Source organism: Streptomyces sp. NPDC054794 (assembly GCF_053611585.1).
In genome coordinates this window covers 1-56,289 of record NZ_JBSHAQ010000005.1, presented here as the reverse complement: position 1 = coordinate 56,289, position 56,289 = coordinate 1, and the positions used below count along the sequence as shown (strand labels likewise).

Genomic DNA, 56,289 nt, shown 5'->3' with positions numbered 1-56,289 from the left:
GTGTGCCCCCTGTACGCCTACACGGGCCTGTACTGCCCCGGCTGCGGCGGACTGCGCAGCGCGCACGCCTTCGTCCACGGGGACCTCCTCACCGCCCTCCAGGACAACGCGGCGGCCGTGGCCGGCTTTCTCGGCGGCGCGGTGCTCTGGACCGTCTGGGTGGTCGCCGCGGTCCGTGGCCGTCGGCCGCGGTTCACGCTCGATCCGGTGTACCTGTGGAGCCTGGGAGCGTTGTTCCTGGCCTTCACCGTTGTCCGGAACCTGTCCTTCGGTGGCTGGCTGCATCCTTGATCACCTAGCGAATGTCCAGGTAGTGGGACCGCCGTCGGCCGGATGCGAAGCGAGCCCCGTCCTGCGGATACCATGACTTGACCATGGGTTTTCAACCCTGAAAGAACAACCGTCTGGAAGGGGGCCGCTCGCGTGAGTGTGCTCGACGAGATCATCGACGGAGTCCGTGCCGACCTTGCGGAACGGCAGGCGCGCGTCAGCCTCGACGAGCTCAAGGAGCGCGCGGCGAAGGCTCCCGCCGCCAAGGACGGGTTGGCCGCGCTGCGCGGTGACGGCGTCAAGGTGATCTGCGAGGTCAAGCGCTCCAGCCCGTCCAAGGGCGCGCTGGCCGCGATCGCCGACCCGGCGGGACTCGCCGCCGACTACGAGGCGGGCGGCGCCGCCGTCATCTCCGTGCTGACCGAGCAGCGGCGCTTCGGCGGCTCGCTGGCCGACCTGGAGGCTGTCCGCGCCCGCGTGGACATCCCGGTGCTGCGCAAGGACTTCATCGTCACGTCGTACCAGCTGTGGGAGGCCCGGGCGTACGGCGCCGACCTCGCGCTGCTGATCGTGGCGGCCCTCGACCAGGCGGCGCTGGAGTCGCTGATCGAGCGTGCCGTCTCCATCGGCCTCACCCCGCTCGTAGAGGTGCACGACGAGGACGAGGTCGAGCGCGCGGTGGACGCGGGCGCCAAGGTCATCGGCGTCAACGCGCGCAACCTGAAGACGCTGGAGGTCGACCGCGGCACCTTCGAGCGCGTCGCGCCGGAGATCCCCGCCGGCATCATCAAGATCGCCGAGTCCGGCGTCCGCGGCCCGCACGACCTCATCGCCTACGCCAACGCGGGCGCCGACGCGGTTCTGGTCGGCGAGTCCCTCGTCACCGGGCGCGACCCGAAGACGGCGGTCGCCGATCTGGTGGCCGCGGGGGCGCATCCCGCGCTGCGACACGGGCGCAGCTGATCACCCGGTAGGCTTGGGCCCGATGACTCCCACGACGACCGACCCGGCCCCCCGGGACCCGTACGCCCGCCTCGCCCGAGGCTGCCGCCCCCGCGGCTGCCGGGCCCCGGCGCGACGCGTCCACGGGCGGCGGGTCCGGTACGTCATAGGGGACGAGCCGGGCCAGGTCAACGGCATGCGATGGCGCGCACCCGCGTGCGCGTGCCCTGCGGCAGGCTGAGCCGTCTCTCCCACGGAGCGTTCCGACCGTGACCGTTCACCGTCACGCCGGAGGAACGACCGGGGCGAAGGCGTGCCCACCGCGGAGCGGCGCCTGCGGCGCACGGGCCCGGCTGCGGCGAGGATCGCCTGCGGCGCCTGATCGGCTGAGGCGGATGCGTGCCTGCGGTGGGGAAATAGTGGTTCGCTGCGGCGGAGGGCTGTCGGCTGCGGCGGATGTTCGGCTCCGGCCGAGCGCTCCACCCGGACGGTACCCACGTCACCGGCTCTGTCGGCCCCCATGGCACCGACCGTTCCCGACGGCACCGGCCCCACCAAGGGCACTGGGCTGACGGACGGCGCCCATGGCAGCCAACGGCTCCGACCGGCGCCTGCGGCTCCGACGGCACCCGTTGCAGCGACGGCGTCACGGCACCGGCCCACCAGCGCCAACGGCACCAGCCCGCCAATGCCACCAACGGCACCGGCCCACCATCGGCACCGACGGCACCAGCCGCCGACGAAGCCCACGGCACCGGCCAACCGGCGGAGCCCACCGCGGTGTCGGCCCGGTCGAGGCAGTGGTTCCTCGCCTCTGCCGGCGCTGCGGGTGGGCGGGCGAACGCCCCAGGGACAGCACGCGCACGCAGACGAGTCACCCCAAGTCGACACCAACCCCGGGGCCACGCCCCTGCGAGGTAGAGGTATCCGTATGCCCAGCGAGTTCTTCATCCCCGACCCGGAGGGTCACGTCCCCAGCGCCGAGGGCTACTTCGGCGCGTACGGCGGCAAGTTCATCCCGGAGGCCCTCGTCGCCGCCGTGGACGAGGTCGCCGTCGAGTACGACAAGGCGAAGGCCGACCCCGAGTTCGCCCGCGAGCTCGACGACCTCCTCGTCAACTACACCGGCCGCCCCAGCGCCCTGACGGAGGTGCCGAGGTTCTCCGAACACGCCGGCGGCGCCCGGGTGTTCCTCAAGCGCGAGGACCTCAACCACACTGGCTCGCACAAGATCAACAATGTGCTCGGCCAGGCCCTCCTCACCAAGCGGATGGGCAAGACCCGCGTCATCGCGGAGACCGGCGCCGGCCAGCACGGCGTCGCCACCGCCACCGCCTGCGCGCTCTTCGGCCTCGAATGCACCATCTACATGGGCGAGATCGACACCCGGCGCCAGGCGCTCAACGTCGCCCGCATGCGCATGCTCGGCGCCGAGGTCGTCGCGGTGAAGTCCGGCAGCCGCACGCTCAAGGACGCCATCAACGAGGCGTTCCGCGACTGGGTCGCCAACGTCGACCACACCCACTACCTCTTCGGGACCGTCGCCGGCCCCCACCCCTTCCCGGCCATGGTCCGCGACTTCCACCGCGTGATCGGCGTCGAGACCCGCCGCCAGCTCCTGGAGCGCGCCGGCCGCCTCCCCGACGCCGCGATCGCCTGCGTCGGCGGCGGCTCCAACGCCATCGGCCTCTTCCACGCCTTCATCCCGGACACCGGCGTACGCCTCATCGGCTGCGAACCGGCCGGGCACGGCGTCGAGACCGGCGAGCACGCGGCCACCCTGACCGCGGGCGAGCCCGGCATCCTGCACGGCTCCCGGTCCTACGTCCTGCAGGACGAGGAGGGCCAGATCACCGAGCCGTACTCGATCTCGGCCGGTCTGGACTACCCGGGCATCGGCCCGGAGCACTCCTACCTCAAGGACAGCGGCCGCGGCGAGTACCGCGCGATCACCGACGACGCCGCGATGCAGGCCCTGCGCCTGCTCTCGCGCACCGAGGGCATCATCCCGGCGATCGAGAGCGCCCACGCGCTCGCCGGTGCCCTGGAGGTCGGCAGGGAGCTGGGCAAGGACGGGCTGATCGTCATCAACCTGTCCGGCCGCGGCGACAAGGACATGGACACGGCCGCGCGCTACTTCGGCCTGTACGACAACGGCGTGGACGCCGAGGTGGCCGCCGACGCGGACAGCGACACCGCCGAGATCGAGGGGGACGCCAAGTGAGCGGGAACATCAACCTGTTGACCGACACCCTCGCGGCCGCGAAGGCCGAGGGCCGGTCCGCGCTCATCGCCTACCTCCCGGCCGGGTTCCCGACCGTGGACGGCGGCATCGAGGCGATCAAGGCCGTCCTGGACGGCGGCGCGGACGTCGTCGAGGTCGGGCTGCCGCACAGCGACCCGGTCCTCGACGGCCCGGTCATCCAGACCGCCGACGACATCGCCCTGCGCGGCGGAGTCAAGATCGCGGACGTCATGCGCACGGTCCGCGAGGCATACGAGGCGACCGGCAGGCCGATCCTCGTCATGACGTACTGGAACCCGATCGACCGCTACGGCGTCGAGCGCTTCACCGCCGAGCTCGCCGAGGCGGGCGGCGCGGGCTGCATCCTGCCCGACCTGCCGGTGCAGGAGTCGGCGCTGTGGCGGGAGCACGCCGAGAAGCAGGGGCTCGCGACGGTCTTCGTGGTCGCGCCCAGCAGCAAGGACGAGCGGCTCGGCAAGATCACCGCGGCGGGCAGCGGCTTCGTCTACGCCGCCTCGCTGATGGGCGTCACCGGCACCCGCGAGTCGGTCGGCGCGCAGGCGCAGGACCTGGTGCGGCGCACCCGGGCGACCGGCACCGACCTGGCCGTCTGCGTCGGCCTCGGCGTCTCCAACCGCGCCCAGGCCGCCGAGGTGGCCGGCTTCGCCGACGGCGTGATCGTCGGCTCGGCCTTCGTGAAGCGGATGCTGGACGCGCCGGACGACGCGGCCGGCGTGGAAGCGGTCCGCGAGCTGGCCGGAGAACTGGCGAAGGGCGTGCGCGGCCAGGCGTAACGGCACAGCACGGGATCATTCGGTCACTCGAACGAGTGGACCTGGGACCGGGGAGGCGCGCTGCGCCTCCCCGGTTCGTTCTGGGGGTGTGAGCGAGAAGAACCGTGACGAAAAGCGCACCGCCCGGGAGCGGCTGGCGGTCGAGCGCGAGAAGCAGAAGGCCGCGGAGAGGCGTCGGCGCACGCTGATCGTGGGCGCGAGCGTCATCTGCGTCCTGGGCCTCGCGGCGGTGATCGGCGTGATCGCCGCGAACGCGGGGAAGAAGAGCGGCTCGGGCCCCGCCGTGGCGCCCTCGGGCGCGCAGGGCAAGGACGGCCTCGCGATCCCGGTCGGCGAGGACGGCGCCAAGTCGACGCTCACCGTGTGGGAGGACTTCCGCTGTCCGGCCTGCCAGGCCTTCGAGACGGCGTACCGCCCGACGCTGCACGAGCTGACCGACGCCGGCAAGCTCAGAGTGGAGTACCACCTGGTCCGGCTCATCGACGGCAATCTCGGCGGCACCGGCTCCCTCCGCGCGGCGAACGCCGCGGCCTGCGCCCAGGACGCCGGAAAGTTCCGCGACTTCCACGACGTGCTGTACGCGAACCAGCCCAAGGAGACGGACGACGCCTTCGCGGACAATGCCAAGCTGATCGAGCTGGCGGGCAAGGTCCCGGGCCTGGACACCCCGGCCTTCCGCGGCTGTGTCAACGACGGCAAGCACGACAGCTGGGTCGACAAGTCCCAGGCGGCCTTCCGGACCGGCGGCTTCAGCAGCACGCCGACGGTGCTGCTGAACGGGAAGGATGTCTACCGGGAGCTGACCCCGGCGAAGCTGAAGCAATTGGTCGAGCAGGCCGCCCAGGGGTAAGTGAATCTCACGTTCCCGTTATGGACCCGTTGCCGGGCTGCTTGCCGTCTGTCCGGCCCGGCACGGTAGCGTCGACCTTGCCATGGAACTTGCCTACATTCCCAGCCCGTCGCGCGGGGTCCTGCACCTCGGCCCGATTCCGCTGCGCGGCTACGCCTTCTGCATCATCATCGGTGTCTTCGTCGCCGTCTGGCTCGGCAACAAGCGCTGGATCGCGCGCGGTGGCCGGGCCGGCACGGTCGCGGACATCGCGGTCTGGGCCGTGCCCTTCGGCCTGGTCGGCGGCCGGCTCTACCACGTCATCACGGACTACGAGCTGTATTTCAGCGAGGGCCGTGACTGGGTCGACGCCTTCAAGGTGTGGGAGGGCGGCCTCGGTATCTGGGGCGCGATCGCGCTCGGCGCGGTGGGCGCCTGGATCGGCTGCCGGCGCCGGGGCATCCCGCTGCCCGCGTACGCCGACGCCATCGCGCCCGGCATCGCCTTCGCGCAGGCCATCGGCCGCTGGGGCAACTGGTTCAACCAGGAGCTGTACGGGCGCGAGACGCACGTTCCCTGGGCGCTGCACATCACCTCCTCCGAGGGCGGCCGGGTGCCGGGCTACTACCACCCGACCTTCCTCTACGAGTCCCTGTGGTGCGTCGGCGTCGGCTTCCTGGTGATCTGGGCCGACCGCCGCTTCAAGCTGGGCCACGGCCGGGCGTTCGCCCTGTACGTCGCCGCGTACTGCGTGGGCCGCGGCTGGATCGAGTACATGCGCGTCGACGACGCCCACCACATCCTGGGCCTCCGCCTCAACGACTGGACCGCGATCATCGTGTTCCTGCTCGCGGTGACCTACATCGTGGTGTCGTCGAAGAAGCGGCCGGGCCGTGAGGCCGTGGTCGAGCCGGGTGCCGCCGACGGCGAGGCGGTGACCGGGTACGGGGACGACACCGCGCCGGAGCCGCAGGACGCCACGGACGAGCCCGCGGCCGAAGCCGACACGGCATCCGACGCGGGATCCGACCCGGAAGCCGACGGGGACGCCGCGGACGCCGCCGAGGCGAAGGACGAGGCCGGCTCGGCGAGCAAGAAGAGCTGACCGCCGGCTCCCGTACGACGGCGAGGGCGCCCGGTGTGTTCCGGGCGCCCTCGCCGTATGTCCTGGCCCTGTACGGGGCCGCGGGGCCGGGAGGCTCAGTCGCGGCGGGTCAGGGACAGGGTCCGCTGGGCCGCCGCCACCACCGCCGCGTCGATGAAGCGTCCGTCCGGCAGGGCCTGGGCGCCCAGTTCCGTCGTCGCCGCCTTGATGATCGTCTCAGCCTGTTCGATCTCCTGTTCCGTGGGGAGGTAGGCCCGCTCGATGGTCGGGAGCTGCCGGGGGTGGATGGCGGCGCGGCCGAGGAAGCCGAGGGCGCGGCCGCGGGCGCAGGAGGCGGCGAGGCCCTCCAGGTCGCGGATGTCGGGGTGGACGGACTGCGGCGGCGGGGCGAGCCCGGCCGCCCGCGCGGCCACCACGACCCGCGAGCGGCACCAGTCCAGGCCGGCCTCCTCCCGTACGCCCAGGTCGGCCCGCAGGTCCGCCTCGCCGAGGGAGATGCCCCGCAGGGCCGCGTGCGCGGAGGCGATGGCGTAGGCGTGCTCGATGCCCAGGGCCGATTCGAGGAGCGCGTACAGCGGGAGCCCGGTGCTCTCCGCGACGCGCACCACCTCGGCTGCGGCCGTCACCTTGGGCAGCCGCAGCCCGGACACGCCCGGCAGCGCGGCCATGGCCAGCAGATCGTCCGCCGCCCACGGCCCGTCCAGGGCATTGACCCGGACATGGACCCGGGCCGGCTGCCGCTCGGCCAGCAGTTCCGCCGTCGCCGCGCGGGCGTACGCCTTGCGGTCGGGGGCGACCGCGTCCTCCAGGTCGATCACCACGACGTCCGCACCGCAGGCCAACGCCTTGGCGACCACGTGCGGGCGGTCGCCGGGGACGTACAGCCAGGTCAGCGGGAAGGGGATCACAGGGCGCCCTCCGCGCGCAGGGCGGCGAGGTCCGCCGGCGTCAGGCCCAGCTCGGTCAGGACGGCCTCGGTGTCCGCGCCGTGCGGGCGGCCCGCCCAGCGGATCGCGCCGGGCGTGGCGGACAGCCGGAAGAGGACGTTCTGCATGCGCAGTCGGCCCAGCTCGGGGTCGTCGACGGCGGTGACGGTGTCGAGGGCCTGGTACTGCGGGTCCGTGAGCACGTCCCGTACGTCCTGGACGGGGGCCACGGCCGCCTCCGCCTTCTCGAAGGCCGCGAGGACCTCGTCGCGGGTGCGGGTGGCGATCCAGCCGCCGACCGCCTCGTCGAGGACGTCGGCGTGCGCGGCCCTCTCGGCACCCGTCGCGAACCACGGCTCCTCGGTCAGCTCGGGGCGGCCGACCAGGTGCATCACGCGCTCGGCGATCGACTGCGCGGACGTGGACACGGCGACCCAGGTGCCGTCCGCCGTGCGGTAGGTGTTGCGCGGGGCGTTGTTGGCGGACCGGTTGCCGGTGCGCTCCTGCACGTAACCGAGCTGGTCGTACCAGGTCGGCTGCGGGCCGAGGACCGTCAGGATCGGCTCGATGATCGCCATGTCGACGACCTGTCCCTCGCCGGTGCGCTCCCGGGCGGCGAGCGCCGTCATCACCGCGTAGGCCGTGGCCAGGCCCGCGATGGAGTCGGCGAGCCCGAAGGGCGGCAGCGTGGGAGGCGCGTCCGGCTCCCCGGTGATCGCCGCGAAGCCGCTCATCGCCTCGGCCAGGGTGCCGAAGCCGGGGCGGTGCGCGTACGGGCCGAACTGACCGAAGGCGGTGACCCGGGTCAGGATCAGCCGCGGGTTGGCGGCGGACAGTTCCGCCCAGCCCAGGTCCCACTTCTCCAGGGTGCCGGGCCGGAAGTTCTCGACGATCACGTCGGCGGTGGCGGCCAGCCGCAGCAGGGTGGCGCGGCCGCCGGGCTTGGACAGGTCGAGGGTGATGGTGCGCTTGTTGCGGCCGAGCAGCTTCCACCACAGGCCGATGCCGTGCTTCGAGGGGCCGTGGCCGCGGGACGGGTCGGGCTTGGCCGGATGCTCGACCTTGATCACCTCGGCGCCGAAGTCGCCGAGCAGGGTGGCCGAGAGGGGACCGGCGAAGAGCGTGGCGAGATCCAGGACGCGCAGGCCGCTGAGGGGCTGTGGGGTGCTCATGCGGTGTACAGCGCCTCGATCTCCGGGCGGTACGGCATCGACACCGACGCCCCCTCCCGCTGTACGGAGATGGCGGCCGCCGCGGCCGCCCAGTGCAGCGCCTCCCGGATCGGCCGCTCCTCGGCGAGCGCCACCGCGAGCGCGCCGGCGAAGGTGTCGCCCGCGCCCGTCGAGTCCACGGCGTCCACCTGCGGCGCCGGGCAGACGAGCGGTTCGGTGCCCCGGGCCAGATAGAGGCTGCCGGTCGGGCCGAGGGTGACGACCACCTCCGGCACCTGGACGAGCAGGACGGCCGCCGCCTCGCGCGGGTCGAGGGCGCCGCTGAGGGCCGCGGCCTCGTGCTCGTTCGGGACCAACAGGTCCGTGACGGCGAGGAGTTCGGGCGGCAGCGGACGGGCGGGGGAGGGCGTGAGGACCGTACGGACGCCGTGCCGGCGCGCGGCCTCCGCGCCCGCGACGACCGCGGCCATGGGGATCTCCAGTTGCAGGAGCAGCATGTCGGCGGAGGCGATCACGCCCTCGTCGCCGGGGGAGAGGTGGTCCACGGTGCCGTTCGCGCCGGGGATCACCACGATCGAGTTGCCGCCCTCGTCGTCCACGACGATGTGCGCGGTGCCCGAGGGGCCCGGCACCGTGCGCAGCGAGTCGGTGTCCACGCCGGAGTGCTCCAGGGTGTCGCGCAGCCGGACGCCGTAGGCGTCGTTGCCGACCGCGCCGATCATCGAGACCGTCGCGCCCGCCCGGGCCGCGGCGATCGCCTGGTTGGCGCCCTTGCCGCCGGGGACCGTACGGAACTCCCGTCCCGTCACGGTCTCCCCGCGCTGCGGAGCCCTCTCGACGTACGCGACGAGGTCCATGTTCAAGCTGCCGAGTACGGCGATATGGGTCATGGGCGGGTCGCCTCCAGGTGCGTGAGGTGGGCGAGGGTGTCGAAGCCGGTGCCGTCGAAGTCGGCGACGGAGGTGGCCAGCCGGTTCTTCAACGGGGTGGTCCAGCGGTCGGGCAGGGCGGCGGGCGACCCGGCGAGGAGGCCGGCGACGCTGCCCGCCGTGGCGCCGTTGGAGTCGGTGTCCCAGCCGCCCGACACCGCACGGCAGACGGACCCGGTGAAGTCGCCGTCCGCGTGGGTGAGGGCGGCGGCGATCAGGGCGGTGTTGGGGACGGCGTGGACCCAGTGGTGGGTGGGGGAGTGGCGGGCGTGCAGCGCGTCCACCACGTCGTCGAAGTCCTCGTGGGCCCGGGCCAGTTCGACGGCGTGGTCGACGGCCGCGGCCAGGCGTGAGCGGGGCGGGATCACCGTGCGGCCGGTGCGCAGGCAGGCGTGCACGTCCTGGGTGCCGGTGGCCGCGACGGCGATGGTGGCCGCGACGAACATCGCCGCGTAGACGCCGTTCGCGGTGTGGGTGAGCGTGGCGTCGCGGTGCGCCTGTTCGGCGGCGGCCGCCGGGTCGCCCGGGTTGGTCCAGCCGTGCACGTCCGCGCGGATCAGGGCGCCGATCCATTCCCGGAAGGGGTTGCGGTGGCGGGCGGTGCGCGGGGGCTCGATGCCGGTGAGGAGGTTGCGGTAGGCGATGCGCTCGGCGGTGAAGGCGCGGCCCGCCGGGAGCTCGTCGAGCCAGAGCGCGGCCACGTCGGTGGTGGTGAAGTGCCGGCCGTGGCGGCCGAGCAGGAGGAGGTTGAGCAGGGGGTAGTTGAGGTCGTCGTCCTCCGGCATGCCGTCGATGTTCTCGGCGAGGGAGGTGGCCGCCGAGCGGCGGTTCCAGGGGTGGGCCGCGAGGAGCTCCCCGGGAACGCCGCGGGCGGTGAACCAGGTGGTCAGGGGCCAGTTCCCGGCGGCGCGGGCGAGCGCGCGGATGCCGTCCAGCGGGAGTTTCTCAACCGGTTTGCCCAGCAGACAGCCGGCCGCCCGGCCGAGCCAGGCGGCTTCGAGGGCGCGGGGGCCGGGGACCTCACGGACGGCGGCCGCCTCCGGCCAGTCCGGACACAGCGCCTTGATCCGCGCCAGGCTCGTCGGCTCCCGCTCGGACAACGTGCCGGGCAGGTCGACCAGTTCGTCCAGCAGGTCCTCCGCCAGCAGCCGCAGATAGGGTGACGCCCGCCGCGCCGAGGCTCCCGCCCGCTCCGGAGCCTCCTCGCCGCCCGCCGCCCGCCAGCGCGCCGCGATCGCCGAGGGCTCGCGGCCGTCCTGGCGGGCCTGGCGCAGTTCGTGGCCCACGAGGTCCTCCGGCTGGACCCACGTCAGGCGGAGCATGCGGGACCCCCGAGCCGCTCGACGGCCCGCTCGTGCGTGCGCCGCCGCCGTACGTCCCGCTCGAAGACCTCCCGAGTGACCTCGGTGAGGACGCGCGCGGGCTCCCACAGATCCAGGCGGCTCGCCTCGGCCACCGTCTTCGACCAGTCCTCCGGGACCGGGGAGCCCAGGGCGCCCGCCAGAGCCCCGGCCATCGTCGCGGTCGAGTCGCAGTCCCGGCCGTAGTTGACCGCCCCGAGGACCGCCCGGCGGTAGTCGCCGCCGGAGACGAGCAACATGCCGAGAGCGACGGGGAGTTCCTCGATCGCGTGCAGGCGGGAGGGGCGGCGGGCGGCCAGGGAGGGGGCGCGGTAGTCGGGGCCGACCGTGTCGTAGGGGGCCACCGCCTCGCGCAGCGGCGCGAGCGCCGACTCGAACTCGGTGTATCCGGCGGCCACTTCGCAGACCCGCTCGATGGCCGACCGGGTCCCGTCCTTCGCCAGGGACAGACACGCGGCCACCACCGAGTCCGGCGTCGCGTCCGGCGTCGTCGCCGCCGCGACCGCCGCCGCGAAGACGCCCGCCGCCTCACGGCCGTACGACGACTGGTGCGCGCCCGCGACGTCCAGCGCCTCGGCGTACGCGCCCGCCGGGTTGGCCGCGTTGACCAGGCCGACGGGGGCCATGTACATCGCCGCGCCGCAGTTGACGATGTTGCCGGTGCCGGCCTCGCGGGGGTCCAGGTGACCGTACGCCAGCCGCGCCACCAGCCACTTCTCGGCGAGGAAGATCCGCTGCAACGGGAGTGCCTCGGCCTGAAGTTCCGGGATCCAGCGTGGGTTCGTCATCAGGTCCGGGACCAGGTGGTCGGCGATCGCGTAGGCGTCGAGGTGGTCGCGGACCCGCGCGTACACCCGGACCAGCGCGTGGGTCATCAGGGTGTCGTCGGTGACGTGGCCGTCGCCCTTGTGGTACGGGGCGATGGGGCGGGCCGTGCGCCAGGCGTCGCCGTTCCAGGGGCCGACGATCCCGGTGACACGACCCCCGTGGCGTTCCAGGATCTGGTCGGGGGAGTAGCCCTCGACGGGGCCGCCGAGGGCGTCGCCGACGGCCGCTCCGACGAGTGCTCCGGTGATCCGTTCGTCCAGGCCGGCGCCGCTTTTTTCTTGTGCTTTGGGCGTCATGCCCCGAATCATCCTCCTGGTCGGGCCGGTTGTGTGGCTTCCAGGAGTTCGGCGAGTTCCACCAGGTCGGTGCCGGTGAGACGGGGGAGTGTGCAGCCGGAGAGGGTGCGGCAGGCGTCCCGCCAGGCGGACGGGATGGAGGCGCCGCCGCCGAGCGCTCCGGTGAGGGCGCCCGCGAGGGCGGGGGCGGAGTCGGCGACCCGGGACAGGCAGGCGGCGGCGGGCACGGCCTCGGCGATGCGGCCGCCTGCCGCGGTGGCCAGGGCGAGGGCGACGGGGACGGTTTCGGCGGCGGCGATGCCGTAGCTGTAGACGTGGTCGACGATCTCGTGTTCGAGGAGGGGGATGAGGGCGAAGGAGCTCTCGGCGGCGTGCGCGAGCTGGAGCGCGCGGCGGGCGTTGCGGCCGATCTCGGTCTCCTCGGGCAGCTCGGCGAGCGCGGCCGTGACGCAGGCGCCGACGTCCGTTCCGGCCAGGGCGAGCGAGAGGGCCGCCGCCATGGCTCTGGCGCCGTGCACGCCGTCGCCGTCCTGGGTGTAGCGGGCGTCGAACTCGGCCAGTTCGGCGGCGCGGCGGGGGTCGCCGGGGTGGGCGACGGCCAGGACGCAGGCCCTGACGCAGGCCGCGTCGTCGAAGTAGTGCGGGTTGTCGTGGCCGGTGGCGGGCGGGCGCAGGCCGGTGGCGAGGTTGCCGAGTCCGGCGCGGACGGAGATGCGGGCGCGCAGGGGCAGGACCGCGGACTCGACCTCGGGGGCGCGTTCGGCCGCGGCGGCGACCTCGGAGGCCACGGCGCTCCAGGTGAGGTCGATGGCGGCGCGCGTCCGGCGCCCCCGGCTCAGGTCTCCGAGCACGGTGTCGTCACCGGCGCGCAGGACCGCCTCCGCGGCGAACACCGCCCACTCGGCGTCGTCGGAGGGGCCGAGGCGCAGCGGCTCCGGGGGCTGGTTGAGGGCGATAGGGACGGGCAGGGTGGTCGTCGCGTTCTGCTCGGCGAAGGTGTCCAGCTCGCGGGTCAGCCTGCGCGTCCACTCCGGCATCCGCGCGGCCCGGTGCCGCCCGGCGGGCCACCCGGCGGCGTCGCCCGCGGCGAGCCCGAGGAGTAGTCCTTCGACGCGACGGCTCGCCGTGGGGCGGGTGTCTGCAGGGTGGGTGTCCGTGGGGCGGGTGTCTGCACGGCCGGTCTCTGCCGGGCGGGTCTTTGTCCGGTGGGTCTCCGCACGGCAGGTTTCGCTGCCGACGGCTTCGGCAGGACCGGCTGCCGCGATACGCCAGGTTTCGATGGGGCGGGTCATGGCTGCACCTCGTCGTCGATGTCACCGGACACGGCAGGAGCCACCAGGGGACTCCGCCCCCTGACCCCCCGAACCTTCACCCACCCACCCCCCGACTCACCCGACTGAGCCCCGGCCCCACGACGCCCCGCCCGCGGCCCCCCACTCCGCTTGCCGGGAGAGGGATCCCGCACGGCATCCGGAACGCACTCCCGCCCCGGATCCGGCACCGACTCCCGTCCCCCGCTGGACACGGTGTTCCCCTCGGCCGTACCCGCCCCCGCCCTCTCCCAGGCCGGGCCCCGTGTCGCCGTGGGGAGGAAGGCCGGGTGCACCACGTCCGCTCCCCATTTGCCGCCCTCTCCCGGTACCAGGAGTTCGGCCACGTCCAGGACGTGGTGGCCGGACATGGAGGGGAGGCAGGTGCCGCGGGCCGGGCCGATGGCGGCGGCCCAGTCGGGAGGGATCGCCGTGATGCCCTGGGTGGCGCCGGCCAGGGCGCCGGCCACCGCGGCCGTGGTGTCGGCGTCGCGGCCCATGTTCACCGCCGTGAGGACGGCCTGCCGGAAGTCGCCGTCGCAGGCCGCGTACGCGCCGAAGGCGAGCGCCACCGCCTCGGGCGCGAGGTCGGTCCAGGGGTAGCCGCCGATCACGACGGCGGAGCGGACCGCCCGCTCGCCCCGATGGGCCACCGCCACCGCCCGGCGCAGCGAGCGGGCCGTCCAGGAGTCGTCGGGGACCACCGCAAGCGCGGAGGCGACGACCACGCTGGGCGGAGCGCCCGCCATCGCCGCCGCCACCCCGGCCGCGACCGCCTGGCCGCCGTAGATGCCCTCGCCGTCGTGGCTGACCGAGCCGTCGATGGCCACCAGCCGGGCCGCCTCGGCGGGGCGGCCCGCCGCGAACACCCCGAAGGGGGCCGCGCGCATGGCCAGCCCGTCGCTCCAGGCGTGCCGGTGCTGGGCCGAGATGGGCGCCGCGAGACCCCGGCGCAGGTTCTCCAGCGTGCCGCGCTCGCTGAAGCCCGCGCCCCGGAAGGGGCCCTCCTCCCGGTCGGCGATCCACTGGTGCCAGGCCGCCTCGACATGGCCCGGTGTCAGCGCCGAGCCGTGCCGGGCCAGCAGCAGCCCGGAGAAGATCGCGTACTCGGTGTCGTCGGTGCCGGACGGCTTCTCGGCGACGTACCCGGTGATGCGGCCCCAGCGGGCCCGGATCTCGGACGGTCTCAGGTTCTCGGCGGGTGCCCCGAGCGCGTCCCCGACGGCCAGTCCGAGCAGCGCGCCACGCGCCCGTTCACGGAGTTCGGCGGCGTCCCCGGGTGCCGGGACCGACGGAATGCCGGCGATCGATGCCATACGGGGATGTGTCCCACGGGAGCGCCGCCGGAGAGCCTGTCGGCCCGCAGCGTCACCCGGTCGACATGTGTGCAGTCCTCTACTCGGATGAGCAAAGCCAGGTAAAACCGCAGGTTAGCCCAGCCTTTCCTTGCTGGCGCGAAGGAATTTCGGAGCGTACGTTCAGTGTTGTCGAAAAGTAGAACACGTCCAAAAGTTAGCTTTGCCTAAGCATTCCTGGGGGATCCCTGTGGCCATCATCGACACCGAGGCCGCGCTGCACGAGGCGCACCGCGACAACCACACGCACCGTGACGTGAACGGCGGCTGGCTGCGCCCCGCCGTCTTCGGCGCGATGGACGGCCTGGTCTCCAACCTCGCCCTGATGACCGGCGTCGCGGGCGGCGCCGTCGGTCACCAGACCATTGTGATCACCGGGCTCGCCGGCCTCGCGGCGGGTGCCTTCTCCATGGCCGCCGGTGAGTACACCTCCGTCGCCTCGCAGCGCGAACTCGTCGAGGCCGAGCTGGACGTGGAGCGGCGCGAGCTGCGCAAGCACCCGCAGGACGAGGAGGCGGAGCTCGCCGCGCTGTACGAGGCCCGGGGCGTGGAGCCCGCGCTGGCCCGCGAGGTGGCCCGGCAGCTGTCCCGGGACCCCGAGCAGGCCCTGGAGATACACGCCCGCGAGGAACTCGGCATCGACCCCGGTGACCTGCCGTCCCCGCTGGTCGCGGCCGTGTCGTCGTTCGGCTCCTTCGCGCTGGGCGCCCTGCTGCCCGTACTGCCGTACCTGCTGGGCGCGGCCGCGCTGTGGCCCGCCGTGCTGCTCGCGCTCGCCGGGCTGTTCGGCTGTGGTGCCGTGGTGGCCAAGGTGACGGCGCGCACCTGGTGGTTCAGCGGTCTTCGGCAGCTCGCGCTCGGCGGTGCCGCGGCCGGTGTGACGTACGCCCTGGGCAGCTTGTTCGGAACGGCCGTAGGATGATCTCGATGCTACCTATGCGTTGGGCCGTATAAGTAGCCGTTACTCGCTGGTTTCAAACGCTTAACCACGGGGCATGAGCCGTAAGCGCTGCGGGCAATGAGGCCTGCCGTGCACCCGCGGGATGGGCGACACGCTCCTCCCGCCCCCCTCGCGGGCCAACCGGTGCCGATCTGATCGATCTTGTCCGGCTCGGTCCCCACACACTTTCAGCCGCCCGCGTGCGGCACCCTGCCGTCACCCACGGCACCCTGCCGCGACCCGGCGGCGTCCGCATGTTGGAACGGAGTATCCGGTTCCCGAGCATCGCTCCATCATGTAACCTGCACGAAATTTAGCCACACAGCAGAGGGCCAACGTCGTCCCTCGGCACTTGCCACATGCCACATGACGACGACGGGAGAGCCGATGCGTACGCCGCGCCAGCCGTCCCAGCATTCCGCGAATGGCCAGAACTGGTCGTTCATGGATGCTCGCCCTGCTGCGCAGGGTATGTACGACCCCCGCAATGAACACGACGCCTGTGGCGTCGGATTCGTGGCCACCCTGACCGGTGAGGCGAGCCACGCGCTGGTCGAACAGGCCCTCACGGTTCTGCGCAACCTGGAGCACCGCGGCGCCACCGGCTCCGAGCCCGACTCCGGCGACGGCGCGGGCATCCTCTCGCAGGTCCCGGACACCTTCTTCCGCGAGGTGGCCGGCTTCGACCTCCCCGCGGCGGGCTCCTACGCCGTCGGTATCGCCTTCCTCCCGGAGGAGGACACCGAGGACTCCGTCTCGAAGATCGAGACGATCGCGGCCGAGGAGGGCCTCACCGTCCTCGGCTGGCGCGAGGTCCCGGTCGCTCCCGAGCTGCTGGGCGCCACCGCCCGTTCGACCATGCCGACCTTCCGGCAGGTCTTCGTCGCCGACGGCGCCAGCGAGGGCATCGCGCTGGACCGCAAGGCGTTCGTCCTGCGCAAGCGCGCCGAGCGCGAGGCCGGTGTCTACTTCCCGTCCCTCTCGGCCCGCACCATCGTCTACAAGGGCATGCTGACCACCGGCCAGCTGGAGCCCTTCTTCCCGGACCTGTCCGACCGCCGCTTCGCCTCGGCCGTCGCGCTCGTCCACTCGCGCTTCTCCACGAACACCTTCCCGTCGTGGCCGCTCGCGCACCCCTACCGCTTCGTCGCGCACAACGGTGAGATCAACACCGTCAAAGGCAACCGCAACTGGATGCGCGCCCGTGAGTCGCAGCTGGTCTCCGACCTCTTCGGTGACCGGAACCTGGACCGCGTCTTCCCGGTCTGTACGCCGGACGCCTCCGACTCCGCCTCCTTCGACGAGGTGCTGGAGCTGCTGCACCTGGGCGGCCGCTCGCTGCCGCACTCGGTGCTGATGATGATCCCGGAGGCGTGGGAGAACCACGACTCCATGGACCCGGCCCGGCGCGCCTTCTACCAGTTCCACTCCACGATGATGGAGCCCTGGGACGGCCCCGCCTGCGTTACCTTCACCGACGGCACCCAGGTCGGCGCCGTGCTCGACCGCAACGGTCTGCGCCCCGGCCGCTACTGGGTCACCGACGAAGGCCTCGTGGTCCTCGGCTCCGAGGTCGGCGTCCTGGACATCGACCCGGCCAAGGTCGTCCGCAAGGGCCGCCTGCAGCCCGGCAAGATGTTCCTCGTCGACACCGCCGAGCACCGCATCATCGAGGACGACGAGATCAAGGCGACCCTCGCCGCCGAGCAGCCCTACGCCGAGTGGCTGGAGGCCGGCGAGATCGAGCTGGGCGACCTGCCCGAGCGCGAGCACATCGTCCACACCCACGCCTCGGTCACCCGCCGCCAGCAGACCTTCGGTTACACCGAGGAGGAGCTGCGCGTCATCCTGGCGCCCATGGCCAAGGCCGGCGCCGAGCCGATCGGTTCGATGGGCACGGACTCCCCGATCGCGGCCCTCTCCGAGCGCCCGCGGCTGCTCTTCGACTACTTCACCCAGCTGTTCGCGCAGGTCACCAACCCGCCGCTGGACGCCATCCGCGAGGAGCTCGTCACCTCGCTGCGCTCCTCGCTCGGCCCGGAGGGCAACCTCCTGGAGCCGAACGCGGCCTCCTGTCGCAGCGTGACCCTGCCCTTCCCGGTCATCGACAACGACGAGCTGGCCAAGCTCATCCACATCAACGCCGACGGCGACATGCCCGGCTTCAAGGCCGCGACCCTCTCGGGCCTGTACCGGGTGAGCGGCGGCGGTGACGCCCTCGCCGCGCGCATCGCCGAGATCTGCGCCGAGGCCGACGCCGCCATAGAGAACGGCGCCCGCCTGATCGTCCTGTCGGACCGCCACTCGGACGCCGAGCACGCGCCGATCCCCTCGCTGCTGCTCACCTCGGCCGTCCACCACCACCTCATCCGCACCAAGCAGCGCACCCACGTGGGCCTGCTGGTCGAGGCCGGCGACGTCCGCGAGGTCCACCACGTCGCCCTGCTCATCGGCTTCGGCGCCGCCGCGGTCAACCCGTACCTGGCCATGGAGTCCGTCGAGGACCTGGTCCGCGCGGGCACCTTCCTGCCGGGCATGGAGGCCGAGAAGGCCATCCGCAACCTGATCTACGCCCTCGGCAAGGGCGTCCTGAAGGTCATGTCCAAGATGGGCATCTCGACCGTCGCCTCCTACCGCGGCGCCCAGGTCTTCGAGGCCGTCGGCCTGGACGAGGGCTTCGTGGAGAAGTACTTCAACGGCACGGCCACCAAGATCGGCGGCGTCGGCATCGACGTCGTCGCCAAGGAGGTCGCCGCCCGCCACGCCAAGGCCTACCCGGCCTCCGGCATCGCTCCCGCGCACCGTGCGCTGGAGATCGGCGGCGAGTACCAGTGGCGCCGCGAGGGCGAGCCGCACCTGTTCGACCCGGAGACGGTCTTCCGCCTCCAGCACTCCACGCGCACCGGCCGCTACGACATCTTCAAGAAGTACACGGACCGCGTGAACGAGCAGTCCGAGCGCCTGATGACGCTGCGCGGCCTGTTCGGCTTCACGTCCGACCGGCAGCCGATCTCCATCGACGAGGTCGAGCCGGCGAGCGAGATCGTCAAGCGCTTCTCCACCGGCGCCATGTCGTACGGCTCCATCTCCAAGGAGGCGCACGAGACCCTCGCCATCGCCATGAACCAGCTGGGCGGCAAGTCCAACACCGGTGAGGGCGGCGAGGACCCGGAGCGTCTGTACGACCCGGCGCGCCGGTCCAGCATCAAGCAGGTCGCCTCCGGCCGCTTCGGTGTGACCTCCGAGTACCTGGTCAACGCGGACGACATCCAGATCAAGATGGCCCAGGGCGCCAAGCCCGGCGAGGGCGGCCAGCTGCCCGGCCACAAGGTCTACCCGTGGGTGGCCAAGACCCGGCACTCGACCCCGGGCGTCGGCCTGATCTCCCCGCCGCCGCACCACGACATCTACTCGATCGAGGACCTGGCGCAGCTGATCCACGACCTGAAGAACGCGAACCCGCGGGCGCGGATTCACGTGAAGCTGGTCTCCGAGGTCGGCGTCGGCACGGTCGCGGCCGGTGTGTCCAAGGCGCACGCGGACGTGGTCCTGATCTCCGGTCACGACGGCGGCACCGGTGCGTCCCCGCTGACCTCGCTCAAGCACGCCGGCGGTCCCTGGGAGCTCGGCCTCGCCGAGACCCAGCAGACGCTGCTGCTCAACGGCCTGCGCGACCGCATCGTCGTGCAGACCGACGGCCAGCTGAAGACCGGCCGTGACGTCGTCATCGCCGCGCTGCTCGGCGCCGAGGAGTTCGGTTTCGCGACCGCGCCGCTCGTCGTCTCCGGCTGCATCATGATGCGCGTCTGCCACCTGGACACCTGCCCGGTCGGCGTCGCCACCCAGAACCCGGTGCTGCGCGACCGCTTCACCGGCAAGGCCGAGTACGTGGTGAACTTCTTCCAGTTCATCGCCGAGGAGGTCCGCGAGATCCTCGCCGAGCTGGGCTTCCGCTCCATCGAGGAGGCCGTCGGCCACGCCGAGGCGCTCGACGTCACCCGGGCCGTCGACCACTGGAAGGCGCAGGGCCTGGACCTGGAGCCGCTGTTCCACGTGCCCGAGCTGCCCGACGGCGCGGTCCGCCACCGGATCGTCGAGCAGGACCACGGTCTGGAGAAGGCGCTGGACAACGAGCTGATCAAGCTCGCCGCCGACGCCCTGGCCGCCGACTCGGCGACCGACGCCCAGCCGGTGCGCGCCCAGGTCGCGATCCGCAACATCAACCGCACGGTCGGCACCATGCTCGGCCACGAGGTGACGAAGAAGTTCGGCGGCGCGGGTCTGCCCGACGACACCGTCGACATCACCTTCACGGGCTCGGCCGGCCAGTCCTTCGGCGCCTTCCTGCCGCGCGGCGTCACGCTGCGCCTGGAGGGCGACGCCAACGACTACGTCGGCAAGGGCCTGTCCGGCGGCCGTGTGATCGTCCGCCCGGACCGGGCCGCCGACCACCTCGCCGAGTACTCGACGATCGCGGGCAACACCATCGCGTACGGCGCGACCGGCGGTGAGCTGTTCCTGCGCGGCCGCACTGGCGAGCGGTTCTGCGTCCGCAACTCCGGTGCGACGGTGGTCTCCGAGGGCGTGGGCGACCACGGCTGCGAGTACATGACCGGCGGTCACGCGGTGGTCCTCGGCGAGACGGGCCGCAACTTCGCGGCCGGCATGTCCGGTGGCGTCGCCTATGTCATCGACCTGAACCGCGACAACGTCAACGTCGGCAACCTGGAGTGCGTCGAGGCGCTCGACGACGCCGACCGGCAGTGGCTGCACGACGTGGTGCGCCGGCACCAGGAGGAGACGGGCTCCACCGTCGCCGAGAAGCTGCTCGCCGAGTGGGACACCGCCGTGCAGCGCTTCAGCAAGATCATCCCCAGCACGTACAAGGCAGTGCTCGCCGCCAAGGACGCCGCCGAGCGAGCCGGTCTCTCCGAGACCGAGACCCACGAGAAGATGATGGAGGCGGCGATCAATGGCTGACCCGAAGGGCTTCCTGAACCACGGCCGTGAGGTCGCGCAGACCCGTCCCGTCAGCGAGCGCCTCAAGGACTGGAACGAGGTCTACGTCGCCGGATCCCTGCTGCCGATCATCAGCAAGCAGGCCAGCCGGTGCATGGACTGCGGCATCCCGTTCTGCCACAACGGCTGTCCGCTGGGGAACCTGATCCCCGAGTGGAACGACTACGCCTACCGCGAGGACTGGGCGGCCGCCTCCGAGCGCCTGCACGCGACCAACAACTTCCCGGAGTTCACCGGTCGCCTCTGCCCGGCCCCCTGCGAGTCGGCGTGCGTGCTCGGCATCAACCAGCCCGCCGTCACCATCAAGAACGTCGAGGTCTCGATCATCGACCAGGCGTGGGAGACCGGGGACGTCGCCCCGCAGGCGCCCGAGCGCCTGTCCGGCAAGACGGTCGCGGTCATCGGCTCGGGCCCGGCGGGCCTGGCCGCCGCCCAGCAGCTGACCCGGGCGGGCCACACCGTCGCCGTCTACGAGCGCGCGGACCGCGTCGGCGGCCTCCTGCGGTATGGCATCCCCGAGTTCAAGATGGAGAAGCGGCACATCAACCGCCGCATCGAGCAGATGCGCGCGGAGGGCACCCGCTTCCGTACCGGCATCGAGATCGGCCGCGACCTCAAGGCGACCGACCTCAAGAAGCGGTACGACGCGGTCGTCATCGCCGCCGGTGCCACGACCGCCCGTGACCTGCCGGTCCCCGGCCGCGAGCTCAAGGGCGTCTACCAGGCGATGGAGTACCTGCCGCTGGCCAACAAGGTCCAGGAGGGCGACTACGTCACCGCCCCGGTCTCGGCCGAGGGCAAGCACGTCGTCGTCATCGGCGGCGGCGACACCGGCGCCGACTGCGTGGGCACCGCCCACCGTCAGGGCGCGGCCTCCGTCACGCAGCTGGAGATCATGCCCCGCCCGGGCGACGAGCGGAACAACGTCAGCCAGCCGTGGCCGACCTTCCCGATGCTCTACAAGGTCACCAGCGCCCACGAGGAGGGCGGCGAGCGGGTCTACTCCGTCTCGACCACGCACTTCGAGGGCGACGAGGACGGCAACGTCCAGTGGCTGCACCTGATCGAGGTCGAGTTCGTCGACGGCAAGCTGACCCAGAAGCCGGGCACGGAGCGCAAGATCCCGGCCCAGCTGGTCACCCTCGCGATGGGCTTCACCGGCACCGACCGGGAGAACGGCCTGGTCGAGCAGTTCGGCCTGGAGCTCGACGAGCGCGGCAACATCGCCCGCGACGCCGACTTCCAGACCAACGTGCCGGGCGTGTTCGTCGCCGGTGACGCCGGCCGCGGCCAGTCGCTCATCGTGTGGGCCATCGCGGAGGGCCGCTCGGCCGCCCGCGGCTGCGACCGCTTCCTGACCGGTGCCAGCGACCTGCCGGCCCCGATCCGCCCGACGGACCGCGCACTGACGGTCTGACGGCGACAACGGGAACCTGACGTTCCCTCATACAACGTCCCGTACAAAGGCGTACGGAACACCGACGGCGCCTGCCCCACTGTCCCCGACCGGACGACCGGGCAGGCGTCGGCGCATGTGCGGACCCCTCAGCCCGAACCGGCCCGCAGCCCCTCGAACTTGACGGTGGCGTCCTCGGTGTACGCCCCCACCCGGCCCCGGTTGTAGGGGCGTTCGGTGTCCGTGAAGGTCACCAGCGGCTTCCCGTCCACCGACACCGCGAGCACCGCGCCCTGCTGCTCCACGCGCACCGTGTACCAGTCACCCACGGGGTACTTCGTGCGCCCCGTCGCCAGGAAGCGCTGGCCGCCCGGATAGGCGGGGTCCCGCTTGCCCAGCTCCCAGCCGTTGGGCTTGAGGGTGATGTAGTAGAAGTGCTCCGGATCGGTGTACGCCCACACCAGCCACGGCACCTCCCACGGGTTCGGGTCGGGATCCCGCAGCTGCCGCACCGTCCGTATCCGGGCCTCGTACCGCACATCGGTGTACGAGGCGATGCTCACCACCAGCCCCGCGTGCGTGGTGCCCGGGTCCTCCGCGGCCCTGGGGGACAGCGACAGGGAGTCGTCGTCGCCCACGTTCGTGCCGTGGCCGTTGAACACCGACAGCCAACGGCCGTGTGTCGAGCCGTCGATCCAGGGCGCGGGAGGCGGCGCGTCGTCGCCCCGGCACTGGGTGAGGGTGACCGACAGCAGGGCGGTCAGCGTGAGGACCAGGGCCAGGGCACTGAGCAGGCGGCCCCTGCGCCCCGGCGGGATCAGTGGGATCCGGCGGACGGGGCGCAGGGGTGTCTGAGTCATGCCGTCGAGTATGGCCCGGAGGCGGTGAGGCCGACCGGCACATCGGCGGCGAAGTCCTCGGCCAGTTGGGCGAGTACGCGCGTGGTGGCCCGTCCGTCGCCGAACGGGTTGCCCGCGCCGGCCATCCTGCGGTACTCCGCCGGATCGTCCAGCAGCCGCTCGGCCCAGGTCACGATGGCCTCCGGATCCGTGCCGATCAGCCGGGCGGCGCCCACCTCGACCGCCTCCGGGCGTTCGGTGGTCGTACGCAGCACCAGCGCGGGCTTGCTCAGGCTCGGCGCCTCCTCCTGGATGCCGCCGGAGTCGGTGAGCACGAGGTCGCACTCGGCCAGCGTGGCCGCGAAGTCCAGGTAGTCGAGCGGTTCGACGAGCGAGATGCCGGCGTGGCCGTCGAGTTCGGGCAGCAGCGCGTCCCGCACGGCCGGGCTCTTGTGCAGCGGCAGCACGATCTCCACGTCCCCGCGCCCCGCGAGCCGGGTGAGCGCCCGGCCCATGCCGCGCATCCGTTCGCCCTGGTTCTCCCGGCGGTGCAGGGTGACGAGGATCCGTTTGGCTTCGGTGCGGAACGCGGAGGTGCCGGTGCCCTCGGCCAGCACCCACAGCAGGTTGTCGATCACGGTGTTGCCGGTGGTGAACACCTGCTCCACCGGGACGCCCTCCTCGGTCAGGTGCCGGGCCGCGGCCGGGGTCGGCGCGAAGTGCCAGCGGGCGATGCGGCCGATGAGGCTGCGGTTGAGCTCCTCCGGGAAGGGGTTGTCGATCACCCCGGTGCGCAGCCCGGCCTCGACATGGGCGACCGGGATCTTCTCGTAGAACGCGGCCAGCGCGCCGGCCAGCGCGGTCGTGGTGTCCCCCTGCACCACGACCAGGTCCGGCCGCTGCTCCCGCATGACCTCGCCGAGCTCGCCGACCAGACGGGCGGTCAGTTCGGACAACTGCTGGCGGCTGCGCATCACGTCGAGCGCGATCCGTACATCGACGCATAGCAGGCCGAGCATCTGGTGGAGCATCTCGCGGTGCTGTCCCGTGGTGACGACGATCGGCTCGAACTGCGGGCTGTCGGCCATCGCCCGCGCCACCGGCGCCAGTTTGATCGCCTCCGGCCGGGTGCCGAGGACGAGCATGGCGCGTACGGGCATGACTGAGACAGGTGTGGACATGGAAGGCCCCCCTAGGGCACGCGTGGTCGTCGCAGGACCGCGCGAGAGCGTGAGCGGTGCGGAGAAGAGATGAGAGAGAAGGTGCGATGAGAGCGATGAGAGCGATGAGAGAAGGTGAGACGAGAGAAGGCGCGGCGGGTACGTCGCGAGCGCGGGACGGACGTCCTCAGGTGCGCGCGGTCTTCAGCCAGGTCTGCTTGCCGGTGAGCATCCGCCAGAACCCCCACCAGCCGGCGGCGAACCAGATGTAGCCGTAGAAGACGAAGACGTGGGCGAGGAGCACACAGCGCACCAGTCCCAGCCGGCGCTCACGCTTGAAGTACACGAAGCCGTACGTGTAGGCGGCCGTGAACGAGAGCACATAGGGCCCGAGCAGCCACATGGGCGACACGAGCGCGTGTCCCACCTGGACGGAGGCCACCACGGTGGCGCCCAGGGCGACCAGGAAGGAGACGGGCAGCAGCGAGGTCAGCAGGATCAGCACCGGGCTGGACAGGTGGTAGAGCATGTCCAGCGCGGGCCGGGTCGGCACGTCCCGCAGGATGAGCGGGACGAGACCGGCGGACTGCAGATGTCCCTGGAACCAGCGGGATCGCTGCCGGACCAGGCGCCGCAGACTGAGCACGGCCTGCTGGGACACCGCGGCGGTGGTGCAGTGCATGTTGGTCCAGCCCTTGGCGATCAGCCGCACCCCGAGGTCGAGGTCCTCGGTCAGGCTGTCGCTCCACGGACCGTTCCCGTCCAGGGTGTTGAGCGCCGACAGCCGCATGAACTGCCCGTTCCCGCCCATGCCCACGCTGCCTATGAACCGGCGTGCGCTCTGGAACACGTCGCCGTAGACGACGAACTCCATGTCCTGCATGCGCGCGAGGAGCCCCTGGTGACGGTTGTACATACGGACGCAGACCTGAACCGCGCCCGTACGAGGGTCGTCGAAGTAGGGGTCGACCGACTGCACGACGTGCGGATCGAGCCGCCCGTCGGCGTCGACCACGCACAGGACCACGTCCGCCGGGTCGTACCCGGCGAGCAGGCCGGACTCCCTGAGGTGCCGCACCCCGTCGTTGAGTGCGGCACCCTTGCCCCGGCGGCAGTCGGGTGGTGTGCGCCGGTGCACATGAACGAGGTTCGGGTCGGCGGCCCGGGCGATCTGATAGGTGCGATCTTCCGAGCCGTCATCGATCACCAGTGCCATGAAATTCCCGACGGGCAGCGAGGTGATGCGCGCCAGGCTTTCGGAAAGGACTTTTTCCTCGTTCAGGCATGCGATGAGAAATACGTAGAAGCGTTCTCTCCGGTCGGTCCGGGAGCGGCGAATTCTGCGCCGCGAGAGAAGGAATAGGCTCGTGTTGTAACAGCCGGCCATCACAATGAGAGTGATGCTCGACCACAGGAGCAACTCAACGATCACGACTGCCCCCGGTATGCATCCGCATCCTGGTCGCCTGCCGACGCAGATGTACCCGGGCCAGCAGTATCAGGCAGGCCGTGAGGCAATAGAACAGGAATCCGGCCCCGGCTATCGCCTGTAGCGCTTTGGCCAAAGGTAGGCCGGGTATTGCTTCTGGTGCGGCCATCGCCCCGGCAAGAGGCAGCAGTGCCCCCAAGGCGGGTCGTCCGTACATTTTCCCCCCACATTTCGATGCGCGTCCCCAGCGCGCGAAGGTGAACGTAGCAGACCTCCATGAGGCCTACGAAGCGAAACCGGAAAAAGGCCATGTGGGGGCTTCCGGCGGTGTCTGATGGTCCGGCGGGAATTCACCCTTCTGCCCATTGACACCCTTCGTGCACCGCCAGAAGAATCAGTGCCTTCTTGCCAGCAAAAGCCTTTGCCAATGATTGGCAAAGTGGGGGGAAGATCGTGAGACCTTTCAACTCGTCCCGGAGGCGGGGAACCTCCAGGATGTCCGTCGCTCTGCTGCTCGTCACCGCCGTGTTCAGCGGCACGTTCCTGGCCGCCGGCGCCCAGGCGGCCGGGGAGCAGCAGCCCCGCCCCGGCGAGGCCGGCGGCACCGCATCAGGACTCAGCCGCGTCGACCTCAAGGGCTGGGCGCAGTCCCAGCTCACGGCCGACGAGGCCCGCCACGACCGACCGCAGACCACAACCACCCTCGCGACCGCGGCCGGCCTCCCGGTCCGCACCGCGAGCGCCGTGACCCAGCAGGCGGCCGCCCTGCTCGCCCCGGCGGACGCCGCGGCCGCCGCCGACCCGTCCGCCCTCGTGCTCTACGACACGGCCGGCCCCTACGGACAGCTGGGCGAGCTGTACGCGATGGCCACGGCCAACCTGACCGGCCACTTCGGCACGGTGACGGCCAAGCCGGTCCAGCAGTACACCGCCGGGATGATCGACTCGTACTCCACGGTGATCTACATCGGCTCGACCTACTACGGCGGCACCGTCCCGGACGCCATCCCGGCCGCCTTCTACCAGGACGCCTCCACCAGCACGAAGCCCGTGATCTGGATGGGCGCCAACATCTGGGGCATGGCCAACGCGGTGGGGGACACCCAGTTCACGCAGAAGTACGGCTGGGACCCGACGACGTCGTACTACGAGGACGGCGGCACGGTGGGCAACGTCACGCAGGTGACGTACCGCGGTCAGACCCTGACCCGCACCATCCCCGCCGGGCAGGACGGCGGCGTGCTGCGCCCCAACGTCCTGGCCGGCACGGGATATCCGGCCGTCACCCGGCTCGCGGAGGGCCTGGACAGCTCCAACGGACACACCTTCGGCTGGGCGGTCCGCTCGTCCAACCTCACCTACATCGGTGAGATCCCCTTCGCCTACGTCTCCGAGAGCGACCGCGTCATCGCCTTCGAGGACCTGCTCTTCGACGCCCTCGCCCCGGCCACCGCCGAGCGGCACCGCGCCGTGGTGCGCCTGGAGGACATCAGCCCCGACTCGGATCCCACCGAGCTCCGGGCGATGGCCGACTACCTCTACTCGCAGCACATCCCCTACGGCATCAACGTGATCCCCGTCTACACGGACCCCAACGGCGCCTACAACAACGGTGTCCCGCAGACGGTCACGCTCGTCCAGCGCCCGCAGGTGGTCAGCGCACTCAAGTACATGCTGAGCCGGGGCGCGGTCCTGATGGACCACGGCTACACGCACCAGTACGGCAACGTGGCCAACCCCTACAACGGGGTGACCGGTGACGACTTCGAGTTCTACCGGGCACACGTCGACGCCGCGAACAACGTCGTCTACGACGGGCCCGTCGCCGAGGACTCCGCCCTGTGGGCGCAGACCCGGGTGACCAGCGCGCTCACCCAGTTCCTCCTCGCGGGCCTGCCCCGGCCGACCCTGTGGACCACCCCGCACTACGCGGGCTCGGCGGCCGACTACAAGGTCTTCAGCTCCAACTTCTCGGCGCGGCTGGAGCGTTCGCTCTACTTCGCCGGGACGCTGAGCGGGAGCTCGTCCGACCCGAACCGGTTCATCGGGCAGTTCTTCCCCTACGTGGTGAAGGACGTGTACGGCACCAAGGTGCTGCCCGAGAACATCGGCAACTACGAGCCGGAGGCCTACAACAACCACCCGGCCCGGCTGCCGGCCGACCTCGTCGACTCGGCCCGGGCCAACCTCGCGGTCCGCGACGGCGTCGCGAGCTTCTTCTACCACCCCTACTACCCGGTGCAGCCGCTGAAGGACACCATCGACGGCATCAAGGCACTCGGCTACACCTTCGTCAGCCCGGCGGCGCTGTGACGGCGACTGCCCTCAAGAGGAGGACCGTCGCCGTCATGGCGGCGGTCCTCCTCGCCGTCACCGGCTGCTCGTCCACCGGCCCGGCCGCGGCCGGCCACGGCGGCACCGGGGCCTCCCGCTCCCATCCCGCCGCCCCGACGATGCGCGGCATCACCCTGCCCTCCTGGTACCGCACCGACTACGACAGCCCGGCCGCGCCCCGCTATCTGCGCGGCATCCGGGCCGCCGGGGCCCGCTGGGTCACCTTCACCCCGACCTGGTACCAGGACCGGGTCACCGACGCCTCCGCGCACCGGACGGAGGAGACCGCGAGCGACGCGAGTCTGCGCCGGATCGTGAAGCGGGCCCACGCGGCCGGCCTCAAGGTGATGATCAAGCCGCACGTGGACCTGCCCGGCGACATCGACCGCGCCGAGATCCGCCCCCGCGACCGGGCCGCCTGGTTCGCCGCGTACCGCCGCTTCATCACGCACTACGCCGGCCTCGCCGCCGCCACCGGCACCGAGCAGTTCGCCGTCGGCACCGAACTCGCCGGGGTCTCCGGCGACACCGCCGCCTGGACGAAGCTGATCGAGGCGGTCCGGGCCCACTACGACGGACCGCTGACCTACGCCGCCAACTACGACGAGTACCAGCACATCCGGTTCTGGAAGCGGCTCGACGTCATCGGCATCGACGCCTACTGGCCCCTGTCGGACCGGCCCACCACCGACAGCGCCCGCCTCGCCAGGGCCTGGACCCCGATCCGCACCCGTCTCGCCGCCTTCGCCGCCCGGCAGGACCGGCGCATCCTGTTCACCGAGGCGGGCTACGTCAGCCAGCGCGGCTCGACCACCGCCCCCTACTCCTGGACCGTCAGCAAACAGGCGGACACCGCCGAACAGGCCGCCGCCTACCGCGCCCTGCTCGACTCCTTCGAGGGCCGCAGGTGGTGGGCCGGGGTGTGCTGGTGGATGTGGGACGATTGGCCGAACAGCGGCGAGACCCCGACCGGCCTGTCCTACACCCCCCGCGGCAAGCCGGCGGAGGAGGTGCTACGCCAAAAGTGGTCCCCCTGACCACCCACCCACCCACCGGACCCACCCGAACCGGGCGAGCCACGGACGACAACATCGCCCCCTCGCCCGGCTTCGCGTGCTCGCCGGGCCCGGCTACCCGGCGCCGCCCGTCAGTTCCGTGGCCTTGGTGATCGTCAGGATCACCAGCAGCGCGAGCATCGCCACGCACACCGTGGCCTGGATCAGGGCCCGGCGGGGGCCCCGGGGTACGTACGCGTAGGCCAGTGTCACCGCGGCGCCCGTCAGTAGGCCGCCGAGGTGGCCCTGCCAGGACGTGGCCCACGCGGAGATCACCAGCCACAGCAGCAGGCCCGCCATGAAGCGGTTGACGGCGTTCATGTCGGCGCCCAGGCGGCGGGCCATGACGTAGTACGCGGCACCCAGCCCGAAGATCGCGCCGGACGCGCCGAGCGTGGGTGTCTCGGGCGCGATCAGCAGCACCAGGACCGAGCCGCCGAGCGCCGACAGCAGATACAGGGCCGTGAACCGCACGCGGCCCAGCTGCGCCTCCACCACCCGGCCCAGGTTCCACAGCGACACCATGTTCATCACGATGTGCAGGATGCCGAACGTGCCCTCGGTGGGCGGCAGGTGCAAGAACGCCCCGGTCAGCAGCCGGTACCACTCCCCGTGGGCCACGCCCTCCGGCAGATAGCCCGCGGGCACGGTCCCCAGCATGTCGAACCGGTCCACCACCGAGGGGCGCGCCAACTCGGCGAGATAGGCGAGCACATTGAGCCCGATGAGGACGTACGTCACCATCGGCACGGCCGTGATCCGGCCGCCGAACGCGGTGCGCGCCTGCCGTACCGACCGGGCGCCCTCCCGCACGCACTCCACGCACTGGTGACCGACGGCCGCCTCGCGCATGCAGTCGGGGCAGATGTACCCGTCGCAGCGGGTACAGCGGACGTGGGACTCCACCTTGGGATGGCGGTAGCAGGTAGTGACGGTGGACTCGGGGGATTCGGCATCCACGGCCGGCTCCTCGGAAGGGGTGGGGACAGGGGGTGAGAGCCGGTGGGGACGGCGGCGAACAAAATAGCGAACTGGTGTGACAGCGGAGAGAGGAGGGGCACCTGATCACGTACTCTCGGTCTCCGGAACGGGAGCGAGGGGGAGTCCTGATGGCCGCGATCAGTCTCAGCAAGCTGGAGGAGACCGCGCCCGCGCTGGTCGGCCCCTACCGCACCGCCGGTGTGTCCCTCACCAAGCACGGGCTGGACGGCCTGCGGGCCGCCGTCTACCTGGTGGTCGACTACTCCGGCTCGATGAAGCCGTACTACAAGGACGGCAGCGTGCAGGCGCTCGCCGACCGCGTGCTCGGTCTGTCCGCGCACCTCGACGACGACGGCCGGGTACCGGTGGTGTTCTTCTCGACGGACATCGACGCCGTCACCGACATCGCCCTCGCCGATCACCACGGCCGTATCGACCGGATCGCGGCCGGGCTCGGGCACATGGGCAAGACCAGCTACCACCTGGCGATGGACGCGGTCATCGACCACTACCTCGACAGCGGCTCCACCGCCCCCGCCCTCGTCGTCTTCCAGACCGACGGCGGCCCGATCAACAAGCTCGCCGCGGAACGCTACCTGTGCAAGGCGGCCAGGCTGCCGCTGTTCTGGCAGTTCATCGGCTTCGGCGACCGGAGCAGCAAGCAGTTCGACTTCCTGCGCAAGCTGGACGAGCTGGCGGTGCCCGGCAGGCGGGCGGTGGACAACGCGGGCTTCTTCCACGCCGGTTCGGATCCGCGCCGGGTGTCCGACGCCGAGCTGTACGACCGGATCGTGGGCGAGTTCCCGCAGTGGCTCGCGGCCGCCCGGGCCCAGGGGATCGTACGGACCTGATCGATCCGGCGTCCGGTACGTACCGTTGGCTTGGCCGTGCCGCCGTGCCACCCTGAGGTCATCCGCTGGGGGAGGCGACGCGACGCATGGACGACGGCGCACGAACGGTCGACGGAGCGGCACGGACGGGCGGTTCCGTCCACGAGGGCTCCGTCCACGAGGGGTCCGCCCGCACGGGCCCGGTACGCGAGGGCACCGCCCGCAGGGGCGAGCCCGGCAAGGGTGAGAAGTTCGCCGACTGGACCGACGGACGGCTCGGGCTCTACGCCCTCGCCAAGTCCAACATGCGCAAGGTGTTCCCGGACCACTGGTCCTTCATGCTCGGCGAGGTCTGTCTCTACAGCTTCCTCGTCCTGATCCTCACCGGCATCTACCTCACGCTCTTCTTCGAACCGAGCGGTGCCGAGGTCGTCTACCACGGCTCCTACGGCCCGCTCAACGGCATCGTGATGACCAAGGCGTACGAGTCGACGCTGCACATCAGCTTCGACGTACGCGGCGGCCTGCTGATCCGGCAGATCCACCACTGGGCGGCGCTGGTCTTCGTCGCCGGCATGCTCGTGCACATGATGCGGGTGTTCTTCACCGGCGCGTTCCGCAAGCCGCGCGAGCTCAACTGGGTGTTCGGCTGGACCCTGCTGTTCCTCGCCATCCTCACCGGCCTGACCGGCTACTCGCTCCCGGACGACCTGCTCTCCGGCACCGGCATCCGCTTCGCCGACGGCGCGATCCTGTCCATCCCGATCGTGGGAACGTACATCTCCTTCTTCCTGTTCGGAGGAGAGTTCCCCGGCCACGACATCATCCCGCGGCTCTTCCCGGTCCACGTCCTGCTGCTGCCCGGGATCATGCTGGGCCTGGTCGTGGTCCACCTGATCCTGGTCTTCTACCACAAGCACACCCAGTACCCCGGCCCCGGACGGGACCAGAAGAGCGTGGTCGGCATGCCCTTCCTCCCCGTCTACATGGCCAAGGCCGGCGGCTTCTTCTTCCTCACCTTCGGCGTCCTCGCGCTGCTCGGCGGGATCGCCAGCATCAACCCCGTGTGGGCCTTCGGGCCCTACCGCCCCGATCTGGTGACCACCGGTGCGCAGCCCGACTGGTACCTCGGCTTCTCCGAGGGCCTGATCCGGGTGATGCCGGGATGGGAGATCAACGCCTGGGGCCACACCCTGGTGCCGGGCGTCCTCATCCCGTTCTCGCTCTTCCCGCTGATCCTGCTCGCCATCGGCGTCTACCCCTTCTTCGAGGCGTGGATCACCGGCGACAAACGCGAACACCACATCCTGGACCGGCCGCGCAACGCCCCCGTGCGCACCGGGCTCGGCGTGGCCTGGCTGAGCCTGTACGGGGTGCTGCTGATCGGCGGCGGCAACGACATCGTGGCCACCCATCTCCATCTGTCGATCAACCTGATCACCTGGTTCGTCAGGATCGCCGTCTTCGTCGTGCCGGTCCTCGCCTTCGTGGTGACCAAGCGGGTCTGTCTCGGACTGCAGCGCCGGGACCGGGACAAGGTGCTGCACGGCCGGGAGACCGGAGTCATCAGGCGGCTCCCGCACGGCGAGTACGTCGAGGTCCACGAACCCCTCACCCAGGACCGGCTGTTCACCCTCACCCAGCACGAGCAGAACCCGCCGTACGAGCTCGGCCCCCTTCAGGACGCCAACGGGGTGCGGCGGCAGGTCACGGTGTCCCAGCGGGTGCGGGCCCGGCTGGCCCGGGCGATGTTCGGGCCCGACACGCACATCCCGAAGCCGACGCGCGAGGAGTACCGGGAGCTCACCAGCGGCGATCACCACCACTGAGGACCAGGCCCCGGCACGCGTCGGGACCGCCCCAGGCCGTGCGCAGGACACGGGCCTTGGTCAGCCACAGGGACAGCTCGTACTCGGCGGTGTACCCGATCGCGCCGTGCAGTTGCAGCGCCGCGCGGGCGGTGGTGTACGCCGCCTCGCAAGCCGTCAGCTTGGCGGCGGCCACGTCCGCCGGATCCCTGGTCAGCGCGGCGCCGAAAACCAGGGGCCGGGCGAATTCGAGGGCGATGGCCGCGTCGGCCAGCCGGTGCTTCACCGCCTGGAACGAGCCGACGGGGACGCCGAACTGAGTGCGCTGGCGGACGTAGGCGACCGTCTTGTCGAGGAGGGCGAGACCGACGCCGAGGGCTTGGGCGGCGGTGGCGAGACGGGCCCGGGCGAGCGCCTGCTCGACGGCCGCGGCGACCTGCGGTCCGGCGGCGAGGAGTTCACCGCCGGTGGGAGAGGGGAAGAGCCGGCGGGTCGGGTCGAGGGACGGGATCGGGGCGTGGGACCGGACCGGCGGAGCCAGGCGCAATTCGGCGGTCCGGGTCTTTGCCGGGTCTGCTTCGGCCGCGCGCGTCGAGCCGTGCGAGGGCGCCGCCGTCAGGAGTACGTCCGCCGCGTCCGCGTCCAGCATGCGTGCTGCCCCCACGGCCAGGGTGGCCGTCGTCTCGCCCGAGGCCAGCTCGGGCAGCAGCCGTTTGGCCGGGCCCGTGTCGTCCAGCGCCGTGAGCAGGGCGGCCGCCGCCACCGTCTCCACCAGTGGGCCGGGCACCGCGTGCCGCCCCAGTTCCACGAAGGCCACGGCGAGCTCCACCGGGAGCGGCCCGAACCCCCCGTACGCCTCCGGAACCGCCAGCCCGAACACCCCCGCCTCCGCGAGCCGGGACCACAGCGCGCGGCCGCTCGCCCGCTCGCCGAGGCTCCAGTCCCGGGCGACCGACGGCGTGTCCGCGGCCGTGAGCATCGCGTGCAGGGAGTCGGCGAAGGCGCGTTGCTCGGGGTCGAGGAGGAAGCGCATCAACGGCGTCCCTTCGGCAGGCCGAGCAGACGCTCGGCGATGATGTCCCGCTGGATCTCGTTCGTGCCCGCGTAGATGGGGCCGGCGAGGGAGAAGACATAGCCCTCCGCCCAGGCGCCGTCCGCCCGCTCGCCCTCGTCGCCCAGGAGATCGAGCGCCGTCTCGTGCAGCGCGAGGTCGTACTCGGACCAGAAGACCTTGTTCAGGCTGGACCGCGGCCCGATCGTCTCGCCGTCCAGGAAGCGGGAGGCGGCCGCGTAGGTGAACAGCTGGTAGGCGCGGGCGCCGATCAGGGCGTCGGCCACCCGGGCGCGCGCGGACTCCGGGCTGCCCTGGGTCCACCACAACGCGCGGAGCCGGTCGGCACAGGCGAGGAAGCGGCCGGGCGAGCGCAGCGTCAGCCCGCGTTCGTTGCCCGCCGTCGACATGGCGATCCGCCAGCCCTCGCCGGGCGCGCCGATCACGTCCTCGTCCGGTACGAACACCTCGTCCAGGAACAGCTCGGCGAACGCGGGCTTCCCGTCGAGGCGGCCGATCGGGCGGACCGTGACACCGGGCGCCCGCAGGTCGAACATGAGGTAGGTCAGGCCCTGGTGGGGCCTGGGCAGGCCGGGATCGGTGCGGAAGAGCCCGAAGGCCCGCTCGGCGAACGCGGCCCGCGACGACCATGTCTTCAGCCCGCTCAGCAGCCAGCCCCCGTCCGTGCGCACGGCCCGGGAGGTGAGGGACGCCAGGTCGGAGCCCGCCTCCGGCTCGGACCAGGCCTGCGCCCAGATCACCTCGCCCCGGGCCATCGGCGGCAGCACCCGCGCGCGCTGCTCGTCCGTGCCGTGGTCGAAGAGGGTCGGGGCGAGCAGACTGATGCCGTTCTGGCTCACTCGGCCCGGCGCGCGCGCCGCGTAGTACTCCTCCTCGAAGATCAGCCACCGCATCAGCCCCGCCCCCCGGCCGCCGTACTCCGGCGGCCAGGACACCACCGACCAGTGGTCCACGGCCAGTTCGGCCTCCCAGGCGCGGTGCGCGGCGAAGCCCTCCGCGGTCTCCAGGGAGGGCAGCGGTACTGCGGGCACGTGCGCCCGGAGCCAGGCGCGGGCCTCGGCGCGGAACTCCTCGTCCGCCGGAGCGTGGGTGAGGTCCACGGTGACCGTCCTTCCCTGGTCGCCAACCTTCCCTAACAAGTGTTTGGTAGGTTAGCGTGGCCCCATGACAGGCGTCGAGAGTCCGGAGTACGTGCCCGGGCACGGGCTGCTGAAGGGGCGCACCGCCGTCATCACCGCGGCGGCCGGCGCCGGGATCGGCGGGGCGACCGCGCGCCGCTTCCTGGAGGAGGGCGCGCGCGTGCTGATCAGCGACGCGCACGCGCGCCGGCTGAAGGAGCACGAGGTCGAACTGGTCCGCGCACACCCGGGATCCGTCACCGCGCTCCCCTGTGACGTCACCGACGAGTCCCAGGTGCGGGCCCTGTTCGACACCGCCGTGCGGGACCACGGGCGGCTGGACATCGTCGTCAACAACGCCGGACTGGGCGGGACCTGCGACCTGGTCGACATGACCGACGAGCAGTGGTCCCGCGTCCTGGACGTGACGCTGAACGGCACCTTCCGGTGCACCCGGGCGGCGCTGCGCGCGATGCAGCGGAGCGGCGGCGTGATCGTCAACAACGCCTCCGTCGTCGGCTGGCGCGCCCAGGCCGGGCAGGCGCACTACGCCGCCGCGAAGGCGGGCGTCATGGCCCTGACCAGGTGCGCGGCCGTGGAGGGCGCCGCCTACGGGGTGCGGGTCAACGCGGTGGCACCGAGCCTCGCCATGCACCCCCACCTCGTGAAGGTGACCACCCCCGAACTGCTGGAGGAGCTCACCGCCCGCGAGGCCTTCGGGCGGTACGCGGAGCCGTGGGAGGTGGCCAACGCGATCGTCTTCCTGGCCTCCGGCTATTCCTCGTATCTGACCGGAGAGGTCGTCTCCGTCAGCAGCCAGCATCCGTGAGGGGACGGTGCAGACCACAATGGACCCGTGCCGACCAAGAAGAACCCCCAGGTGACCGCCGCGAAGAAGGCCCGGGCGAGTGCCGAGAACAACGCCCGGGCGAGCGCCGGGAAGAAGCCCGCCGCCGCCGAGAAGAAGCCCGCGGCCACCGCTGCTCAAGCCCGGCGCCGCGAGCTCCTCGGCACGGCCGCCGAGGTCTTCGCCGAACAGGGCTACAACGCCACCACCGTACGGAAGATCGCGGACCACGCGGGCATGCTCGCGGGCAGCCTCTACTACCACTTCGACTCCAAGGAGTCGATGCTGGAGGAGATCCTGCGGACCTTCCTCGACGAGCTCTGGGACGGCTACGACACCGTCCTGGCCGCCGGACACGGCCCGCGCGAGACGCTGGAGGCGCTGGTCACCGAGTCGTTCCGGGAGATCGACCGGCACCGCGCCGCCGTCGCGATCTACCAGAAGGAATCCAGACAGCTGGTCGCGCAGGAGCGGTTCACGTTCCTCGCCGACTCGCAGCGCAAGTTCGAGAAGGCGTGGCTGTCCACGCTGGAGCGCGGGGTCGCCGCGCGCGTCTTCCGGGACGACCTCGACGTCCGGCTCACCTACCGCTTCGTGCGCGACACGGTCTGGGTCGCGGCGTCCTGGTACCGGCCCGGCGGACTGCACAGCCCGGAGGAGATCGCCCGCCAGTACCTGTCGATGGTGCTGGACGGGATCGCCGTCCGCACGTGACTCACTGGGGAGTTGCCATGGCCGAGGCCTACATCGTCGAAGCGGTCCGGACGCCGGTCGGACGGCGCGGGGGCGGACTGAGCGCCGTCCACCCGGCCGACCTGGGCGCCCATGTGCTCAAGGAACTCGTCGCACGGGCCGGCGTGGACCCGGGCGCCGTCGAGGACGTCGTCTTCGGCTGTCTGGACGCGGTGGGCCCGCAGGCCGGCGACATCGCCCGCACCTGCTGGCTGGCGGCCGGGCTGCCCGAGGAAGTGCCGGGCGTGACCGTCGACCGGCAGTGCGGCTCCTCCCAGCAGGCCGTGCACTTCGCGGCGCAGGCCGTCCTGTCCGGCACCCAGGACCTTGTGGTCGCGGGCGGCGTGCAGAACATGTCGCAGATCCCCATCGCCTTCGCCTCCCGGCAGGCCGCCGAGCCGCTGGGACTGACCGACGGCCCCTTCCTGGGCAGCTCGGGCTGGCGGGCCCGGTACGGGACGCAGCCGGTCAACCAGTTCGCCGGCGCCGAGATGATCGCCGCCAAGTGGGGCATCGACCGGCAGGACCAGGAGGAGTTCGCGCTGCGCTCGCACCGGCGGGCGCTGCGGGCGATCGACGAGGGCCGCTTCGACCGCGAACTCGTGTCCCACGGGGACGTCACCACCGACGAGGGCCCGCGCCGGGACACCTCCCTGGAGAAGATGGCCGCGCTGAAACCGGTCGTCGACGGCGGCACCATCACCGCCGCCTGCTCCTCGCAGGTCTCCGACGGCGCCGCCGCGCTGCTGCTCGCCTCCGAGCGGGCGGTGCGCGAACACGGGCTGCGGCCCCGCGCCCGCGTCCACCACCTCTCCGTGCGCGGCGAGGACCCGGTCCGTATGCTCTCCGCCCCCATCCCGGCCACCGCGCACGCCCTGAAGAAGACCGGCCTCACCATCGACGAGATCGACCTCGTCGAGATCAACGAGGCCTTCGCCCCGGTCGTCCTGGCCTGGCTGAAGGAGACCGGCGCCGACCCGGAGAAGGTCAACGTCAACGGTGGCGCCATCGCCCTCGGCCACCCGCTCGGCGCGACCGGCGTCAGGCTCATGACGACCCTGCTGCACGAACTGGAGCGCACCGGCGGCCGGTTCGGACTCCAGACGATGTGCGAGGGCGGCGGCCAGGCCAACGTGACCATCATCGAACGCATCTGACGGATCTGACGGAGCTGACGGATCTGGGAGCTGACGGGTCGGCGGCGCCGACCCGTCAGGCTCCGGACGCGGTGCGTCAGCGGCCGAGCGAGAAGCCCAGCAGCACGCCCGCCGACACCTCCACCATGCCCGGCGCCAGATCACCGGCCGAGCTGCCGCCACCGCCGCCGTGGCCGTGGTACCGGCCGTGCCCGAGCGACTCGGCGTCCACGTCCGTGATGTGCAGCACCGTGCCCAGCGGCACGCCCGCCGCCTCCGTGTACACCTCGGCCTTGCGGCGGGCGGCCGCGACCGCCTTGCGCCGCGCCTCGTCCCGCAGCGCGGGCTTGTCGCGCACGTCGAACTCCACGTGGTCGACCCGGTGCGCACCCGCGTCGACCGCGTCCACGATCAGCTGCTGCAGCGCGTCGAGCGCCTCGGTCTCGATGGAGTACGAGGCCTGGCAGCGGTATCCGAGGAACTTCCGGTCGCCGCCGTAACCGTCGTACTCCGAGCTCAGCTTGAGCCGCGATCCCGAGACCGCGGCATCCGCTATCCCGTGCCCGCGCAGCACCTCGCGCAGCCGCGCCACCGCCGCACCCGCCTTCTGGAACGCCTCGTCCGGCGCGGTCTCCAGCACATCCACCGTCAGCTTCACCCTGGCCAGCTGCGGTTCGACCCGCACGCTGCCCGCGCCGAACACACTGATGCCCCAGGGTCTGTCGATCGTCTCCGTCATCCGCGCATTGAAGCACCCGCCCCCGGGAGCGCGCCGATGATTTCCCCGGCCTCGGCGATCATCCTTTCCACCAGCTCCGCGCACGACGGCAGGTCCTCGATCACCCCGGCGACCTGTCCGGCGGCCATCACCCCGAGGTCCGTACGCCCGTCCACCATCGCGGACTTGAGAAGCATCGGCGTGTTCGCGGCCAGCAGGACCTGACTCCAGGACAGCTCCTTGCCGTGCTTGAGGGCGAGCCCGTCGCGGACCATCTGCCGCCAGCCGAGCCCCGACAGCCGCCGGAACCCCGCCGCCCGGCGGACCGCCCGCACCAGCGCCCGGGTGCGGCCGGAGCGCTCCAGCGAGTCGATCAGCTCCGTGCGCAGCATGCGGTGCGGGAGGCCGTCGACCGCTCTGGTGACCGTGACGTCCCGGACCGTGGCCGCCAGATACCGGGCCTTCACCGCGTCCGGCACCGTCGAGTCCGAGGTGAGCAGGAACCGCGTGCCCATCGCGACCCCCGCTGCCCCGTACGCCAGCGCCGCGACCAGGCCCCGGCCGTCGAAGAAGCCGCCCGCCGCCACGACGGGTATCCGCACCGCGTCCACCACCTGCGGCAGCAGCACGGTCGTCGCCACCTCGCCGGTGTGCCCGCCGCCCTCCGCGCCCTGCACGATCACCGCGTCCGCGCCCCACGCCGCGACCTTTTCCGCGTGCCGCCGCGCCCCGATCGACGGGATCACGACCACGCCCGCCTCCTTCAGCTCGCCGATCAGCTCGCGGGAGGGCGCGAGCGCGAACGACGCCACCCGCACGCCCCCGTCGATGATCACGCGGACCCGGTCGCCGGCGTCGCCCGCGTCCGCCCGGAGGTTCACCCCGAACGGCGCGTCCGTGCGCGACCGCACCTCGCGGACCGCCGCGCGCAGCTGGTCGAGGGTCATCGTCGCGGACGCCAGGATGCCGAGCGCCCCCGCGTTCGCCGCCGCCGAGACCAGCCGCGGGCCCGCCACCCAGCCCATCCCCGTCTGCACGATCGGGTACCGGATCCCGACCAGCCGGGTGAGCGCGGTCTCCATCAGCCGCTCACCGCCTCCGGCACCTCACGGGCCCGGGCACCGCCGGGATCCAGCACCTCGCGGATCAGGCGCAGCTCCGCCACCGTGGGCTCACGGGTGTACGGCACGTCCTTGGGCACCACGAGCGCGAAGCCCGTCGCCTCCCGTACCCGCTCCACGCCCACCCCCGGATGCAGCGAGGCCAGCCGCATGGTGTGGTCGGGCGTGGCGAAGTCGAAGACGCCGAGGTCGGAGACGACGCGCGCGATGTGGTGGTAGCGGGCGGTGTCCGGGTGCCGCGCGGCCCGGTCGTACCCCACCCCGCACACCATGTCGACCTGCCCCACGAACACCCGGCGGGAGTGTCTCGGGACCCAGTAACTCGTCGGGTTGTTCAGCGTGTTGAGCGTCGCCCCGCGCACGCCGAGCAGCTGCCGCCGGGGTCTGGTCCAGTCACCGACGCACGAGATGTTCTGGTTGCCGAACCGGTCGATCTGGCTCGCGCCCATCATCACGTGCCGTCGCCCGCCGGCCACCAGGGCCAGATGCTGCCGGTACGGCAGCCAACCCTCGGGTGTCCCGTCCGGCCGCACGAGCGTCGCCTCGCCGTCGGTGAGCAACAGGTCCGGCGCGAAGGTCAGCCGGGCCAGCCGCGCGCCCAGCGACGGGATCAGCCCCATCGGACTGGCCAGGATCTCACCTGCGCCGCGCCAGGCCTCGGCGCAGGCGATCACGCAGTACTCGGCGCGGGTGACACTCATCGCCCCTGCTCCCTTCGCCAGTCCCGCACCGCCGCCCGGTACACCTGCTCGTCCCCGTCGAGGAACCGCTCGGCGAACCGCGGCCACGGTGTGGACGCGTACTCCTTCTGCAAGCCCTCGTCCCTGCCGTAGTCGGGCGCGCACGAGGTGAAGTGCGCCCCGTTCGGGGCCTCCACCACGCCCGTCACCGTGTGCCGCTTGACGAGAAGCGTCTGTGGAGCAGCCTCCTTGGTCAGCTCGGCCGTGTCGACGATCCGTTCGCAGGAGACGTAGGCCGCGTCCGCCGCCTCGCAGAAGAGGTCGTCGAAATAGGGGTCCGGGCCCAGATACTGTCCGTTGCCCAGCCGGTCGGCGCGGTTGACGTGGACCAGGGCCGCGTCCAGCCGCAGGGCGGGCATGGCCACGAACGTCTCCCCGTCCTCGTACGGCGAGGTGACGGTCCGCAGGCCGGGGTTGACCCGCATCACGTCCGAACCGATCCCCGCCCGCACCGGCAGGAACGGCAGCCGGTTCGCCGCGGCCCGCAGACCCCACAGGAACATGCCCTCGTCGACCTCCGTCAGCTCGAAGGCCCCGCTCTCGCGCGCCGCCCGGTAGTGCGGTTCGAGCGGGATCGAGTCGAGGGTGACGAAGCCGGCGACCAGCTTGCGGATCCGTCCGGCCGCGGCGAGCATGCCGACGTCCGGACCGCCGTACGACACGATCGTCAGATCGCCGATCCCGGACCGGATCAGCGCTCTGACCAGGGCCATGGGCTTGCGGCGGGAACCCCAGCCACCGATGCCGAGGGTCATGCCGCTCTCCAGGCGCGAGACCACCTCGTCGGCGGTCATCGTCTTGTCACTCACCTACGCACCCTCCTTCCCGAACGTGTCGCGGACCCGGTCGGCCAGCCCGCTGAGGTTGGCCTCGAAGGTGAAGCCCTGCTCGAAGCGGTAGCTGCGGCGCACGTCGACGGGGTCGATCCCGTTGATGGCCGCCTTGGCCATGCGCAGCAGCCGCCCGTCCTTGGCGGCGATCTCGCGGGCCAGCTCCAGCGCCGCCGCCCGTAGTCCGTCACGCGGCACCACGCGCCACACCGAGCCGTGCGCGTGCAGCTCGGCCGCGCTCGCCGTGCGCGAGGTGTAGTACAGCGCGCGCATCAGATGCTGCGGGACCAGCCGGGCCAGATGCGTGGCGGCGCCGAGCGCGCCCCGGTCCAGCTCGGGCAGCCCGAAGGAGGCGTCCTCGCTCGCCACGATCGCGTCCGCGTTGCCCACCAGGCCTATCCCGCCGCCCAGACAGAAGCCCTGCACCGCCGCGACGACCGGCGTCTCGCACTCGTACACCGCCGCGAAGGCCTCCGCGCAGCCCTGATTGGCGCCGATCAGGGCCTCCTGTCCGGCCGCCTGTATCTCCTTGATGTCCACGCCCGCGTTGAACCCGCGCCCCTCGGCGGCCAGCACCACGCAGCGCACCTCGGGATCGCGGCCGGCCGCGCGCACGGCGTCGGCCAGGGCGAACCAGCCGCGCACCGGCAGCGCGTTCACCGGCGGGAAGTCGACGGTGACGACGGAAATCCCCTTTTCCGGGGACGAGGTGGAGACACCCATGGACGCATCAGCTACCTTCGCACTCAGCTGCCTTTCCACCAAACATTTGTTAGGTGTGAGGCTTCGAAGCTAGCAGTCGGCGAAGACGAGCGGGAGGCCCTGTGGATAACTCGCTGCGCGGCAGAACGGTCGTCGTCACCGGCGGCACCCGGGGTGTCGGGGCCGGGGTGGCGCGGGCGTTCGCCGAGGCCGGCGCCCGGGTCGTCGCCTGCGCCCGCCGGCCCCCCGAAGTGTCCGTCGAGGGCGTGGAGTTCGCCCCGCTCGACCTGCGCGACCCGCCCGCCGTCCGCGCCTTCTTCGCCGGCCTGCCCCGGCTCGACGCCCTCGTCAACAACGCGGGCGGCACCCCGTACCGGCTGCTCGCCGACGCCGACGCCGAGCGGCACGCCCGGGTGATCGAGCTGAATCTCGTCGCCCCGCTGACAGCCTCCCTCGCCGCCCACGAGCACCTCCGGCGGACCCGGGGCTCGGTCGTGATGGTCGGCAGCGTCAGCGGCGGTCGCCCCTCGCCGGGCTCGGCGGCCTACGGCGCGGCCAAGGCCGGACTGGAGAACCTGGCCCGCTCCATGGCGGTGGAGTGGGCGCCGGAGGTCCGGGTCAACACCCTCGTCGTCGGCATGGTCCGCACCGAGCTGTCCCACCTGCACTACGGCGGCGAGGACGGCATCGAGGCGGTCGCGCGGACCGTGCCGCTCGGGCGGCTGGCCGCCCCCGCCGACATCGGAGCCGCCGCCCTCTACCTCGCCTCCGACGCCGCCGCCTACATCACCGGGGCGAGCCTGCACGTGCACGGGGGAGGGGAGCGGCCCGCGTTCCTGGACGCCGCGACCGCCAACAAGCCCACCGACAAGGAGGAGTGAGATGAGCGGAATCTGCGCGGGCCGGGTCGTCGTGGTCACGGGTGCCGGGCGGGGGCTCGGACGGGCCCACGCGCTGGCGTTCGCCGCCGAGGGCGCCCGGGTCGTCGTCAACGACCTGGGCGTCGCACCGGACGGCGCGCCCGGCGCCGGCAGCCCGGCCGAGCGGGTCGTCGAGGAGATCCGCGCGGCGGGCGGCGAGGCGGTCGCCCACGGCGGCGACATCGCCACGAGCGCCGGGGCCGCGTCCCTGGTCGAGGCCGCCGTGCGGACGTACGGACGGCTCGACACGCTCGTCAACAACGCCGGCTTCCTGCGCGACCGCATGCTCGTCAACCTCGACGAGGACGACTGGGACGCCGTGCTCCGCGTCCACCTCACCGGACACTTCCTGCCCCTCAAGCACGCCGCCGCGCACTGGCGGGCCGAGACCAAGGCGGGCCGGACGCCGGTGGCCCGGATCGTCAACACCAGCAGCGGAGCGGGGCTGTTGGGCTCGGTGGGACAGGGGAACTACAGCGCCGCGAAGGCCGGCATCGTCGGACTGACCCTGGTCGCGTCGGCCGAACTGCGCCGCTACGGCGTGCAGGTCAACGCCATCGCCCCGGCGGCCCGCACCCGGATGACGGAACGCACCTTCGCCGAGACCATGGCGGCCCCCGACACGGGCTTCGACGCCATGGCCCCGGAGAACGTCTCCCCCCTGGTCGTCTGGCTCGGTTCCGCCGCGAGCGAGGGCGTCACCGGCCGCGTCTTCGAGACCGAGGGCGGCCGGATCACCGTCATGGAGGGCTGGCGACCGGGACCCGCCGCCGACAAGGGGGCGCGCTGGACACCGGCCGAGGCGGGGGAGACGGCCCTGAAACTGCTGGCGGCGTCGCAGACCCCGGGTCCGGTGTACGGGGCGTGAGCGGCTCCGGGCCCGCGAGGCGCGGGCGGCTCGCCGTCCGTGCGGCGTGAGCGGCGCTACGAGCTCAGGCGGGCGGCCGCCTTGCGCTGCGCCTCGGCCATGACGGTCAGGAAGCGGATCGCGGTCTCCAACTCCTCCGTGCTGAACTCCTCGCACGCCGCCACGATGTCGCGCGCCCACTCCTCGAAGAACACGGCGAGTTCGCCGATCTTCTGCCGGTCCAGTTCGACGAGCACCCGGCGCTTGTCGGTGGGGTGCTTGACCCGGCGGGCGAAGCCCTTGGCCTCCAGACGGTCCACGAGCCCGGTGATGGAGGCGGGGGCCAGGCCGGTCAGCCGAGCGAGGTCCTTCGCGGTGAGCGGGCCGTGCCGCTCAAGGAGGTCCAGGGTCTTCTCCTCCGTGGCGTTCAGGCCCTGCTTGGCGGCGATCGCCGAATGGAACATCACGGTGACGCCGCTGTGCACCCGGCCCACCTCCATGAGGCGCTGGAGGGTCTCGGCCCGCAGGTCGCCCTGGGCCCCGCCGTTCGTCTCTCCGCCGCTGCTCATGGCTCCAGACTAACAAATACTTCGTTCGGTCGAACTAAGGACTTGCGATCACGCCCGTATGGGTGCAAGTCTTTCGTTAGGTCGAACGAAATAAATCCGAGCCGGGGAGACACCGTGTCCACGACCCTCACCACCTCTCCGCCCACCGCGGCGGAACCCCATCCGCGCCGCTGGGCCGCCGCGGCCGTGATGATGATCGCGGCGCTGATGGACCTGCTGGACGTCACGATCGTCAACGTGGCGATCCCGTCCGTCGGCCGGGACCTGCACGCCTCGGCGAGCGAGCTGCAGTGGTTGGTCTCCGCCTACCTGCTCGGCTTCGCCGCCACCCTGATCGTCTCCGGCCACCTCGGGGACCGCTTCGGCCGCCGGGCCCTGTTCCTCGCCGGTACGGCGGGCTTCGGGCTCGCCAGTCTGGGCTGCGGCCTCGCCCAGTCGCCGGGGCAGCTCATCGCCGCGCGGGCGGTGCAGGGCGTGCTGGCGGCGGTGCTGGTGCCGCAGGTCCTCGGGTCGTTCCGCACCCTGTTCCGGGGGAAGGAGCGCGGGGCCGCGTTCGGGATGTACGGCGCCGTCGCCGGGTTCGCCTCGGCGGTGGGGCTGCTGCTGGGCGGACTGCTCACCGATGCCGACCTGTTCGGCTGGGGCTGGCGGTCCGTGTTCCTGGTCAACGTGCCAGTGGCCGTGGGGACTTTCGTGGGCGGATTCCTGCTGGTGCCGGCCACCCGGGAGCGGTCGGCGGGCCGGCCGGACGTGCTGGGCAGCGCGGTACTGGCCCTCGGCCTGGTGGCGATCGTGCTGCCGCTGGTGCAGGGCCGGGAGAACGGCTGGCCGCTGTGGGGCTGGATCTGCCTCACCGCGGGGACGGCCGGCGTCGTCGGGCTCGGTGTGTACGAGGCGCGGCGGCGGGACCGGGCCCAGGCGGTGCCGCTGCTGCCGGCCCGGGCCTTCAGGCTCCCCGCGTTCTCGGTGGGCGTCCTGGTCCAGCTGCTGTTCTCCGTCGGCATGCAGGGGTTCTTCCTGATCTTCGCGATCTGGCTGCAGGGCGCCGAGGGCTATACGCCGTTGCAGGCCGGCGTGGTGACCGTGGCCTTCTCGGCCGGCGGCTTCCTGACCGCGCCCGCCGCGGACGGGCTCGCCGTGAAGTACGGGCGGACGGTGCTCGGGGCCGGCGCGCTGATGATGGCCGGCGGCTTCGGGTGGGTGTGGTCGGCCGTGAACGACGCGGCCGCCGCGCACACCGGGGCGTGGCCGCTGGTGCCCGGCCTGGTGATCGCCGGGGCCGGACTCGGGTTCCTGGTCGTGCCGTTGGTGAACGTCGTCCTCTCGGCGGTGCCGGGAGAGCTCGCGGGCGGCGCGTCCGGGATCTTCTCCACGGCCCAGCAGTTCGGGGGAGCGCTGGGCGCGGCGGTGGTCGGGACGGTCTTCTTCGACCACGTGGACGAGGGCATGACCGAGGCGCTCGGGGCGGCGATGCCCTGGGTGACCGGCGGATTCCTGGTGTGCGCCGGGCTGTGCGCGGCGCTGCCGCGGCGAGCGGTGTCGGGGGAAGGGGCGGAGGAAGAGGAAAGGGCGGAAGGGGCGGCGGGGGTAGAGGCGACAGAGGGGGCGTGAGGTCGTGACGTAACGGAAGACCGGGATCCGGCGGCCGGGGCGGCTTCTCGCCCCGGCCGCCTTCACCTACTTCGGGGCCGGGCTCACGTGTCGCACTCCAGCACCGTCCGGCACAGCCCGCACCGCGCGCGGACGCGCCCCCGCACCGGCACCCGGATCCGCTGATGGCAGGTCGGGCACGGGAAGGAGACCCGCAGGACGCCGCCGTCGGGGGCGAAGGTGTAGGGCACCCCGGGCTGGGGCCCGGGGGCGTGGCGCCGGTCGCGGGCGTAGCGGCGGCGGCCCGCCCAGCCCGCGGCGGTCAGCGGGGGCTGCTCCTCGTCCCGGCGGGCCTGGGCCATGCCCTTGACGTACGCCGTGTAGGCCTGGGGGCTGGTGAACCACACCGAGGGGTCCTCCTGGAACACCAGGGAGCGTTTCGCCAGGACGTACCCGAACTCCTCGGGCGTGAGATAGCCGAGCTTCTGGGACGACGCCGAGTCCTCCCGGTACGCGTCCAGCAGGAGCCAGCCCGCGCCCAGGTAGGTCGTCGCCGTGTCCGTGAGGATCTCGTTCTCCGCCGTCGTGGGGAAGGCGAGGTCCAGGCGGTGCAGATAGACGTGCATCACCTCGTGGGCGAGGGCGGCGCCGATGTCCCTGCGGTGGGTGCGGAACCGGTCGTTCAGCTCGACGAAGTACTCGGGGCCCGCCGCGAGTTCGACGTTCGCCGCGTGGTTCATCTCCCGGAAGCTGACGATCAGCCGGGCGTCCGGCAGCCGGAAGTGCCGCACGATCTCGCGGGCCACCCGCTGCGCGCCCAGATGCAGGTCGTCGGTGTCGCAGAAGGCCACGTCGGCGGGGGCCACGCTGGCCGCGAAGGTCTGGACGGTGTCGCACGACAGGCGCTTGTACAGCGCGGTGATCGCGGCCCGCACCGTCTCCAGATGTGGATAGCCGTGCTCGACCGGTCCGCCGTTCGCCACGCCGTACCCCCAAGGACGTCCTGAACTCCATTCCACTCTATGCGGGTGTGACCGGATTTTCGCCGGTCAGGTTGCCCGGGGAGCCCGTGTCAGACGGGCAGCAGGCGCGGCGCGGACGGGCCGGGCCCCGACTCCTGCAGCTCCAGCACCCACACCTCGTTCTCGCCCTCCCGCAGCACCGGCCCGGGGACGTACAGCGACCGCTGGGGGCCCACGGACCAGTGGCGGCCGAGGCCGAAGCCGTTGATCCAGACGAAGCCGCGCGTCCAGCCGGGCAGTTCGAGCCGCGCGTCCCCGGCCCCGCGGACCGTGACGGTGCCCCGGTACAGCCCCGGCGCACCGCCCGCGGGCAGGGCCTCGAACGGCACCGCCCCCACACCCCCGTCGAAGGCGTCCAGCCGCAGCCCACGCGCGCGTACCCCGTGCAGATACTGCCGCTCGTGCAGGATCCCGCCGGTGACGCCCTTGGCCTCCCCGGTGCGCGGGCCGTAGTTGACCCGCCCCAGGGATTCCACCCACAGCTCCACGCGCGCGTACCCGGCCACGGGCTCCGCCAGCCGGTCGTCCTCCTCGGTGAGCACCCCGGCCCGCTTCCCGTCGACGTACACCACCGCCAGATCGCGCAGCCCGCGCAGGGAGAGCGGGTACGGCCGGCGCGGACCCGGCACCGTCACCTCGTAGCGGACGACGCCCCGGTCGACGTCCAACTCCTCGAAGGTGGGCGGCACCGGCCCGACGGTCTCCGGACCGCCCAGCGCGTCCAGTACGGCGTCCAGGGCGGCCCAGGCCGTGAGCCGGACGTCCGCGGGAGCCCCCAACACGGCGGGCGGTGGTGGTGGTTCGGGCAGCGGCTGGGCCGCGTACCCGGCCAGCACCTCGCGGAACCGCCGGAACTTCTCCGTGGGCCGCCCGTACGCGTCGATCGGCGCGTCGTAGTCGTACGACGTCATGTCCGGCTGCAACGGCCCCTCGTGCCGGGCGCCACCGCCCCGGTTGGCGCCCGCCCAGCCGGCGAAACTGGTGCCGCCGTGCGCCATGTACACGTTGACCGAGGCCCCGCACTCCAGGATCTCGCGCAGCGCCCGCGCCGCGTCCTCGGGATCGCGTACGGCGTGCTCGCCGCCCCAGTGGTCGAACCAGCCGCACCAGAACTCCATGCACATCAGCGGCCCCTGGGGACGGTGGCGTCTCAGCGTCTCGAAGGCCACGCGCGCGTGGGAGCCGAAGTTCACCGTGGCCGTCACCCCGGGGAGGGAGCCGCCGGTGAGCATGTGGTCCTCGGGGCCGTCCGAGGTGACCAGCGGCACCGTGATCCCCTCGGCGGTCAGCAGATCGGCCAGGTGGCGCAGGTAGACCGGGTCGGAGCCGTAGCTGCCGTACTCGTTCTCGACCTGCACCAGGACCACCGGGCCGCCGCGGTCGAGCTGCCGGGTTACGACCTCGGGCAGCAGGCGGTGGAACCAGCGGTCCACAGAGCGCACACAGCGCTCGTCACGGGTACGCACGCGCGTGCCCACCTCGCCCGTCAGCCAGTGCGGCAGGCCGCCGTTCTCCCACTCGGCACAGATGTACGGCCCGGGCCGCACGATCGCCCACAGTCCCGCCTCCCGGGCCGCGTCCAGGAAACGGCCCAGCGCCCCGACGTCCCGGAAGTCGCCGGGCCGCGGTTCGTGCAGGTTCCAGGGCACGTACGTCTCCACGCAGTTGAGGCCCATCGCGCGCAGCAGCGCCAGCCGGTGCCCCCACTGGGCCTCGTGCACCCGGAAGTAGTGCAACGCGCCGGACAGCAGCCGCACCGGCCGCCCGTCCAGCAGGAAATCCCCGTCCCCCACCGTGAACCGGCTCATGGCACCACCCTCGCCCCCTGGCGGTGATCAACGCCATGGACAAAGATCGGCGCTGCTTGGACGAACGCCGGTGCCGGAGCCGAGACCCGCAGGAGCACCCGTGTACCAGACCTGGATGCGCTTCTTCACGCCCGCCCCCGCCCACCATCGCCTCGGTCTCGTCTGCCTCGGCGTCGGCCTCCAGCACGGCGCCCTGCCCACCGTCGGCCCGCGCACCCTCGACCACCACGTCGCCGTCGTGATCAGCGCGGGCGGCGGCTGGTACCGCGGCCCCGACGGCCGCCGGACGGCGGTCACGGCGCCCGCGCTGCTGTGGCTCACGCCCGGCGTCCCGCACCACTACGCGCCCGATCCCGGCACCGGCTGGGACGAGGGCTTCGTCGACTTCGCCGGGCCCGCCACCGCCACGTACACCGAACTCGGCTACATCGAACCCGAGCGGCCCGTCGTGCCCCTCGCCGATGCCGGGGGACCCCGGGCCGTCGTCGGCCGCATCGTGCGCGCCGCCCGCCGCGGGAACCCCCTGCTGGAGGTGGAGACCGGGGCCGCCGTCCACGAACTGCTCGTCGCTCTGCGCCGCGCCCGCGCCGACCTCGCCCCCGACGGCGAACTGGTGCTGCAGGCCCTCGCCCGCGACGCCTGCCGGCCGATGACAGTCGCCGATCACGCCGCCCGGCACGGCATGACCCCCGCCGAACTGCGCTCCGCCGTCCGCCGCGGCGCCGGCTGCAGCCCCAAGGACTACCTGCTCGGCATCCGCCTCGGCCGCGCCAAGGAACTCCTCGCGACCACCGAACTGCCCGTCGCCGCCGTCGCCCGCCGCGTCGGCTACGACGATCCCGCCTATTTCTCCCGCCTGTTCACCCGCCGCGTCGGCATGGCCCCGGTCCGCTTCCGCGCCCAGCAGGGCCATGTCGTCCCCGGCGGCTGGAGCGACCGCGTCCCCGACCCCGGCGATCCGCCGATGATCGACCGCACACCGCATAGGGTGGACGCCCATGACCACCAGCAACACCGGTACCGGTGACGTCGACCCCGCCGTCCGCGAGGAACTCGACCGGCTGCGCGACAGCATCGACAACATCGACGCGGCCGTCGTCCACATGCTCGCCGAGCGGTTCAAGTGCACCCAGCAGGTCGGCCGCCTCAAGGCCGTCCACCAACTGCCGCCGGCCGACCCGGCGCGCGAGGCACGGCAGATCGCCCGGCTGCGCAGCCTCGCCGAGAACGCCAAGCTGGACCCGGCCTTCGCCGAGAAGTTCCTCAACTTCATCATCGCCGAGGTGATCAGACACCACGAGCGCATCGCGGGGGACACCGGCAACGGCCAGCTGCCGGGAGCGAGCTGACCTCGGTCGACGCGAGGGGGTCGTGACAGCGGGGCTCCGGCGCGGCATGCTGCGCTGTGCACTCCTTGTCAGCCGGTGAGCACTCCGTGTCAGTGCGGAGCCGTAAGCTGGTCATCCACGCGGGAGGGACTCGGGCCATGCTGTCGGATGCCAAGATCCTCATCGTCGACGATCACAAGGACACGTTGTACGCGCTGGAGAGCGCCCTGGCCCCGCTGGGCTACCGGCTGGGCCGCGCCACCAGCGGCGACGAGGCGCTCAAGCAAGTACTCCGCGGCCACGTCGGCCTCCTGCTGCTGGATGTCCGCATGCCCGGCGTCGGCGGTCTGGACGTGGTGCGCTATCTGCGCCGACTGGAGCAGACCCAGCACATCCCGGTCATCCTCCTCACCGGCTTCGGTCCCGACCACGAACTGACCTCCGCCGCCTTCCGGCTGGGCGTGGCCGACCTCGTCCTCAAGCCCATCGACCCCTGGGCCCTGCGCACGAAGGTCCGGTATCTGTACGACGCCCACCAGCGCCACCTCGCCCTGGAGCAGGAGGTCCGCGAGCTGCGAGCGCTGGTCGCGGACCTCACCGACCCCCAGGGCGGCGCCCCGCGCGCCACCCTGACCCGTCCGGACACCATGGTGCCGGCGCAGCGGGACGCGCATCTGGGCGCACCGGCGCCCGACCGGACATAAGGCGCGTACCGATCCGCCTCTGTGCGCTGTCGGCGACATCGGGCAGCATGTCGTTCATGTCCGTACTGACGCGCGACGAAGCGCAGAGCCGAGCCAAACTACTCGACGTCCACCGCTACACGATCGAGCTCGACCTGACCACCGGGGACGAGACCTTCGACTCGCGTACGGTCATCCGGTTCGCCACGCGGGCCGACGGGGACACGTTCGTCGAGGTCAAGCCGGCCGAGCTGCGCACCGTCACCCTCGACGGACAGCCCCTCGATCCGGCGAGCCTGGACGAGAACCGGCTGCCCCTGAAGAACCTCACCGCCGGCGAGCACGAACTGTGCGTGGACGCGCGGATGCGCTACTCCCGCACCGGCGAGGGCATGCATCGCTTCACCGACCCCACCGACGGCGAGACCTACGTCTACACCCAGCTGTTCCTGGACGAGGTGCAGCGCGTCTACGCCGCGTTCGACCAGCCCGACCTGAAGGCCGTCTTCGACGTGTCCGTCCGGGCCCCGGAGGGCTGGAGTGTCCTCGCCAACGGCGTCACCGAGCGCCTCGGCGAGGGCCACTGGCGGGCCGCCACCACCCCGCTGATCTCCACCTACCTCGTCGCCGTGGCCGCCGGACCCTGGCACTCCGTGCGCACCGAGCACCGCGGCCTGCCCTTCGGCATCCATTGCCGCCGCTCGCTCGCACCCCACCTCGACGCGGACGCCGACGAGATCCTCGACGTGATGCGCACGTGCTTCGACCGCTTCCACGAGAAGTTCGAGGAGCCCTACCCCTTCGACTCCTACGACCAGGCCTTCGTGCCCGAGTTCAACTCGGGCGCCATGGAGAACCCGGGGCTGGTCACGTTCCGCGACGAGTACGTCTTCCGTTCCGCCGTCACCGACACCGAGCGGCAGACCCGCGCCATGGTCATCGCGCACGAGATGGCCCACATGTGGTTCGGCAACCTGGTCACCCTCACCTGGTGGGACGACATCTGGCTGAACGAGTCCTTCGCCGAGTACATGGGCTACCAGACCACCATCGAGGCGACCCGCTTCAGCGACACCTGGGTCGAGTTCGGCGTCGACCGCAAGAGCTGGGGCTACGACGCCGACCAGCGGCCCTCCACCCACCCGGTCGCCCCCGAGGCGGTCGAGGACACGGCCTCCGCCCTGCTCAACTTCGACGGCATCTCGTACTCCAAGGGCGCCGCCGTGCTGCGCCAGCTGGTGGCCTGGCTCGGCGAGAAGGACTTCCTGGCCGGCATCAACATCCACTTCGCCCGGCACAAGTTCGCCAACGCGAACCTCGCCGACCTGATCGACTCGCTGGCCGACGCCACCGACCGCGACGTCCATGCCTGGGCGGACTCCTGGCTGCGCACCACCGGGGTCGACAAGCTGACCCCGCTGGTGGGCTCCGCCGACGACGGCACCCGCACGCTGACCGTCGAGCGCGCCGGCAGCCGCCCGCACCGCGTCACCGTCGGCCTGTACGACCACGACACCGCCGACGAGGGCAGCCTCGGCCTGCGCGAACGCGAACGGGTCGAACTCGACGTCCCGCAGACCGTGCCGCAGCCCATCGGCAAGCGTCCGGCGCTGCTCCTCCTCAACGACGGCGACCTGACCTACGCCAAGATCCGCTTCGACGCCGAGTCCTTCGAGACGCTCCGCACGGGGCTGTCTGGCCTGCCCGAGGCACTCACGCGCGCGGTGGTGTGGAACGCCCTCAGGGACGCGGTCCGCGACGGCGAGCTGCCGCCCGCCGACTACCTGGAGATCGCCCGCGCCCACCTGCCGCGGGAGATGGACCTCGCGGTCGTCGAGGCCGTGCTCGCGTTCGCCTCCGGGCACGTCGCCGACCGCTACCTCAAGCCCGAGGACCGCCCGGCGGCGCTGGCCACGCTCGGCTCGCTGTGCCGCGACCTCATCCGGCGCACCGAGGATGGCGACAACCCCGGTCTGCGGCTGATCGCCGTGCGCCACTTCATCGACGTGGCGGCCCACCCCGACACCATCGCCGCCTGGCTGGCCGACGGCACCGTCCCCGGCGGGCCGGAGCTCGACCCCGCGCTGCGCTGGCGCATCCTCGGCCGCCTCGCCGTCCTCGGCGCCACCGACGAGGCCGCCATCGCGGCCGAGCTGGAGCGCGACCCGAGCGCCACCGGCCGCCAGGGCGCCGCCCACTGCCGGGCCGCCCTGCCCGACCCCGAGGCCAAGCGTGCGGCCTGGGAGGCGATGTTCACCACCGACGACCTCTCCAACTACCTCTTCAAGGCCACCGCCCAGGGCTTCTGGCAGCCCGAACAGGCCGATCTGGTACGGGAGTACGTGCCGCGCTACTACCAGGACGCGGTCGCCGTGGCCGCCCGCCGCGGGCCCGCGATCGCCACCGCCACCGGCCACTGGGCCTTCCCGGCGTACGCCGTCGACGCCGAGAACCTCGCCCTCGGCGAGGCCTGCCTGCGCGACGCCGCCCCGGTCACGGCCCTGCGCCGCAAACTCGCCGACGAACTCGACGACCTGGCCAGGGCGTTGCGGGTACGCGAGGCGTAACCCGGGAGCCGGGGGCCGCGGGCACGACCGCCGCGCGGCCCTCTGGGGCGCCGGGGGCGGCAGGCGTCGAGTGGCCTCTGGGGCGTGCCCGGAGGGGCTGTTGCGCGGGCTGTTCAGCGCGGCGGGGCGTCAGCGGGCGTCGCGGCGTTCGCGTGGCCCGCTGGAGCTTCGTCGGCGTGGTTGTGGCGCGAGACGGGGGCGGCAGGCGTCGAGTGGCCCCCGGGGGGGCGCCGGCGCCTGCGCGCGGGTCGTCTGCTTGGTGTGAGCGGCAGAAGGGGCAGCGTCGTGCGGCGCTCAGTGGTGCTCGTTCAAGCGCAACTCCGCCCGTCGTACGCCCCGTTCGCGTGGTCCCCGGCGGCGGTTGCCGGGTTCCGGGTCCGGTGAGGGGGCCGTGTCCAGGGTGAAGCCGAGCAGTTCCAGGAAGCGTTCGCCCGGGCGCCAGGCGGGCGGGACCGTCGCCGTCACCAGCGTGAGGTCCGGCGCCCGGCTCAGGAGGGCGCCGGCCAGCGCGCGGCCGAGCCCCTTCCCCCGGGCGTACGGGGCCAGCAGGAACAGGCCCACCGAGACGGCGCCCGGCGCCGGGTGGTTCCGTACCGCGTCCACCAGGCCCACGACGTTGCCGGCGACCTCGACCAGGAGCAGCGTCTTGTCCTCGGGCTCCGCGCCCGCCGGGAGCGCGTAGAACAGGCTCTGCACGTCACCCGGGCCGGACGGCAGCCCGGTCGCCGCCAGGAACCAGTCCTCGCAGTCCTCGAACAGGGTCAGCAGCGCGGCCTCGTCGGCGGGCCCGGGCTCCCGCACGAGCGCCCGCCCGCCGGGCACGTCGATCGCGAACGCGTCAACCATCCTTCCGACGTTACCCCCGCCACCTGCGGCCCCAACACGTTTTCCCCGCACGGGAGTACCTCCTTTCGGGTTCCGCTCGTTGGACTTTCCGGGCGTGTGGACCCCATCGCGTACAAGCTGGAAGTCTTCCCATGGATGTTCCCCTGCTTCGCGCCCCGTGAGGAGAGCCCATGAGCACGCCGACGCCCCTTGCCTCAGGACCCGAAGGCCCCGACGCCCTGCGGCCGTTGGTCGAGACCGTGCTCGACGCGCTCAGGGCGGGCGGACAGGCGCGTGGCGGCCCGCTACCGTCCGGCGGACCCGAGGCGGTCGCCGCGCGCGTCGCCGACGCCGTGGGGGACGTCCTGCCGCACGAAGGCGACCCCGACGCCCTGCGCGTCCTCGTGCGGGTCCTCGCCGAGGGCTCCGCCGATCCCGCCGACCCGCTGTGCGCGGCCCACCTGCACTGCCCGCCGCTCGCCGTCGCCACCGCCGCCGACCTCGCCGCGAGCGCCCTCAACCCGTCACTGGACTCCTGGGACCAGGCCCCGGCCGCCTCCGCTCTGGAAGCCGTCGTCACCCGCACGCTCGCCCACGAGATCGGCCTGGCCGACGCGGTCGTCACCACCGGCGGCACCGAGTCCAACCAACTCGCCCTGCTGCTGGCCCGCGAGGCGTTCGGTGGCAGCGTCCGGCTGGTGTGCGGGGCCAACGCCCACCACTCCCTGCCCCGCGCGGCCTGGCTGCTGGGCCTGCCGGACCCGGTGGTCGTGCCCGCTCCCAACGGCACCCTCGACCCCGCCGCCCTCGACGAGGTCCTCACCCGCTTTCCGCGCCCGCTGCTGGTCGCCGCCACCGCCGGCACCACCGACGCCGGCCTCATCGACCCGCTGCCGGAGATCGCCGGACTGTGCGCCGCCCACGGCGCCCGGCTGCACGTCGACGCCGCGTACGGCGGCGGGCTCGTCTTCAGCGACCGGCACCGCGAGAAGCTGGCCGGGCTCGAAGCCGCCCACACCGTCACCCTGGACCTGCACAAGATCGGCTGGCAGCCGGTCGCCGCGGGCCTGCTGGCCGTGGCCCGGCCCCGCGACCTCACCGTCCTGCAGCACCACGCCGACTACCTCAACGCCGACGACGACACCGAGGCCGGCCTGCCCGACCTGCTCGGCCGGTCCCTGCGCACCACCCGCCGCCCCGACATCCTCAAGATCGCCGTCACCCTCAGGACGCTCGGCCGCACCGGCCTCGGCGCGCTCGTCGACCAGGTGTGCGCCCGCGCGCGGGAGTTCGCCGCCCTCGTCCAGAACCACCCCGGCTTCGAGCTGTACGACCGGCCGGTCATCAGCACGGTCCTGTTCCGGCCCGCCGAGGCGACCGACGACGCCGTCGCCGACCTGCGCCGCACCCTGCTGCACGAGGGCCGCGCCGTCCTCGGCCGGGCCCGTCTGGACGGCCGCCTGTGGCTCAAGGCCACGCTCCTCAACCCCCACAGCCGGCCGGACGAACTGGCCCACCTCCTGAAACTCGTGGAAGGAACCACCCCCCGATGACGCTCCCCCCACCCCACGAGTCCGAAGCGCCCCGCGACCTGGTCGGCATCGGCATCGGACCGTTCAACCTCTCCCTCGCCGCTCTCGCCCAGCCGCTCGCCGAACTCGACGCCGTCTTCTACGAACAGCGCCCCGGCTTCGACTGGCACCCCGGCCTGCTCATCGAGGGCGCGACCGTCCAAGTGCCGTTCCTCGCCGACCTGGTGACCCTCGCCGCCCCCGACAGCCGCTGGACGTTCCTCAACTACCTCCGGGAACGTGACCGGCTCTTCCCGTTCTACTTCGCCGAGCGCTTCCACATCCAGCGCGCCGAGTACGACGCCTACTGCCGCTGGGTCGCCGAGAACCTGCCCGGACTGCGCTTCTCCCACCAGGTCGACGCCGTCCACTGGAACGGCGAACGCGACGTCTTCGAGATCGACTTCACCCGGCTCGACGCGGACGGCGAGGCCGATTCCCTCGGCCGCACGTACAGCAGGAACATCGTCCTCGGCGTCGGCACCACGCCGTACGTCCCCGATCCGCTCAAGCCCCTCGTCGAGGCCCCGGGCGTGCCCGTCATCCACGCCGCCGACTACCTCGACCACCGCGAGGCCTTCCTCGCCGCCGGGCATGTCACGGTGGTCGGTTCCGGGCAGTCCGGTGCCGAGGTCTTCCTCGACCTGCTGCGCCGCCGCCCCACCGGCGGCGAGCGGCTCCACTGGATCGGCCGCGGCGAGGCCTTCGCGCCCATGGAGTACTCCAAGCTCGGCCTGGAGCACTTCACTCCCGACTACACCCGCTACTTCCACGCCCTCCCGGAAGACGTCCGCGACCGGCTCGTCGGCGCGCAGTGGCAGCTGCACAAGGGCATCGACGCCGACACCATCGCCGCCATCCACGACGAGCTCTACCACCGCACCCTTGGCGGCGGCTGGCCGGACGCCGTCCTCACTCCGGGTGTCGTCGTCCGCACCGCCGGACGCATCGCCACCACCCAGATCGAGCTCCACGTGGAACACGTCCAGCAGAACAGCCGCACCCGCCTCACCACCAACGCGGTCGTCCTCGCCACCGGCTACCGCGAACGCCCCCTGGAGCCCATGCTCGCCGGACTCGATCCCTACCTGCGCCGGGACGCCGGCGGACGTCCGCGCGTCGACGAGGACTACCGGCTCGTCCTCGACCCCCGCGTCACCGGATCGGTGTACGTGCAGAACGCCGAACTCCACACCCACGGCGTCGGCACCCCCGACCTCGGCCTCGCCGCCTGGCGCAGTGCCACCATCCTCAACACCCTGACGGGCAAGGAGCTCTACCCCCTGCCCGCGCGGACGGCCTTCACCAGCTTCGGCCTGGAGGCCCGCCATCGCGTCCCGCAGACCAGACAGGCCCCGGCCCTCACCCCGCTCGTCGACGGCAGGTAGGC

At 72.3% G+C, this 56,289-nt stretch carries 48 protein-coding genes (1 of these 48 only partly in view); 26 read left to right on the top strand and 22 right to left on the bottom strand.

Annotated elements, in window-relative coordinates:
- From ACWGKT_RS06620 to lgt, 7 genes are all read left to right on the top strand, one after another.
- Positions 1–291: the 3' portion of a DUF2752 domain-containing protein gene (locus ACWGKT_RS06620; RefSeq protein ID WP_453272758.1), read on the top strand. Its footprint begins 153 nt before the window's first position; 291 of the gene's 444 nt are visible here — the last part of the coding sequence; its start codon lies off the left edge, out of view; it ends in the stop codon at positions 289–291.
- 132 nt (positions 292–423) lie between these two features.
- Positions 424–1,233: an indole-3-glycerol phosphate synthase TrpC gene (trpC, locus tag ACWGKT_RS06615; protein ID WP_453272757.1), complete on the top strand. Its 810-nt coding sequence runs from the start codon at positions 424–426 to the stop codon at positions 1,231–1,233.
- 22 nt (positions 1,234–1,255) lie between these two features.
- A complete protein-coding gene (trpM, locus tag ACWGKT_RS06610) occupies positions 1,256–1,453 on the top strand; it encodes a tryptophan biosynthesis modulator TrpM (RefSeq protein WP_356140671.1) in 198 nt (65 codons plus the stop codon).
- A gap of 690 nt (positions 1,454–2,143) precedes the next feature.
- Positions 2,144–3,436 carry a tryptophan synthase subunit beta gene (gene trpB / locus ACWGKT_RS06605; RefSeq protein ID WP_453272756.1) on the top strand — a complete coding sequence of 431 codons (1,293 nt, stop codon included), beginning with the start codon at positions 2,144–2,146 and terminating at the stop codon, positions 3,434–3,436.
- Positions 3,433–4,251 (top strand): tryptophan synthase subunit alpha, encoded by an 819-nt coding sequence (trpA, locus tag ACWGKT_RS06600; RefSeq protein ID WP_356140667.1) that lies wholly within the window; start codon positions 3,433–3,435, stop codon positions 4,249–4,251. The genes trpB and trpA overlap by 4 nt, the downstream gene beginning before the upstream one ends.
- A gap of 88 nt (positions 4,252–4,339) precedes the next feature.
- A complete protein-coding gene (locus ACWGKT_RS06595) occupies positions 4,340–5,101 on the top strand; it encodes a DsbA family protein (RefSeq protein ID WP_453272755.1) in 762 nt (253 codons plus the stop codon).
- An 82-nt stretch (positions 5,102–5,183) separates the two neighbouring features.
- On the top strand, positions 5,184–6,185 hold the full coding sequence (lgt, locus tag ACWGKT_RS06590; RefSeq protein ID WP_453272754.1) for a prolipoprotein diacylglyceryl transferase: 1,002 nt from the start codon (positions 5,184–5,186) through the stop codon (positions 6,183–6,185).
- 95 nt (positions 6,186–6,280) lie between these two features.
- Here lgt and ACWGKT_RS06585 read toward each other — a convergent pair whose 3' ends face one another.
- The 7 genes from ACWGKT_RS06585 to ACWGKT_RS06555 are packed head-to-tail and all read right to left on the bottom strand — an operon-like array spanning position 6,281 to position 14,323.
- Entirely contained in the window at positions 6,281–7,093 is an 813-nt protein-coding gene (locus ACWGKT_RS06585) for an HpcH/HpaI aldolase/citrate lyase family protein (protein ID WP_453272753.1), read from the bottom strand.
- Positions 7,090–8,283, bottom strand: a complete 1,194-nt coding sequence (locus ACWGKT_RS06580; protein ID WP_235456510.1) for a CaiB/BaiF CoA transferase family protein — start codon at positions 8,281–8,283, stop codon at positions 7,090–7,092. Before ACWGKT_RS06580 ends, ACWGKT_RS06585 begins: the two co-directional genes overlap by 4 nt.
- On the bottom strand, positions 8,280–9,173 hold the full coding sequence (gene rbsK, locus ACWGKT_RS06575; protein WP_356140658.1) for a ribokinase: 894 nt from the start codon (positions 9,171–9,173) through the stop codon (positions 8,280–8,282). The genes ACWGKT_RS06580 and rbsK overlap by 4 nt, the downstream gene beginning before the upstream one ends.
- Positions 9,170–10,534 (bottom strand): ADP-ribosylglycohydrolase family protein, encoded by a 1,365-nt coding sequence (locus ACWGKT_RS06570; RefSeq protein ID WP_356140656.1) that lies wholly within the window; start codon positions 10,532–10,534, stop codon positions 9,170–9,172. The genes rbsK and ACWGKT_RS06570 overlap by 4 nt, the downstream gene beginning before the upstream one ends.
- Positions 10,522–11,697, bottom strand: a complete 1,176-nt coding sequence (locus ACWGKT_RS06565; RefSeq protein ID WP_356140654.1) for an ADP-ribosylglycohydrolase family protein — start codon at positions 11,695–11,697, stop codon at positions 10,522–10,524. Before ACWGKT_RS06565 ends, ACWGKT_RS06570 begins: the two co-directional genes overlap by 13 nt.
- Before the next feature lie 8 nt (positions 11,698–11,705).
- A complete protein-coding gene (locus ACWGKT_RS06560; protein ID WP_453272752.1) occupies positions 11,706–12,989 on the bottom strand; it encodes an ADP-ribosylglycohydrolase family protein in 1,284 nt (427 codons plus the stop codon).
- Positions 12,986–14,323 (bottom strand): ADP-ribosylglycohydrolase family protein, encoded by a 1,338-nt coding sequence (locus ACWGKT_RS06555; RefSeq protein ID WP_453272751.1) that lies wholly within the window; start codon positions 14,321–14,323, stop codon positions 12,986–12,988. The genes ACWGKT_RS06560 and ACWGKT_RS06555 overlap by 4 nt, the downstream gene beginning before the upstream one ends.
- A 229-nt stretch (positions 14,324–14,552) precedes the next feature.
- On the opposite strand from ACWGKT_RS06555, the gene ACWGKT_RS06550 reads away from it, so the two are divergent.
- The 3 genes from ACWGKT_RS06550 (at position 14,553) to ACWGKT_RS06540 (ending at position 21,738) form a co-directional block, all read left to right on the top strand.
- Entirely contained in the window at positions 14,553–15,284 is a 732-nt protein-coding gene (locus ACWGKT_RS06550; RefSeq protein ID WP_356140648.1) for a VIT1/CCC1 transporter family protein, read from the top strand.
- Positions 15,285–15,689: 405 nt separating this feature from the next.
- Positions 15,690–20,282, top strand: coding sequence for a glutamate synthase large subunit (gene gltB, locus ACWGKT_RS06545; protein WP_453272750.1), 4,593 nt, complete (start codon positions 15,690–15,692; stop codon positions 20,280–20,282).
- A complete protein-coding gene (locus ACWGKT_RS06540; RefSeq protein WP_453272749.1) occupies positions 20,275–21,738 on the top strand; it encodes a glutamate synthase subunit beta in 1,464 nt (487 codons plus the stop codon). The genes gltB and ACWGKT_RS06540 overlap by 8 nt, the downstream gene beginning before the upstream one ends.
- A gap of 128 nt (positions 21,739–21,866) precedes the next feature.
- On the opposite strand, the gene ACWGKT_RS06535 is transcribed toward ACWGKT_RS06540, so the two are convergent.
- The 3 genes from ACWGKT_RS06535 to ACWGKT_RS06525 all read right to left on the bottom strand — a co-directional run bounded on the left by ACWGKT_RS06535 (position 21,867) and on the right by ACWGKT_RS06525 (position 25,103).
- Positions 21,867–22,577, bottom strand: a complete 711-nt coding sequence (locus tag ACWGKT_RS06535; protein ID WP_453272748.1) for a family 16 glycoside hydrolase — start codon at positions 22,575–22,577, stop codon at positions 21,867–21,869.
- A complete protein-coding gene (gene wecB, locus ACWGKT_RS06530) occupies positions 22,574–23,737 on the bottom strand; it encodes a non-hydrolyzing UDP-N-acetylglucosamine 2-epimerase (RefSeq protein WP_356140640.1) in 1,164 nt (387 codons plus the stop codon). The genes ACWGKT_RS06535 and wecB overlap by 4 nt, the downstream gene beginning before the upstream one ends.
- 166 nt (positions 23,738–23,903) lie before the next feature.
- Positions 23,904–25,103, bottom strand: a complete 1,200-nt coding sequence (locus tag ACWGKT_RS06525; protein ID WP_453272747.1) for a glycosyltransferase — start codon at positions 25,101–25,103, stop codon at positions 23,904–23,906.
- Between the two features lie 537 nt (positions 25,104–25,640).
- Here ACWGKT_RS06525 and ACWGKT_RS06520 point away from each other — a divergent pair.
- Together ACWGKT_RS06520 and ACWGKT_RS06515 are read left to right on the top strand one after the other, a co-directional pair.
- Positions 25,641–27,458: a DUF2334 domain-containing protein gene (locus ACWGKT_RS06520; RefSeq protein ID WP_453272746.1), complete on the top strand. Its 1,818-nt coding sequence runs from the start codon at positions 25,641–25,643 to the stop codon at positions 27,456–27,458.
- A gap of 35 nt (positions 27,459–27,493) precedes the next feature.
- Positions 27,494–28,516 carry a glycoside hydrolase family 113 gene (locus tag ACWGKT_RS06515; protein ID WP_453272745.1) on the top strand — a complete coding sequence of 341 codons (1,023 nt, stop codon included), beginning with the start codon at positions 27,494–27,496 and terminating at the stop codon, positions 28,514–28,516.
- Between the two features lie 93 nt (positions 28,517–28,609).
- Here ACWGKT_RS06515 and ACWGKT_RS06510 read toward each other — a convergent pair whose 3' ends face one another.
- Positions 28,610–29,494 (bottom strand): rhomboid family intramembrane serine protease, encoded by an 885-nt coding sequence (locus ACWGKT_RS06510; protein ID WP_453272744.1) that lies wholly within the window; start codon positions 29,492–29,494, stop codon positions 28,610–28,612.
- Between the two features lie 149 nt (positions 29,495–29,643).
- Here ACWGKT_RS06510 and ACWGKT_RS06505 point away from each other — a divergent pair, with 149 nt between their 5' ends.
- Positions 29,644–30,366: a vWA domain-containing protein gene (locus ACWGKT_RS06505; RefSeq protein ID WP_453272743.1), complete on the top strand. Its 723-nt coding sequence runs from the start codon at positions 29,644–29,646 to the stop codon at positions 30,364–30,366.
- 86 nt (positions 30,367–30,452) lie between these two features.
- Positions 30,453–32,174: a cytochrome bc1 complex cytochrome b subunit gene (gene qcrB, locus ACWGKT_RS06500; RefSeq protein WP_453272742.1), complete on the top strand. Its 1,722-nt coding sequence runs from the start codon at positions 30,453–30,455 to the stop codon at positions 32,172–32,174.
- Here qcrB and ACWGKT_RS06495 read toward each other — a convergent pair.
- Positions 32,149–33,186: an acyl-CoA dehydrogenase family protein gene (locus tag ACWGKT_RS06495; RefSeq protein ID WP_453272741.1), complete on the bottom strand. Its 1,038-nt coding sequence runs from the start codon at positions 33,184–33,186 to the stop codon at positions 32,149–32,151. The genes qcrB and ACWGKT_RS06495 overlap by 26 nt on opposite strands.
- The gene (locus ACWGKT_RS06490) at positions 33,186–34,325 is read right to left on the bottom strand and encodes an acyl-CoA dehydrogenase family protein (protein WP_453272740.1); all 1,140 of its coding nucleotides are present in this window, start codon (positions 34,323–34,325) and stop codon (positions 33,186–33,188) included. Before ACWGKT_RS06490 ends, ACWGKT_RS06495 begins: the two co-directional genes overlap by 1 nt.
- 64 nt (positions 34,326–34,389) lie before the next feature.
- Between ACWGKT_RS06490 and ACWGKT_RS06485 the strand changes: the two genes are divergently transcribed.
- The 3 genes from ACWGKT_RS06485 to ACWGKT_RS06475 are packed head-to-tail and all read left to right on the top strand — an operon-like array spanning position 34,390 to position 37,079.
- Positions 34,390–35,172: an SDR family oxidoreductase gene (locus ACWGKT_RS06485; RefSeq protein WP_453272739.1), complete on the top strand. Its 783-nt coding sequence runs from the start codon at positions 34,390–34,392 to the stop codon at positions 35,170–35,172.
- A gap of 51 nt (positions 35,173–35,223) precedes the next feature.
- A complete protein-coding gene (locus tag ACWGKT_RS06480) occupies positions 35,224–35,904 on the top strand; it encodes a TetR/AcrR family transcriptional regulator (RefSeq protein ID WP_453272888.1) in 681 nt (226 codons plus the stop codon).
- A 17-nt stretch (positions 35,905–35,921) separates the two neighbouring features.
- On the top strand, positions 35,922–37,079 hold the full coding sequence (locus ACWGKT_RS06475) for an acetyl-CoA C-acetyltransferase (protein WP_453272738.1): 1,158 nt from the start codon (positions 35,922–35,924) through the stop codon (positions 37,077–37,079).
- A 76-nt stretch (positions 37,080–37,155) separates the two neighbouring features.
- Here the strand turns inward: ACWGKT_RS06475 and ACWGKT_RS06470 are convergent, their stop codons facing one another.
- From ACWGKT_RS06470 to ACWGKT_RS06450, 5 genes are read right to left on the bottom strand one after another with little or no spacing between them, the layout of a single operon-like run.
- The gene (locus ACWGKT_RS06470; protein WP_356140619.1) at positions 37,156–37,797 is read right to left on the bottom strand and encodes an SIMPL domain-containing protein; all 642 of its coding nucleotides are present in this window, start codon (positions 37,795–37,797) and stop codon (positions 37,156–37,158) included.
- Positions 37,794–38,858, bottom strand: coding sequence for an NAD(P)H-dependent flavin oxidoreductase (locus tag ACWGKT_RS06465; protein ID WP_453272737.1), 1,065 nt, complete (start codon positions 38,856–38,858; stop codon positions 37,794–37,796). The genes ACWGKT_RS06470 and ACWGKT_RS06465 overlap by 4 nt, the downstream gene beginning before the upstream one ends.
- Entirely contained in the window at positions 38,858–39,598 is a 741-nt protein-coding gene (locus tag ACWGKT_RS06460; RefSeq protein ID WP_453272736.1) for a CoA-transferase subunit beta, read from the bottom strand. Before ACWGKT_RS06460 ends, ACWGKT_RS06465 begins: the two co-directional genes overlap by 1 nt.
- Entirely contained in the window at positions 39,595–40,446 is an 852-nt protein-coding gene (locus tag ACWGKT_RS06455; protein ID WP_453272735.1) for a CoA transferase subunit A, read from the bottom strand. Before ACWGKT_RS06455 ends, ACWGKT_RS06460 begins: the two co-directional genes overlap by 4 nt.
- On the bottom strand, positions 40,447–41,190 hold the full coding sequence (locus ACWGKT_RS06450; RefSeq protein WP_356140613.1) for an enoyl-CoA hydratase family protein: 744 nt from the start codon (positions 41,188–41,190) through the stop codon (positions 40,447–40,449). It abuts the gene before it with no gap.
- A 101-nt stretch (positions 41,191–41,291) separates the two neighbouring features.
- Between ACWGKT_RS06450 and ACWGKT_RS06445 the strand changes: the two genes are divergently transcribed.
- Together ACWGKT_RS06445 and ACWGKT_RS06440 are read left to right on the top strand one after the other, a co-directional pair.
- Entirely contained in the window at positions 41,292–42,050 is a 759-nt protein-coding gene (locus ACWGKT_RS06445; RefSeq protein ID WP_453272734.1) for an SDR family oxidoreductase, read from the top strand.
- Between the two features lies 1 nt (position 42,051).
- Positions 42,052–42,957, top strand: coding sequence for an SDR family oxidoreductase (locus ACWGKT_RS06440; protein ID WP_453272733.1), 906 nt, complete (start codon positions 42,052–42,054; stop codon positions 42,955–42,957).
- 56 nt (positions 42,958–43,013) lie between these two features.
- Here the strand turns inward: ACWGKT_RS06440 and ACWGKT_RS06435 are convergent, their stop codons facing one another.
- Positions 43,014–43,505 carry a MarR family winged helix-turn-helix transcriptional regulator gene (locus ACWGKT_RS06435; RefSeq protein WP_356140608.1) on the bottom strand — a complete coding sequence of 164 codons (492 nt, stop codon included), beginning with the start codon at positions 43,503–43,505 and terminating at the stop codon, positions 43,014–43,016.
- A 114-nt stretch (positions 43,506–43,619) separates the two neighbouring features.
- On the opposite strand from ACWGKT_RS06435, the gene ACWGKT_RS06430 reads away from it, so the two are divergent.
- On the top strand, positions 43,620–45,116 hold the full coding sequence (locus tag ACWGKT_RS06430; RefSeq protein ID WP_453272732.1) for an MFS transporter: 1,497 nt from the start codon (positions 43,620–43,622) through the stop codon (positions 45,114–45,116).
- Positions 45,117–45,199: 83 nt separating this feature from the next.
- Here the strand turns inward: ACWGKT_RS06430 and ACWGKT_RS06425 are convergent, their stop codons facing one another.
- Both ACWGKT_RS06425 and ACWGKT_RS06420 read right to left on the bottom strand, forming a co-directional pair.
- Positions 45,200–46,078: a hypothetical protein gene (locus ACWGKT_RS06425; protein ID WP_453272731.1), complete on the bottom strand. Its 879-nt coding sequence runs from the start codon at positions 46,076–46,078 to the stop codon at positions 45,200–45,202.
- 89 nt (positions 46,079–46,167) lie between these two features.
- Positions 46,168–47,925, bottom strand: a complete 1,758-nt coding sequence (locus tag ACWGKT_RS06420) for a glycoside hydrolase family 35 protein (protein ID WP_453272730.1) — start codon at positions 47,923–47,925, stop codon at positions 46,168–46,170.
- A gap of 100 nt (positions 47,926–48,025) precedes the next feature.
- Between ACWGKT_RS06420 and ACWGKT_RS06415 the strand changes: the two genes are divergently transcribed.
- The 4 genes from ACWGKT_RS06415 (at position 48,026) to pepN (ending at position 52,503) form a co-directional block, all read left to right on the top strand.
- On the top strand, positions 48,026–48,952 hold the full coding sequence (locus ACWGKT_RS06415; RefSeq protein WP_453272729.1) for a helix-turn-helix domain-containing protein: 927 nt from the start codon (positions 48,026–48,028) through the stop codon (positions 48,950–48,952).
- Positions 48,924–49,274, top strand: coding sequence for a chorismate mutase (locus ACWGKT_RS06410; protein ID WP_235456921.1), 351 nt, complete (start codon positions 48,924–48,926; stop codon positions 49,272–49,274). The genes ACWGKT_RS06415 and ACWGKT_RS06410 overlap by 29 nt, the downstream gene beginning before the upstream one ends.
- A gap of 137 nt (positions 49,275–49,411) precedes the next feature.
- Entirely contained in the window at positions 49,412–49,957 is a 546-nt protein-coding gene (locus ACWGKT_RS06405) for a response regulator (protein WP_356140601.1), read from the top strand.
- 56 nt (positions 49,958–50,013) lie between these two features.
- Complete coding sequence (pepN, locus tag ACWGKT_RS06400; RefSeq protein WP_453272728.1) at positions 50,014–52,503, top strand: aminopeptidase N; 2,490 nt, start codon at positions 50,014–50,016, stop codon at positions 52,501–52,503.
- A gap of 294 nt (positions 52,504–52,797) precedes the next feature.
- Here pepN and ACWGKT_RS06395 read toward each other — a convergent pair whose 3' ends face one another.
- Positions 52,798–53,349 carry a GNAT family N-acetyltransferase gene (locus ACWGKT_RS06395; RefSeq protein WP_453272727.1) on the bottom strand — a complete coding sequence of 184 codons (552 nt, stop codon included), beginning with the start codon at positions 53,347–53,349 and terminating at the stop codon, positions 52,798–52,800.
- A gap of 170 nt (positions 53,350–53,519) precedes the next feature.
- Between ACWGKT_RS06395 and ACWGKT_RS06390 the strand changes: the two genes are divergently transcribed.
- Positions 53,520–54,881 (top strand): pyridoxal phosphate-dependent decarboxylase family protein, encoded by a 1,362-nt coding sequence (locus tag ACWGKT_RS06390; protein ID WP_356140597.1) that lies wholly within the window; start codon positions 53,520–53,522, stop codon positions 54,879–54,881.
- The gene (locus ACWGKT_RS06385; RefSeq protein WP_453272726.1) at positions 54,878–56,287 is read left to right on the top strand and encodes a lysine N(6)-hydroxylase/L-ornithine N(5)-oxygenase family protein; all 1,410 of its coding nucleotides are present in this window, start codon (positions 54,878–54,880) and stop codon (positions 56,285–56,287) included. Before ACWGKT_RS06390 ends, ACWGKT_RS06385 begins: the two co-directional genes overlap by 4 nt.
- Positions 56,288–56,289: the final 2 nt, after the last annotated feature.

What these genes read in the sequence shown, in the direction of transcription:
- gltB (WP_453272750.1), top strand. Translation starts at nt 15,690, where the DNA reads ATGCGTACGCCGCGCCAGCCGTCCCAGCATTCCGCGAATGGCCAGAAC.
- ACWGKT_RS06440 (WP_453272733.1), top strand. Translation starts at nt 42,052, where the DNA reads ATGAGCGGAATCTGCGCGGGCCGGGTCGTCGTGGTCACGGGTGCCGGG.
- ACWGKT_RS06460 (WP_453272736.1), bottom strand. Translation starts at nt 39,598, where the DNA reads ATGAGTGTCACCCGCGCCGAGTACTGCGTGATCGCCTGCGCCGAGGCC.
- ACWGKT_RS06560 (WP_453272752.1), bottom strand. Translation starts at nt 12,989, where the DNA reads ATGACCCGCCCCATCGAAACCTGGCGTATCGCGGCAGCCGGTCCTGCC.
- ACWGKT_RS06540 (WP_453272749.1), top strand. Translation starts at nt 20,275, where the DNA reads ATGGCTGACCCGAAGGGCTTCCTGAACCACGGCCGTGAGGTCGCGCAG.
- ACWGKT_RS06450 (WP_356140613.1), bottom strand. Translation starts at nt 41,190, where the DNA reads ATGGGTGTCTCCACCTCGTCCCCGGAAAAGGGGATTTCCGTCGTCACC.
- ACWGKT_RS06395 (WP_453272727.1), bottom strand. Translation starts at nt 53,349, where the DNA reads ATGGTTGACGCGTTCGCGATCGACGTGCCCGGCGGGCGGGCGCTCGTG.
- ACWGKT_RS06525 (WP_453272747.1), bottom strand. Translation starts at nt 25,103, where the DNA reads ATGGCCGGCTGTTACAACACGAGCCTATTCCTTCTCTCGCGGCGCAGA.
- ACWGKT_RS06580 (WP_235456510.1), bottom strand. Translation starts at nt 8,283, where the DNA reads ATGAGCACCCCACAGCCCCTCAGCGGCCTGCGCGTCCTGGATCTCGCC.
- ACWGKT_RS06520 (WP_453272746.1), top strand. Translation starts at nt 25,641, where the DNA reads ATGTCCGTCGCTCTGCTGCTCGTCACCGCCGTGTTCAGCGGCACGTTC.
- ACWGKT_RS06405 (WP_356140601.1), top strand. Translation starts at nt 49,412, where the DNA reads ATGCTGTCGGATGCCAAGATCCTCATCGTCGACGATCACAAGGACACG.
- ACWGKT_RS06555 (WP_453272751.1), bottom strand. Translation starts at nt 14,323, where the DNA reads ATGGCATCGATCGCCGGCATTCCGTCGGTCCCGGCACCCGGGGACGCC.
- ACWGKT_RS06505 (WP_453272743.1), top strand. Translation starts at nt 29,644, where the DNA reads ATGGCCGCGATCAGTCTCAGCAAGCTGGAGGAGACCGCGCCCGCGCTG.
- ACWGKT_RS06470 (WP_356140619.1), bottom strand. Translation starts at nt 37,797, where the DNA reads ATGACGGAGACGATCGACAGACCCTGGGGCATCAGTGTGTTCGGCGCG.
- ACWGKT_RS06475 (WP_453272738.1), top strand. Translation starts at nt 35,922, where the DNA reads ATGGCCGAGGCCTACATCGTCGAAGCGGTCCGGACGCCGGTCGGACGG.
- ACWGKT_RS06465 (WP_453272737.1), bottom strand. Translation starts at nt 38,858, where the DNA reads ATGGAGACCGCGCTCACCCGGCTGGTCGGGATCCGGTACCCGATCGTG.
- ACWGKT_RS06535 (WP_453272748.1), bottom strand. Translation starts at nt 22,577, where the DNA reads ATGACTCAGACACCCCTGCGCCCCGTCCGCCGGATCCCACTGATCCCG.
- qcrB (WP_453272742.1), top strand. Translation starts at nt 30,453, where the DNA reads ATGGACGACGGCGCACGAACGGTCGACGGAGCGGCACGGACGGGCGGT.
- wecB (WP_356140640.1), bottom strand. Translation starts at nt 23,737, where the DNA reads ATGTCCACACCTGTCTCAGTCATGCCCGTACGCGCCATGCTCGTCCTC.
- ACWGKT_RS06565 (WP_356140654.1), bottom strand. Translation starts at nt 11,697, where the DNA reads ATGACGCCCAAAGCACAAGAAAAAAGCGGCGCCGGCCTGGACGAACGG.
- ACWGKT_RS06515 (WP_453272745.1), top strand. Translation starts at nt 27,494, where the DNA reads ATGGCGGCGGTCCTCCTCGCCGTCACCGGCTGCTCGTCCACCGGCCCG.
- ACWGKT_RS06420 (WP_453272730.1), bottom strand. Translation starts at nt 47,925, where the DNA reads ATGAGCCGGTTCACGGTGGGGGACGGGGATTTCCTGCTGGACGGGCGG.
- trpM (WP_356140671.1), top strand. Translation starts at nt 1,256, where the DNA reads ATGACTCCCACGACGACCGACCCGGCCCCCCGGGACCCGTACGCCCGC.
- ACWGKT_RS06495 (WP_453272741.1), bottom strand. Translation starts at nt 33,186, where the DNA reads ATGCGCTTCCTCCTCGACCCCGAGCAACGCGCCTTCGCCGACTCCCTG.
- ACWGKT_RS06435 (WP_356140608.1), bottom strand. Translation starts at nt 43,505, where the DNA reads ATGAGCAGCGGCGGAGAGACGAACGGCGGGGCCCAGGGCGACCTGCGG.
- ACWGKT_RS06385 (WP_453272726.1), top strand. Translation starts at nt 54,878, where the DNA reads ATGACGCTCCCCCCACCCCACGAGTCCGAAGCGCCCCGCGACCTGGTC.
- trpB (WP_453272756.1), top strand. Translation starts at nt 2,144, where the DNA reads ATGCCCAGCGAGTTCTTCATCCCCGACCCGGAGGGTCACGTCCCCAGC.
- ACWGKT_RS06390 (WP_356140597.1), top strand. Translation starts at nt 53,520, where the DNA reads ATGAGCACGCCGACGCCCCTTGCCTCAGGACCCGAAGGCCCCGACGCC.
- lgt (WP_453272754.1), top strand. Translation starts at nt 5,184, where the DNA reads ATGGAACTTGCCTACATTCCCAGCCCGTCGCGCGGGGTCCTGCACCTC.
- rbsK (WP_356140658.1), bottom strand. Translation starts at nt 9,173, where the DNA reads ATGACCCATATCGCCGTACTCGGCAGCTTGAACATGGACCTCGTCGCG.
- ACWGKT_RS06485 (WP_453272739.1), top strand. Translation starts at nt 34,390, where the DNA reads ATGACAGGCGTCGAGAGTCCGGAGTACGTGCCCGGGCACGGGCTGCTG.
- pepN (WP_453272728.1), top strand. Translation starts at nt 50,014, where the DNA reads ATGTCCGTACTGACGCGCGACGAAGCGCAGAGCCGAGCCAAACTACTC.
- ACWGKT_RS06410 (WP_235456921.1), top strand. Translation starts at nt 48,924, where the DNA reads ATGACCACCAGCAACACCGGTACCGGTGACGTCGACCCCGCCGTCCGC.
- ACWGKT_RS06570 (WP_356140656.1), bottom strand. Translation starts at nt 10,534, where the DNA reads ATGCTCCGCCTGACGTGGGTCCAGCCGGAGGACCTCGTGGGCCACGAA.